The sequence below is a fragment of the Cellulomonas humilata genome, assembly GCF_013359775.1.
GTDB classification, from domain to species: Bacteria; Actinomycetota; Actinomycetes; order Actinomycetales; family Cellulomonadaceae; genus Cellulomonas; species Cellulomonas humilata.
This window is the reverse complement of the sequence record NZ_JABMCI010000062.1, coordinates 114,360-172,030: the sequence shown is the minus strand read 5'-3', so window position 1 is coordinate 172,030 and position 57,671 is coordinate 114,360. Positions and strand designations below refer to the sequence as shown.

Genomic DNA, 57,671 nt, shown 5'->3' with positions numbered 1-57,671 from the left:
ATGATCCGCCTCGGCTACACCCAGACGCTGGACAAGGCGCGGATGCCCAACGCCGAGAACATCCTGTCCAGCCTGGCCAACGTCGACTTCGACCCGGGCCGCACCCAGTCCCTCACGTGGCAGTCCGGGTTCGCGGGGCTGGCGTGGGACAAGGAGAAGGTGCCGGGCGGTCTGCACACGCTGTCGGACCTGTGGGCGCCGGAGCTCGCCGGGCGGGTCGAGGTGCTCAGCGAGATGCGCGACACGGTGGGCCTGATCATGCTCGACCAGGGGGTCGACCCCGCGGGGGACTGGAGCGACAACGAGTTCTACTCGGCGCTCGAGGTGCTCAAGGAGAAGATCGACTCGGGCCACATCCGGCAGGTCCGCGGCAACGCGTACACGCAGGACCTGGCGTCCGGCGACGCGATCGCGGTCATCGGCTGGTCGGGTGACATCACCTCGCTCAACTACGAGTCGGACGGCAAGTTCGAGTTCGCCATCCCCGAGTCGGGCGGGACGCTCTGGAGCGACAACCTGATGGTGCCGGTCGGCTCCCCGCACCTGGCGAACGCCGAGGACCTCATGAACTACTACTACGACCCCGAGGTCGCGGCGCAGGTGGCGGCGTGGGTGAACTACATCACGCCGGTGCAGGGTGCCCAGGAGGCCATGGTCGGCATCGACCCGGATCTGGCCGAGGACCCGATGATCTTCCCGACCGACGAGATCCTCGCGACCGTCAGCGTGTTCCGGACCCTCGATGCCGACGAGGAGGAGCGCTACAACGGCGAGTTCCTCACCGTGATCGGCGCATGACGACGACCGCCTCCGCCTCCCGGGCGGATGCGACGGGCTCGGGTGGTGCCGCGCTCGAGATCGAGCGCGTGACCAAGGCGTTCGGCGCGTTCGTCGCGGTCGACGACCTCACGCTCACCGTCCCGTCGGGGTCGTTCTTCGCGCTCCTCGGACCGTCGGGGTGCGGCAAGACGACGACCCTGCGGATGGTCGCCGGGCTGGAGCAGCCGAGCGCGGGGACGATCTCCATCGGTGGCAGGGACGTGACCGGCACGCGGGCGCACCAGCGGCCGGTCAACACCGTCTTCCAGAGCTACGCCCTCTTCCCGCACCTGACCGTGCGGGAGAACGTGGCGTTCGGGCTCAAGCGCTCGCGCGCGAGCGGCATCCCCGGGCGCGTGGCCGACGGGCTCGACCTGGTGGAGCTCGGGCACCTCGCCGACCGCAAGCCGGGCCAGCTCTCCGGCGGTCAGCAGCAGCGGGTCGCGCTCGCCCGCGCGCTGGTGAACCGCCCGGCGCTGCTGCTCCTGGACGAGCCGCTCGGCGCGCTGGACCTCAAGCTCCGGCGCCAGATGCAGCTCGAGCTCAAGCGGATCCAGACCGAGGTCGGGCTCACGTTCGTGCACGTCACGCACGACCAGGAGGAGGCCATGACCATGGCCGACACGGTCGCCGTGATGAACCGCGGGCGGATCGAGCAGATGGGCTCGCCGGCCGAGCTGTACGAGCTGCCGCGTACCTCGTTCGTCGCCAACTTCCTCGGTCAGTCCAACCTGGTGGCCGGGACCGTGACCGAGCGGCTGACCAAGCGTGGCCTGCTCGGCGTGGACGTCCGCGGCACGCGGGTGCTGGTCCCGCAGGCGCGCGCCGTGCGGACGGAGGGCGCCGTGCTGGTCGGCGCCCGGCCGGAGAAGATGCGGCTGCTGGTGGGCGACCAGGCTCCCGGCCGTGGCGAGAACGTGCTCGGCCCCGGCGTCGTCACCGACGTGTCGTTCATGGGCGTGAGCACGCAGTACCAGGTGGAGGTCGCCGGGCTGGGTACGTTCGGCGTCTTCGCGCAGAACCTGCTCGGCGGCGCCACCGTGGCGGTCGGCTCGACCGTGCGCCTGGCCTGGGCCGTGGACTTCACCTTCGGCCTCGACGGTGCGCAGGCTCGCGACGAGGGCACGGTCGACCTGGACGACGAGCCGTGAGGGTCCTGTGAGCATCGCTGCGGCTCTCGGGGAGAGCGTCTCCGGCGACTCGGCCCCACCGCCGCGGCGGACCGCCCAGCGCGCCCACCTGGTCCTGCTCGGCCCCGGCCTGATCTACCTGGTCCTGTTCTTCGTGGTGCCCGTCGGCGCGTTGCTGGCCACCTCGCTGTACGTCCCGGTCCCGGGCGGCGACGTGGGGGAGTACCAGCCCGCGCTGCACTGGCAGAACTACACCGACGCGATCGCCCAGTTCTGGCCGGCCATCCTGCGCTCGTTCTGGTTCGCGTTCCTGGCCACGGTGGCGTCGCTGGTCATCGGCTACCCGCTGGCCTACGCGATCGCGGTCCGGGCGCGGGGTCGCAAGCTCCTCCAGGGGCTGCTCCTCGTGCTCGTCGTCGCGCCGTTCTTCACCAGCTTCATCCTGCGGACCATCGCCTGGAAGCAGATCCTCGCCGACGACGCCCTCGTGGTGACCCTCCTGCACTGGCTGCACCTGCTGCCCGCGGACGAGCGCCTGACCGCGACCCCGTTCGCCGTGGTCAGCGGCCTGACCTACAACTTCCTGCCGTTCATGGTCCTGCCCATCTTCGCTGCCCTCGAGCGGCTGGACTCGCGGCTCCTCGAGGCCGGTGCCGACCTGTACGCGTCGCCGACCACGACCTTCCGCACGGTCACGTGGCCGCTGTCCATGCCCGGGGTGGTCGCGGGCACCCTGCTCGTGTTCATCCCCGCCGCCGGCGACTACGTGAACGCCTCCCTGCTGGGCAACAACACCAACACGGCCATGGTGGGCCAGGTGATCGACGCCCGGTTCTTCAAGGTGCTCGACTACCCGACGGCCGCGTCCCTGTCGGTGGTGCTCATGGTCGCGATCCTGCTGCTCGTCGGGGCGTACATCCGGCGGTCCGGGACGGAGGACCTGCTGTGACCGCGGTGCTCGACCGCGTCGAGGCGACGACCGCGGCACCGCCCGCCCGCCGCCCCCGTCGGCGGCTCGGGGACCTGATCGTGCCGGTGTTCGCCGCGCTGGCGTTCGTCTACCTGATGGTGCCGGTCGCGTACACGGTCATGTTCTCGTTCAACGACGCCGGCAAGACCAACCTGGTGTGGCGCGGCTTCACGCTGGACAACTGGCGGAACCCCTGCGGGGCGCCCCAGGTGTGCGAGGCGTTCGCCAACTCGCTCCAGGTGGGCGTCGTGTCCACCCTGGTCGCGACGGCGCTGGGCACGCTGGTGGCGATCGCTCTGGTCCGGTTCCGGTTCCGGGGGCGCGCGCTGACGAACCTGCTGATCTTCCTGCCGATGTCCACGCCCGAGGTGGTGCTCGGCGCCGCGCTGCTGGCGCAGTTCCTCACGCTGCGGGTCCCGCTCGGCTTCGGCACGGTCGTCGCGGCGCACGTGCTGTTCTGCATCAGCTTCGTCGTCGTCACGGTCAAGGCCCGCGTCTCCAGCCTGGACCCCGCGCTCGAGGAAGCTGCCGCCGACCTGTACGCGTCGCCGTGGCAGGCGTTCTGGCGGGTGACGTTCCCGCTGCTCATCCCGGGCATCGCCGCGGCGGCGCTGCTGGCGTTCAGCCTGAGCTTCGACGACTTCATCGTCACCAACTTCACGTCGGGCTCGTACACGACGTTCCCGAAGTTCGTGTACGTGTCGGCCACCCGCGGGATCCCCCCGCAGGCCAACGTCATCAGCTCGTTCATGTTCGTCCTGGCCCTGGCTATCGTCGTGCTGGTCCAGGTGCTCGGCTACGCCCGGAGCAAGCGGCTCCGGGCACCGCGAACGACACAGTGAGGTCGGAGGCGACACTCGTGCGGATCCTGGTGGTCGGCAGCGGCGGGGTGGGCGACGCGGTCGCCCGGATCGCGGCGCGACGGCGGTTCTTCGAGCGGCTGGTCGTGGCCGACGTGGACCTCGGGCGGGCGCAGCGGACCGTCGAGGCGGCGAGCGCGCACGACGTCGTGGGCGGCCGGTTCGCGGCGGCCGTGGTGGACGCGTCCAGCGCGTCCGCGGTCGAGGCGCTGGTCCGCGAGCACGGCGCGACCCACGTGCTCAACGCGGTCGACCCGCGGTTCGTCCTGCCCATCTTCGAGGGCGTGCACGCGGCCGGTGCGCACTACCTGGACATGGCGATGTCCCTGTCCCGTGCCCATCCGGAGCGTCCGTACGAGCTGCCGGGTGTGAAGCTGGGCGACGAGCAGTTCGCCCAGGCCGGGACGTGGGAGGCCGACGGGCAGCTGGCGCTGGTCGGCATCGGCGTCGAGCCCGGGCTGTCGGACGTCTTCGCGCGGTACGCCGCCGACCACCTGTTCTCCGCGATCGACGAGCTGGGAGTGCGCGACGGCGCCAACCTCGAGGTGCTGGGCGACGACGGCGAGCCGATCTTCGCGCCCTCGTTCTCCATCTGGACCACCATCGAGGAGTGCCTCAACCCGCCGGTGATCTGGTCGGCGGACCGCGCGGAGGCCGGCGCAGGGCTCGAGGACGGCTGGTTCACCGTGGCGCCGTTCCACGAGCCGGAGGTGTTCCGGTTCCCGGACCCGATCGGCGACGTGGAGTGCGTGCACGTCGAGCACGAGGAGGTGCTCCTGATGCCCCGCTGGGTGGACGCCCGGAAGGTGACGTTCAAGTACGGGCTGGGCGAGGAGTTCATCGGGGTGCTCCAGACGCTGCACCGCCTCGGCCTCGACAAGACCGAGCCCGTCACCGTACGAGGCGTCCAGGTGAGCCCGCGGGACGTCGTCGCCGCCTCCTTGCCCGACCCGGCGACGATCGGCCCGCGCATGACCGGTTCGACGTGCGCCGGCCTCCTCGTGACCGGCACCGGCACCGACGGCACCCCGCGCGAGGTGTACCTGTACCACCTGGTCGACAACGCCTGGTCGATGGCCGAGTACGGCGCGCAGTGCGTCGTGTGGCAGACGGCCGTCAACCCCGTCGTCGCGCTCGAGCTCCTGGCCGCCGGCACGTGGACCGGGACCGGCGTGCTCGGCCCGGAGGCGTTCGACGCGGTCCCGTTCCTCGAGCTGCTCGCGGCCCCGACCCCGGAGGGCTACGGCTCGCCGTGGGGCCTGGAGGAGCGCGTCCCGGCGGGTCGGCCCACCTGACCGGGAGCCGGGACGCGCGCGTCAGGTCACGAGCCCGCCGGCAGCATCCCCACTCCGATCCCTGACACGAAGCCTCGCGGCAGGGTCACGAAGACGGTGAAGTCGTTCCAGCCGTCCTTGTGACCGGTCACCACGTAGGCGTTCGGCACCAGGTCGCCCACCGTGAACCACCCCGCTGCGTCGGTGGATGCGGTGCCGGCCAGCGCGCCGGTCGTCTTGCTCCGGACCTCGATCGCCACGCCCTCGAGCGGGAGCTGCGGGGCTCCGGGTTCGGCCGTCCCTGTGACGGTGCCCTCGACACCCGCGGGCATGTACGCCAGGTCGAGGTACGGCCCGAACGGCTCGCCCCAGCCCTGGGTCAGTACCTGTCCCGGTACCAAGGTGAACACCTGCGCGAGCGCGAACGTCGGCTGGTCGTTCGCGAACTCGGGGAGGTACGCGCCTCCGGCGACCGCGCCGATCTTCACCGGACCGGCCGGGAGGCCGGTGATCCGGTAGCGGTAGCCGTCGATGTCCGCCTTCGCCGAGCGCAGGGGCTGACCCGTCGTCGCGTCGTACACGGTGACCGTCGCGCCGGCGAGCGGGTCGAGGCCGGACAGGACCTGGCCCTCCACGCCCGCCTGGGCGTTGGCGACCGCGACCGCGTCCGTGCCGGTGGCGCTCGGCCGAGCGACGTCTGTGGCGGTCACGGTGTGCGTGCCCGTGCTCACCAGGGTGACTCCGGGGAACGTGCGGGTGCCCTGGTCGGCGCTGGTGAACGTGTACGGCGACGGCAGGGACCGGACCCGTGCGTCGTCGCTGCCGAACCGAACGCTTCCCCGGTAGGAGACCACCCGGTTCTGCCAGGAGTCCTTCGCCGTGACGGAGACCGAGAACCCGATCCCCGCGACGGCCCGGTAGGGCGCCGAGACGGTCAGAGCGGCAAGGGGTCCGGGCGACACGTGGATCGGCGCGCTCCGGCCCGTCAGGGTCGGCAGGACCGTGTCGGTCGCGCTGAGCGTCCGCGTGCCTGCGGTGTGGAGGACCACCCCGGGCAGCGAGCGGACCCCGCGGTCGGCGCTCGTGAACGTGTAGGCCGCGGGCAGCACCGGTGCGCGCGGGTCGTCGCTCGTGATCGCGACCGTGCCGCGGTACGAGGGCACGACCGCGCCCGCGGAGTCTCGCGCGGTGACCGACACGGAGAAGGCGGTGCCTGCCGGGACCCACGTGCGTGCCTGGACGGTGAACGAGACGGCCGCGTCTGCGGCGGCCGCGGGTGCGACACCGAGGCCCAGGCCGGCGACGACGAGAACAAGGACCGACCACCACGCCGCGTGTCGACCCGTCAGGAACCTCCGCTGCTCCGACCCACTCATCGGGGACCTCCTCGTCCCGAGGGCGTCCGCACTGGCGGGCTGGGTGCCCTCGGTCCCGTTCTAGCGAGGGGGTGTGGGGCCGGTCCAGGGCCGAATGTCCCGACCGCCCGCAGCAACCTAGACGGTCCGGAGCGCGTCCTCGAGCACGGTCAGCGCCTCGTCCAGCAGGTCGTGGCCGATGACCAGCGGAGGGAGCAGCCGCAGGACGTTCCCCCAGGTGCCGCACGTGAGGACCAGCACCCCCTGTGCCGCACAGGCCGCCGCGACCCGCTGCGCCGCCGCCTTGTCGGGCTCGAGCGTGCCGGGCCGGACCAGCTCGAGCGCGAGCATGGCGCCGCGGCCGCGCACGTCGGCGATCGCAGGGACGTCCCGCTGGAGCGCGGTGAGGCGAGGCAGGACCGCGGCCTCGATGGCCCGCGCGGCGCCGGCGAGGTCGTCGCGCTCGTAGATCTCCAGCGACGCCAGCGCGGCCGCGCACGCGAGCGGGTTGCCGCCGAACGTGCCTCCGAGGCCGCCGGCGTGCACCGCGTCGAGGAGCTCGGCGCGCCCGGTGACGGCCCCGAGCGGCAGCCCGCCGGCGATGCCCTTGGCCAGGGCGACCAGGTCGGGGACGACCCCCTCGTGCTCCATCGCGAACATGGCCCCCGTCCGGGCGAACCCGGTCTGCACCTCGTCGGCCACCAGCACGATGCCCTTGTCGGCCGCCCAGGAGGCGAGCGTCGACAGGAAGCCCGGGGCCGGCACGACGAACCCGCCCTCGCCCAGGATCGGCTCGACGACGAGCGCCGCCACCTGGTCCGCGCCCACCTGGCGCTCGGCGACGTCGATCGCGCGCAGCGCAGCCTGCTCGCCGGTCATGCCCTCCGGGTCGCGCAGCGGGTAGGACGCGGGGACCCGGTAGACCTCGCCGGCGAACGGTCCGAACCCCGTCTTGTAGGGCATGGCCCGTGCGGTCATCGCCATCGTGAGGTTGGTGCGCCCGTGGTAGGCGTGGTCGAGGACCAGGACCGCGGGGCGACCCGTGGCGCGCCGGGCGATCTTCACCGCGTTCTCGACGGCCTCCGCACCGGAGTTGACCAGCACCGACCGCTTGTCGTGGCTGCCCGGTGTCACGCGCGCGAGCCCCTCGCACACGGCGACGTACTCCTCGTACGGGCTGATCATGAAGCAGGTGTGCGTGAAGTCGGCGGCCTGCGCGGCGACCGCAGCCGTCACCTCGGGTGCGCTCGCCCCGACCGACGTCACGGCGATGCCGGACCCCAGGTCGATGAGCACGTTGCCGTCGACGTCCTCGATGACCGCTCCCGAGGCCCGCGCCACGTAGACGGGGAGCGTGGACGACACGCCCGCCGCGACAGCCGCTGCACGCCGCACGCCCAGGGCGACCGAGCGCGGACCCGGGATCGTCGTGCGCAGGACGCGGCGCTGCTCGAGGGGGGATGCAGGGGTGGAAACGGTGGTCATGAGGGGACGCTAGTGCCGATCTCGTGCTCGGGAAAGCATCGCGCGACGAAATCCGCCGACCGATCGGCGGCGCCCCGCACCCCGCCGATCGGGTGGTCAGGGCGCGCGTGCAGGAGGTTCCCAGGGAGTCGGGGGAAGATGGCCTCGCGCGGGTCGACGACGGCCCCGCCCTGCCGCGTGCGCGCAGGTTCGTGACGGAGGGGTCGATGGCGTACCTGGTCGCTGTGCTCATCGTGGTCGTCGTGCTGCTGCTGTCCATCGGGCTGCACGAGATCGGGCACATGGTGCCCGCCAAGCGCTTCGGCGTGCGCGTGAGCCACTACATGATCGGCTTCGGACCCACCCTGTGGTCGCGTACCAAGGGGGAGACCGAGTACGGCCTCAAGGCGATCCCGCTCGGCGGCTACGTGCGGCTCGTGGGCATGTACCCGCCCGACGCGGCCGTCGGCAACCCGCCCGCCCGCACCTGGCTCGGCCGGCTGGCCAAGGACGCCCGGCAGGCCAGCGCCGAGGAGATCCTGCCCGGCCAGGACGACCGCGCGTTCTACCACCTGTCGACCCCCAAGAAGCTGGTCGTCATGCTCGGCGGCCCGGTGATGAACCTGGTCATCGCGGTCGTGCTCATGGCGGTCGTGCTCCTCGGCTTCGGCCTGCCCACGTTCACCCCGCACCTCGCCGGGGTCTCGCAGTGCGTCCTGCCGGCCGACGCGCCCGCGTCCCAGACCTGCACGTCGTCCGACGACGCCGCACCGGCCGCCGCCGCCGGCATCGAGCCCGGGGACACGGTCGTGTCCTTCGCCGGCACCGAGATCACGTCCTGGGACCAGCTCTCCGGCCTGATCCGCAGCACCGGCGAGGAGGCAGTCCCTGTCGTCGTCGAGCGCGACGGCGAGCTCGTCGACCTCACCATCACGCCGATCGTCGCGGAGCGGCCGGTCTATGACGAGTTCGACGAGCCGGTCCTCGACGCCGCCGGCGACGCGGTGACCGAGCCGGTCGGCTTCCTGGGCATCACCCCGTCGCGGGAGATGGTCCGGCAGTCCCCGCTGAGCGTGCCCGCGGCCGTCGCCGACACCACCTGGCAGACGATCACGGTCGTCGCCACGCTGCCCAGCCGCGTCGTGGACCTGGTCCAGTCGCAGGTCAACGACACGCCCCGGGACGAGACCAGCATCATCGGCGTGGTCGGCATCGGGCGGTTCGCGGGGGAGATCGCCACGACCGACGGCATCGACTGGCAGCTCAAGGCGGCCTCGCTGCTCCAGATGCTCGCCGCGCTCAACATCGCCCTGTTCGTCTTCAACCTGATCCCGCTCCCGCCGCTCGACGGCGGCCACGTCGTGGCGGCCCTGTGGGAGGGCGCCCGGCGCCAGGTCGCACGGGTGCGCGGACTGCCCCGGCCCGGCCCGTTCGACTCGGCCAAGCTGGTCCCGCTGGCGTACTCGGTGTTCATCCTGCTCGGCGCCGTGGGTCTGCTGCTGATCTACGCCGACATCGTCAACCCGGTGCAGATCTGATCCGTGGGGGCCCCGGGGTGATCTCGTGCACACCGGCCCCTGTGGAGCAGGCGCGGGACCAGCCGGGTGCGATGATGGCCAGGTGAGCATCCCGATCAGCCTCGGCATGCCGGAGGCGCCCCCCTTGGTCCTGGCACCCCGGCGCAAGACCCGCAAGATCAAGGTCGGCAAGATCGACGTCGGCGGTGACGCACCGGTCAGCGTCCAGTCCATGTGCACCACGCAGACGACGGACATCAACTCGACCCTCCAGCAGATCGCCGAGCTGACGGCCGCCGGCTGCGACATCGTGCGCGTGGCCGTGCCGACGCAGGACGACGCCGACGCGCTGCCCGCGATCGCGCACAAGTCGCAGATCCCGGTGATCGCCGACATCCACTTCCAGCCGAAGTACGTGTTCGCCGCGATCGACGCCGGCTGCGCCGCCGTCCGCGTGAACCCCGGCAACATCCGCAAGTTCGACGACCAGGTCAAGGAGATCGCCCGCGCGGCGACCGACGCCGGCACGTCGATCCGGATCGGCGTCAACGCGGGCTCGCTGGACCCCCGGCTGCTGGCCAAGTACGGCAAGGCCACCCCGGAGGCTCTGGTCGAGTCGGCCGTGTGGGAGGCGTCCCTGTTCGAGGAGCACGGCTTCCGCGACTTCAAGATCTCGGTGAAGCACAACGACCCCGTGATCATGGTCCGCGCCTACGAGCTGCTCTCCGAGCGCGGCGACTGGCCCCTGCACCTCGGCGTGACCGAGGCCGGCCCCGCGTTCCAGGGCACCATCAAGTCCGCCACCGCGTTCGGCGCGCTGCTGAGCAAGGGCATCGGCGACACCATCCGCGTGTCCCTGTCCGCGCCGCCGGTCGAGGAGGTCAAGGTCGGCATCCAGATCCTGCAGTCGCTCAACCTGCGGCCGCGCAAGCTCGAGATCGTGTCCTGCCCGTCGTGCGGCCGCGCGCAGGTCGACGTGTACTCGCTCGCCGAGCGCGTCACGGCCGGCCTCGAGGGCATGGAGGTGCCGCTGCGCGTCGCCGTCATGGGGTGCGTCGTCAACGGACCCGGCGAGGCCCGTGAGGCGGACCTGGGCGTCGCGTCCGGCAACGGCAAGGGACAGATCTTCGTCAGGGGTCAGGTCATCAAGACCGTGCCCGAGGCGTTGATCGTCGAGACCCTGATCGAGGAGGCCATGCGCCTCGCGGAGAGCATGGACCCGGTCGAGTCGGGCAACGGTGCTCCCGTCGTCACCGTCGGCTGAGGGTGTCCGCACCCAACGTTCACTCGATCGACGTGTCGGAGATCGGGTGAACCGGACGCCCGTGGTGCAGGATCTACCCATGGTGCAACGCCGCGCTGCTCTGCTCGATGGTCGGGCCGGAGGTCGGGTCCTCGGTGACGTCGACCTCGAGAGCGCCCTGGCCGTCTGCGCCCGGGACGCCGTCGGCTCCGTGCTGGCGACGGCGCGGCTCGAGCAGGCTGTCGGACGGACCCTGCGGGCCGCCGGAGGAACCCTGTGGGGGTACGAGGAGGACGGCGAGCTCCTGGCGATCTGCTTCGCCGGCGCGAACATGGTCCCGGTCGTCCCCGTGGAGGACCCGCGCGTCCTGAGCCGGGCGCTCGACGCCTTCGCCGGGCTCGCGCGCGTCCAGGGCAGGCGCTGCTCGTCGATCGTCGGGCCCGCCGACGCCGTGCTGGGCCTGTGGGGTCGGCTCCGGTACTTCTGGCCCGCGGCCCGCGAGGTCCGCGACGACCAGCCCTCGATGGTGATCGAGCACGCCCCGCTGGTGACGGCCGACCCACGGGTGCGCCGGTCCCGCCCCGAGGAGTTCGACGTCGTGCTGCCGGCGTGCGTGCGCATGTTCACCGAGGAGGTGGGCTACTCGCCGGTCAGCGGCCCGGGCGGACCGTACGAGACCCGCGTCCACGGCCTGATCGCGCAGGGCCGGTCGTTCGTGCGCATCGACCCGTCGGCCCCCGTCTCCGACCGGCGGCTGGCACGCCGACCCGCGGCGGACGTCGTGTTCAAGGCCGAGCTCGGCGCGGTCGCCGGGGGCGTGGCCCAGGTGCAGGGCGTGTGGGTGGCCCCGGACCGGCGCGGCGAACGGCTCTCCGAGGCGGGGATGGCCGCCGTGGTGCAGATCGCCCGCGGCGAGGTGGCACCCCTGGTGTCGCTGTACGTGAACAGCTACAACGAGCGCGCTCTGGCGGCGTACCGCGCGGTGGGCTTCCGGCAGGTCGGCACGTACGCGACCGTCCTCTTCTAGCGCTGACCTTCTCGCGCTGACCTTCTAGCGCTGACCTTCTAGCGCTGACCTTCTAGCGCTGACCTTCTAGCGCTGCGCTTACCGCAGCAGCCTCGACATCCGCCGGTCGGCCAGCGGCTTGCCGCCGGTCTGGCACGTGGGGCAGTACTGCAGCGACGAGTCCGCGAAGGACACCTCGTGCACGGTGTCGCCGCACGGGACGTCGTTCCAGCCCGGGCAGGGCTGGCCCGTCCGGCCGTGCACCTTCATCCCGCGCCGCTTGGCGTCCTTGAGCTCGGCGGCAGGCTTTCCGGACGCCGAGCCGACCGCGCCGGTGAGGACCTCGCGGATCGCCTCCCACAGGACGCGGGTGCGGTCGGCGTCGAACGACCTGGTCATCGCGAACGGGCTCATCCGGGCGGCGAGCAGGATCTCGTCCGAGTAGGCGTTGCCGATGCCCGCGATCGTCCCCTGGTCGCGCAGCAGCCCCTTGACCTGCTGGTTGCGGGCCGCGAGCAGCTCCGCCAGCCGGTCCTCGGTGAACTCGTCGGACAGCGGCTCGACGCCGAGCGACGCGATCTGCGGGACGTCGTCCGGAGCCTCGACCACGTGCACCGCGAGCCGCTTGCGCGTGCCCGCCTCGGTCAGGTCGAAGCCCGACCCGTCGTCGATGCGCACCCGCAGCGCCAGCGGCGACTTCCCCGGCCGGACCGGGTTGGTCGACAGCTGCTCGGACCAGCGCACCCAGCCGGCGCGCGAGAGGTGCCAGATCAGGTGCAGCGGTTCGCCGGTCGGGGTGGCGACCATGACGTCCAGCCACTTGCCGTGCCGCTGCACGTCCACGACCGTGCCGCCGACCAGCGCGTCGGGAGCCGGGCGGAACGTCTTCAGCGCGCTGATGGCGCCGACCGACACCTCGGTCACGGCGTGGTCCACCATCCGCCCGCGCAGGAACTGCGCGAGCGCCTCGACCTCGGGCAGCTCCGGCACGTGCACCATCCAACCCCACGGAAACGCGTACGGCCCATGGATCGTGGGCAACTAGGCTCCGTGCATGCTCATCCGCCTGTCCCAGCTCTTCTTCCGCACGCTGCGTGAGGACCCGGTCGACGCCGAGGTCGCCAGCCACCGGCTGCTCGTGCGCGCGGGCTACATCCGCCGCGCCGCACCCGGCATCTACTCCTGGCTGCCGCTGGGCCTGCGCGTGCTGGCCAAGGTGGAGCTGGTGGTCCGCGAGGAGATGGCGGCCGCGGGTGCGCAGGAGGTGCACTTCCCGGCGCTGCTGCCCAGGGAGCCGTACGAGGCGACCGGTCGCTGGACCGAGTACGGCCCGAACATCTTCCGGCTGAAGGACCGCAAGGGCGGTGACTACCTGCTCGCGCCGACGCACGAGGAGATGTTCACGCTGCTGGTCAAGGACCTGTACTCGTCGTACAAGGACCTGCCGCTCGCGCTCTACCAGATCCAGACCAAGTACCGCGACGAGGCGCGTCCGCGCGCCGGGCTCATCCGCGGCCGCGAGTTCATCATGAAGGACGCCTACTCGTTCGACATCGACGACGAGGGGCTGGCGGCCTCCTACCAGTCGCAGCGGGACGCCTACGAGCGGATCTTCGGCCGGCTCGGCCTGGAGTACGTCATCGTCGCCGCGACGTCCGGTGCCATGGGCGGCTCGCGCTCGGAGGAGTTCCTCACGCCCACCGCGATCGGCGAGGACACGTTCGTGCGCTCGCCGGGCGGCTACGCGGCGAACGTCGAGGCGGTCACCACGGTGGTGCCGGACGCGATCCCGTTCGACGACGCGCCGGCGGCGCACGTCGAGGACACCCCGGACACGCCGACCATCGACACGCTGGTGGCCGTCGCCAACGAGCGGTTCGCGCGCCCGGACCGCCCGTGGGCCGCCGCCGACACGCTCAAGAACGTCGTGCTCGCCCTCGTGCACCCGACCGGCGAGCGCGAGCTGCTCGTCGTCGGCCTGCCCGGAGACCGCGAGGTGGACCTCAAGCGGCTCGAGGCCGCGGTCGCACCCGCCGAGGTCGAGGCTGCCGGCGACGCCGACTTCGCCGCGCACCCGGAGCTGGTCCGCGGCTACCTCGGCCCCGGGGCCGTCGGCCCGAACGTGCTCGTGGCGGACGGCGCCGAGCGCACGGCGGTCCGCTACCTCCTGGACCCGCGCGTCGTCGCCGGCACGCGGTGGATCACCGGCGCCAACGAGCACGGCAAGCACGTGTTCGACCTCGTCGCCGGTCGGGACTTCACAGCCGACGGCACGGTCGAGGCCGCCGAGGTGCGCGCCGGCGACCCGGCACCGGACGGCTCGGGCCCGCTCGAGCTGGCACGCGGCATCGAGATCGGCCACATCTTCGCGCTCGGGCGCAAGTACGCCCAGGCGCTCGGCCTCACCGTGCTGGACCAGAACGGCAAGGCGCAGGTGGTGACGATGGGCTCCTACGGTGTCGGTGTCACCCGCGTGCTCGCCGCGCTGGCGGAGGCCAACAACGACGAGCGCGGGCTGGCCTGGCCCGCGCACGTCGCACCGGCGCACGTGCACGTGGTCGCCACGGGCAAGGACCCGGCCGTGTTCGAGGCCGCTGACGCGCTCGCCACCGAGCTCTCGTCGCGCGGCATCGAGGTGCTCTACGACGACCGCCCGGGCAGGGTCTCGCCCGGCGTGAAGTTTGCCGACGCCGAGCTCCTGGGCGTCCCGCTGGTGGTCGTCGTCGGACGCGGGCTGGCCGAGGGTGTGGTCGAGGTGCGCCCGCGCGTCGGCGGCACCACCGAGCAGGTGCCGGTCGCCCAGGCGGCCGACCGGGTGGCCGCCCTCGTCGCCGAGCTGCTCGCCGGCTGACGTCGTCGGCGTCAGCCGGTGGGCTGCTGGGCCCGCTCCGGCAGGCCCGGGAACGGCACGTGCGTGGCGCCCCAGGTGGCGGCGTCGCCCGTCGCGCGGCGCAGTCCCGCGATGCGCGCGGACCGGCCGCCGGGTTCCGCCTGGGCGACGGCGTTGGCGTAGGCGTTCGCGACGGCCGTCTCCAGCGAGCGTGCGAGGGCGGAGGAGACGGCGGGGTCGTCGAGCCCGGCGGGCAGCGCGTAGGACGCGCGGCGGGGGTCCTGCGCCGATCCGTCGATGCCGGCGGCGGCCGCCCAGTCCTCGCTGGAGGCGCGGTGCCTCGCCGCCGTGGCGCGCGCAGCGGCGCGCTGGTCGCCCGAGAGCTTGGCGGCGATCACCTCGAACCCGTAGCCGGCCTCGTCGTGCACGAGCGCGAGCACGCCGACGTCACCGGTGGCCAGACCGTCGACACCGGTGGTCGGCGTCGTCTCCGCCGGGGTCGGCGCAGGGTCGGTCGCAGGGGGTGCCGCGTCGGGCTCGAGTTCCGGCACCGGGGTGCCGGTGGCACCGGCCAGGCGCTCGGTGAGCTCCGCGCGGGAGGTGGCGACCGACGCGATCAGTCGCGCGAGCGGGCCGTCGGGCACCGCGTCCGCGTCCGCGAGGGCTGTCCGGGTCGCCGCCGCCAGCTGCTCGAGCACCTCGGCGACCGACTCGGTGGTCGTGGGGGTCACTGCGGGGGAGTCAGTGGGGGAGTCCGTGGGGGTCGGCAGGCCGGAGACGTACACGCCGCCGAGCTGGTCGGCGTGCTGGTCGGAGTACCCGGCGACCTCCGTCAGGACCGGGGCGACCGGCTCCGCCGCGCCGTCGGGGAGCAGCGCAGCGGCCGACGCAGCGGCCGACAGGGCCAGCGAGTCGGCGACCGTCCGGGCGCGGACCTGCTCGAGCGCGTCCGGGCTGGGCTCGACCGGGGGCGGGGTCTCGGCCCGCAGACCGCACGCCGCCAGCGTGAGAACCATCACGGCCACGGCCAGCACCCGGGCCAGCGGGCGCGCGAGATCGTGCCGCGCCGCGAGGTCCCGGTCCGTGCTCATCGCCGGTGATCCTGCCATGCCGCCGGGGCGCGGCCGTCGGGCACGCCCGGACTCGTTACTGTGGTCCCACAACATCACAGGGTCGCAACGTCGCTCGCCGACGACCCGCTGGACCGACAGGAGGCTGACATGGTCGCGCCAGCACACGCAGAACGGGTCCGGCGCGTCGTGGAGCCGGCCGTCCTGGCCGGGGGTCTCGTGCTTGAGGACGTCACGGTGCGCAGGACCGGTGCGCGGTCGGTGGTCGAGGTGGTCGTCGACGTGACCGAGGACGACGAGGGCGGGCTGGACCTGGAGCGCGTCGCCGAAGCGACTCGTGCGGTCTCCGACGCCCTCGACGCGGCCGACGTGATCGTCGGCGAGTACACGCTCGACGTGATGAGCCCGGGCGTGTACCGACCGCTGACGGAGCGCCGCCACTTCACGCGCGCCGTCGGGCGCATGGTCACCCTGACGCTGACGGACGGCACCAAGCTGGCGGGGCGGATCACCGAGGTGGACCGGACAGGCCCGGACGGCGACGCGATCGTGGTCATGCCGGTGACGCCGGGTCGCAAGGGGCGCAAGCCGGTGGTGGGCGACCCGGTCCGCGTGCTCCTGACGGGTGTGCGCGAGGCGCACGTCGAGGTGGACCTGTCGGGCATCGGCCCTGTGGACGACGACGAGGCCGGGCGCGACGCCGCCGCCGGCGAGGAGAGCTGAGATGGACATCGACATGCAGGCGTTGCGGCTGCTCGAGCGCGAACGGGAGATCAGCCTCGACGTGCTGGTCTCCGCGATCGAGCAGGCGCTGCTGTCCGCCTACCACCGCACCCCGGGTGCGCAGGCGAAGGCCCGGGTCGAGGTGGACCGCAAGACGGGCCACGTGACCGTGTGGGCGCGCGAGACGGCGCCGCTGGGGGAGCCCGACGACGAGGGCATCATGCCGCCCCCGGGTCCCGACGGGCCGGAGTTCGACGACACCCCCGACGGCTTCGGCCGGATCGCGACGGCGACCGCGCGCCAGGTCATCGTGCAGCGCCTGCGGGACGCCGAGGACGACCAGGTGCTCGGGGCGTTCCGCGGCAAGGAGGGCGAGGTCCTCGGCGGCGTCATCCAGCAGGGCCGGGACCCGCGCACGGTGCTCATCGACGTCGGTGGCACCGAGGCCGTCCTGCCCGCGCACGAGCAGGTGCCCGGTGAGGAGTACGTGCACGGCGACCGCATCCGCGGCTACGTCCTCGAGGTCGCCCGCGGCCAGCGCGGACCCCAGGTGACCCTGTCCCGCACGCACCCGAACCTCGTGCGCAAGCTCTTCGAGCTCGAGGTGCCCGAGGTCGCCGACGGCACCGTCGAGATCACCGCGATGGCGCGCGAGGCCGGCCACCGCACCAAGATGTCCGTCCGCGCGACCGTCTCGGGCGTCAACGCCAAGGGCGCGTGCATCGGCCCGATGGGCGGCCGCGTGCGCGCCGTCATGGCGGAGCTGCACGGCGAGAAGATCGACATCGTCGACCACGCGGACGACCCGGCCGAGATGATCGCCCACGCGCTGTCGCCGGCGCGGGTGCTGTCCGTCACGGTGGTCGACCCGGTGGCGCGCGCCGCCCGGGTCGTCGTGCCGGACTACCAGCTGTCGCTCGCCATCGGCAAGGAGGGCCAGAACGCCCGCCTGGCCGCGAAGCTGACGGGGTGGCGCATCGACATCCGGTCCGACGCCGAGGTCCCGGGGGAGAGCGTGTCGCCGGGCGCCCACGGTGCTCGCGACGGTGCGGACGGCAGTGAGTGACCTCACGAGTGACGCCGCCGGAGCCGCGGCGCGGTAGACTCGCTGCGGCTGGGCCGGATGTCCGGCTCCTCCCGTCGAGCCGGCGGACCCCACAGACACCCGAACGTGTCTCTGGCATGGGTCCGGTGCGCACGTGCGTGGGGTGCCGAGCCACCGGCCCGAGGTCAGCCCTGCTGAGGGTGGTCGCTGTCACCGAGAGTTCAGTCGAGCTCGTCGTGGATGTCGGTCGCCGGATGCCGGGCAGGGGGGCATGGCTGCACCCCGATCCTGGATGTCTGGAGAAAGCCGAACGCCGACGTGCGTTCGGGCGCGCCCTGCGAGCTGCAGGGCAGCCCGACACGAGCGCGGTCCACCGCCACCTCGAGGCCCAGGAGCAGGACGTCGTCGGGTAGTTCCCGGCGGCGAGGCCGATCGTCGATACGGAAAGCGGGTTGGAAGCCGATGGCTGCCCGATGAGCACGCACCGATGAGTACCCAGCGATGAGTACCCAGCACTAACGACGGTCCGACCCTGTCCGGGCGGACCGAGACAGGAGAGATGTGGCCAAGGTCCGCGTCTACGAGCTCGCCAAAGAGCTCGGGGTCGACAGCAAGACCATCATGACCAAGCTGAACGAGTTCGGTGAATTCGTCCGCTCGGCATCCTCGACCATCGAACCGCCGGTCGTCCGCAAGCTGCGGGACACCTACCCGGTCGGTGGCGGAGGTTCCGCCCCCGCAGCAGCGCCTGCCCCGAAGGCACCGGCACGCCCGGCGCCCGCCCCGGCCGCTGCCGCCCCCACTGCACCCGCACCCGCTGCACCGGTCGAGGCCCCGCGCCCCGCACCTGTCGCGGCTGCGGCCCCTGCCGCGCCGGCTGCCCCCGCAGCACCGGCACCGGCACCGGCAGCGCGTCCGGCCCCGGCCGCCGCGCAGGCGCCGGCCGCTGCGGCTCCGGCCAGCCCGGCCGTCCGTCCCGGACCGCGTCAGGCCCCGCCTGCCGCACGCCCGGGCAACAACCCGTTCGCGCCGTCCCAGGGCATGCCCCGTCAGGGCGAGCGCCCCGGCGGTGGCGCTCCGCGTCCCAGTGGCTCGCGGCCCGGCAACAACCCGTTCGCGCCCTCGCAGGGCATGCCGCGTCCGGGCGACCGTGACCGTCGTCCCGCCGCCGCCGAGGGTGCTCCGGCCGCCTCGGCCGGCGAGCGTCCCGGCGGTCCCCGTCCCGGCGGTCCCCGTCCGGGTGGTCCTCGCCCCAACCCCGGCATGATGCCGGGCAAGACGTCCAGCGGCGTCGGTCGTCCCGGCGAGCGTCCGGCCGGCCCCGGTGGCCGTGGCGGACCCGGTGGTGCCGGTGGCGGTGCGCGCGGCGGCTACGCCGGTCGTCCCGGCGGCGGTGGCGGTGCGCCCGGTGGCGCTCCCGGTGGCGGCGGCGGTTTCGCCGGTCGTCCCGGTGGCGGCGGCGGTCGTCCCGGCGGTGCCGGTCGTGGTAGCACGCAGGGTGCGTTCGGCCGCGCAGGCGGTCGTCCCGTCCGCGGTCGCAAGTCGAAGCGTGCGAAGCGTCAAGAGTTCGAGCAGATGCAGGCCCCCTCGCTGGGTGGCGTGCAGGTGCCTCGCGGCAACGGCAAGACCACCATCCGCCTGCGCCACGGCTCGTCGCTGAACGACTTCGCCGACAAGATCGACGCCAACCCGGCCGCGCTGGTCACGGTGCTGTTCCACCTCGGTGAGATGGCCACGGCGACCCAGTCGCTGGACGAGGACACGTTCGGCACGCTGGCCGAGGAACTCGGCTACATCATCGAGATGGTGTCGGCCGAGGAGGAGGACCGCGAGCTGCTCGGGGCCTTCGACATCGACCTGGACGCCGAGCTCGAGGCCGAGGGCGACGACGACCTGACGGCGCGGCCCCCGGTCGTCACCGTCATGGGTCACGTCGACCACGGAAAGACCAAGCTCCTCGACGCCATCCGTCAGACGGACGTCGTCGCGGGCGAGGCCGGCGGGATCACGCAGCACATCGGTGCCTACCAGGTGCACACCACGCACGAGGGCACCGACCGTGCCGTCACGTTCATCGACACCCCGGGCCACGAGGCGTTCACCGCCATGCGTGCCCGTGGTGCGCAGGTGACCGACATCGCGATCCTCGTGGTCGCGGCGGACGACGGTGTGATGCCCCAGACCATCGAGGCGCTCAACCACGCCCAGGCGGCCGGAGTGCCGATCGTGGTCGCGGTCAACAAGGTGGACAAGGAGGGGGCCAACCCCGCCAAGGTCCGCCAGCAGCTCACCGAGTACAACCTGGTGGCCGAGGAGTACGGCGGCGACACCATGTTCGTCGACGTCTCCGCGAAGTCGCTCACGGGCATCGACCAGCTGCTCGAGGCGGTCCTCCTCACGGCGGACGCTGCCCTCGACCTGCGGGCCAACGCCGACAAGGACGCCCGAGGCGTCGCCATCGAGGCGAACCTCGACAAGGGACGCGGTGCCGTGGCAACCGTCCTGGTCCAGTCCGGCACGCTGAACGTCGGCGACTCGATCGTCGCCGGCACGGCGTACGGCCGCGTCCGCGCGATGTTCGACGAGCACGGCGAGCCGGTCCTCGTGGCCGGGCCGTCGCGTCCGGTCCAGGTGCTCGGCCTGACCTCGGTGCCCCGCGCCGGCGACACGTTCATCGTGGCTCCGGACGACCGCACCGCACGTCAGATCGGCGAGAAGCGCGAGGCGGCCGAGCGTGCCGCCCTCCTGGCCAAGCGTCGCAAGCGCATCAGCCTCGAGGACTTCACGCAGGCGCTCCAGCAGGGCAAGGTCGAGACCCTCAACCTGGTCCTCAAGGGCGACGTGTCGGGTGCCGTCGAGGCACTCGAGGACGCACTGCTCAAGATCGACGTGGGCGAGGAGGTCGAGCTGCGCGTCATCCACCGTGGGGTGGGTGCCATCACGCAGAACGACGTCAACCTGGCCACCGTCGACTCGGCGATCATCATCGGGTTCAACGTCAAGTACGCGGAGCGCGTCGAGGAGCTGGCGGACCGCGAGGGCGTCGACGTGCGCTTCTACTCGGTCATCTACCAGGCGATCGACGACGTCGAGGCTGCTCTCAAGGGCATGCTCAAGCCGGAGTACGAGGAGGTGCAGCTCGGTTCCGCCGAGGTGCGCGAGGTCTTCCGGTCGTCGAAGTTCGGCAACATCGCCGGGTCGATCGTCCGGTCGGGCCTCATCCGACGGAACACGAAGGCGCGCGTCACGCGCGGCGGCAAGGTCGTCGGCGACAACCTGACGATCGAGTCGCTCAAGCGGTTCAAGGACGACGCCACGGAGGTCCGCGAGGGCTTCGAGTGCGGTATCGGCCTGGGGTCGTTCAACGACGTCGAGATCGGCGACACCATCGAGACCTGGGAGATGCGCGAGAAGCCTCGCGCCTGACCCAGTGATCACCGACCGCAGGGCGGGCGAGGAACCCTCCTCGCCCGCCCTGCGGTCTCTCCACGAGGAAGGATCGTCCGATGGCGGACACCGCCCGCGCCCGCAAGCTCTCCGAGCGCATCCAGCAGGTCGTCGCGCAGATGCTCGACACCCGGATCAAGGACCCGCGTCTGGGGTTCGTCACGGTCACCGACGTGCGTGTGACCGGTGACCTCCAGCACGCCGACATCTTCTACACGGTGCTGGGCGACGACGCCGCACGCACCGACACGGCCGCCGCGCTGGAGAGCGCGAAGGGCATCATCCGGTCCGAGGTGGGCAAGCAGACCGGCATCCGGTTGACGCCGTCGCTGGACTTCTACCTCGACGCCCTCCCGGACACGTCCGCACAGCTGGACGCGGCGCTGCTGGAGGCCGCCCGGCGCGACCGCGAGGTGGCCGCGCTGGCCGCCCAGGCGAGCTTCGCCGGTGACGCCGACCCGTACAAGAAGGCGGACGACGAGAACTCAGCCGCGGACGAGGACTGACGACCGACGACCGACGCACGCACGACGACGCCCCCGAGGAGACCTCCTCGGGGGCGTCGTCGTGTGCTCAGGCGGTCTCGCGCCCGGTGCCCCGTGGCATCCACAGCAGCACCATCAGCGCGCCCAGCCCGGTGACCGCGGCGGCCACCAGGGCGGCCGGCTGGAGTCCCGCGACGTAGCCGTCGGGGGTGAGCGTGCCGTTGGACGCGGTGAACACCGCGACCAGTGCGGCGACGCCCAGCGCACCGCCGATCTCCCGGATGGTGGCGTTCACGGAGCTCGCGGTGCCGTGGTCGTCCGGGGCCATGTCGAAGAGCACGGCCGTGGCGCTCGGGGCGAAGGTCAGTCCCATGCCGATCCCCGCCAGGGCCAGCCCGGGGACCAGGTCGGCGTAGACGAGGCCGTCGGTGCTGACGATCAGGCCCTGCCACGCCAGGCCGGCCGCCTGGAGGGCGAGCCCCGCCGTGAGCAGCGGACGGACGCCGATGCGGGGCGCGAGCATCCCCGCGATCGGGGCGAAGATCATGGGTGCGGCGGTCCAGGGCAGGGTGCGGATGCCGGCCTCCAGCGGGGTGAAGCCCATCCCGATCTGGAGGTACTGCGCGAGCAGGAAGACGAGTCCGAACACCCCGAACGAGAACGCCAGCGCGCTGCCGTTGGCCACGGCGAACGACCGCACGCGGAACAGGTGCAGCGGGACCAGCGGGTGGTCCGTGCGGGACTCGCGCACCACGAACGCGCCGAGGAGCAGGACGCCGAGGACCAGGCCGCCGACCACGCGGGTGGAGCCCCAGCCGTCGTCGTTGCCGCGCACGATCGACCAGACGAGGGCGAGGATGCCGGACCCGGCGAGGGCGAGGCCTGCCAGGTCGAGCGGCTGACGCCGGCCGCGCGACTCGGGCAACGCCCAGAGCACGAGGGGGATGGCTACCACCGCGACGGGGACGTTGATCCAGAAGATCGCCTCCCACGAGATGCCGTCCACCACCGCGCCGCCGATCACCGGGCCGAGCGCGACGCCGAGGCCCGAGGTGGCGCCCCAGATCCCGATCGCCATCGCGCGGCGGGCGGGGGGCACGGCCGCGGCGAGCAGCGTGAGGGACAGCGGCATGATGGCCGCCGCGCCGGCGCCCTGGACGGCGCGGGCCGCGATGAGCAGCTCGGCGCTGGTGGCCAGCGCCGAGGCGATCGAGGCGAGCGCGAACACGACGATGCCGGCGATGAACACCCGGCGGCGGCCCCACCGGTCGCCGAGCGTGGAGGCCGCGATCATCAGCGTCGCGAAGCTGAGCGTGTAGGCGTTGACCATCCACTGGAGCTGCTCGAGCGAGGCGGAGAGCTCGGTGCGCAGGACGGGGAGCGCGGTCGTCATGACGAGGTTGTCGAGGGTGGCCATGAACATGGGCACGGAGGCCGCGATCAGGGCGATCGCGGTGCCCCGCCGGCGCCCCGAGGAGGGCGGCGCGGTCGGTGTCAGAGGCACCTGTGCGGGTGCCGGCATCGTGACGGTCACGGGAGCTCCTTGTTGGCATTGATTGATTACTAACAAGCGAAACCGTAGGCATCGACTGATAACATGTCAACCATGTCTTCCGACCAGATCACGCAGCTGACGGCGAAGAGGCCGACCCAGCGCATGTCCGGCGTCCAGCGGCGCGAAGAGATCCTCGTCGCGGCGCGGACCGTGTTCGCCGAGCGCGGCTACTCCGCGAGCACCGACGAGGTGGCTCGCGCGGCGGGTGTCTCGCAGCCGTACGTCGTGCGCCTGTTCGGCACCAAGCGCGAGCTGTTCCTCGAGGCATACACGGTGGCCAGCGCGCAGATCATCGCTGCCCTGACGGCCGTCCCCGCGGGGCCGGACGCCGCCCTGCGGATGGGGGACGCCTACATCGGCCTGCTCGCCGACCGCGACCTGCTGCGGATGGTCATGCACGGCTTCATCGCCGGCGCGGACGAGGAGGTCGGACGCGTGGCACGGCACACGCTGGGAGAGGCGTTCCGGCTGTTCCAGGAGCGGTCGGGGCAGGACGAGCAGGCCGCCCGCGTGTTCGTCGCGCAGGGCATGCTCATCAACGTGCTGCTGGCCGTCGACGCACCCGCGCACGTCGGCGAGGACGCCGGCCTGGACGCCCTGGTGCAGTGCGTGCAGGACGACATCGCCGAGCGGGCCACGGCGTGACGAGAGGCTCGGCCGACGGGGAGCCCCGCGAGCACCGTCCGCGGCGACCGACCGCCGCCGACGGCGTGGTCGTCGTCGACAAGCCGGCGGACTGGACCAGCCACGACGTCGTCGCGCGCATGCGCCGCCTGGCGAGCACCCGCAAGGTCGGCCACGCCGGGACGCTGGACCCGATGGCGACGGGGGTGCTGGTGATCGGCATCGGCCGGGCGACGCGGCTGCTGACGTACATCGTGGGGGCCGACAAGGAGTACACGGCGACCATCCGGCTGGGGGTCGCGACCACGACCGACGACGCCGAGGGGGAGACCCTCACCACCGTCGACGCCTCCCACCTCAGCGCCGCCGACGTCGAGGCGGGCGTCGCGGGCCTGACCGGAGCGATCCAGCAGGTGCCCAGCGCGGTCTCCGCGATCAAGGTCGACGGGAAGCGGGCGTACGCCCGGGTCAGGGCCGGCGAGGACGTCGAGCTCGCCGCACGACCGGTGACCGTGAGCCGGTTCGAGGTGCACGACGTGCGCACGGCGCGCACCGACGACGGCTCCCCGGTGCTCGACGTCGACGTCACCGTGGTGGTGTCGTCGGGTACGTACGTCCGCGCCCTGGCCCGCGACCTCGGCACGGCGCTCGGCGTCGGCGGTCACCTCACGGCCCTGCGCCGGACCCGGGTGGGCGGCTACGGGCTGGACGTCGCCCGGTCGCTCGACGACCTCGGTGCGCTGCCGCTCGACGAGCCCATCGACGTCGTGTCCCTCGCCGACTCCGCGCGAGCCACCTTCCCGGTCCGCGAGCTGACCGCCGTCGAGGCCAAGGCTCTGTCCTACGGCCAGGCGATCGCCCTCGCCGAGCCGCCGCACGCGGCGACCGTGGCGGGCATCGCCCCCGGTGGTGAGCTGGTCGCGCTGCTCGAGGAGCGTGGCGGCAAGGTGCGTCCGGCGCTGGTGTTCGCGCCCGCCTGAGGCCGACGTGGCGGGCGTGGGGCGGCCGGGATGGCAGGCTTGTCCGTCGGGCCCCGATCTCGGGTCGGGGACGGATGACGAGGAGCAGGTGTGCAGGTCTGGAGGGAGCTGTCCGAGGTGCCCGCGGACTTCGGTCCGTCGGTGGTCACGATCGGCAACTTCGACGGGGTCCACCGCGGTCACGTCGGCGTGCTGCGCCGGATGTGCGCCGACGCCCGGACCGCGGGCGCGCAGGCGGTCGCCGTGACGTTCAGCCCGCACCCGCAGCAGGTGCACCGGCCCGATACCGCCCCGCCGCTGCTGACCGGTGACGCCGACCGCCTCGAGCTGCTCGAGCAGACCGGGCTCGACGGCGTGCTACTGCTGGAGTACACGCTCGAGTTCGCGCGGCAGACCCCGCAGGAGTTCGTCGGGCGCTACCTGGTGGACGTCCTGCACGCGCAGACGGTCGTCGTCGGGCGCGACGTGCGGTTCGGCTGGAACAACTCCGGCGACCTGTCCACGATGGTCGAGCTGGGGCGCGAGCACGGGTTCGACGTCGAGGTCATCGACGACGTGACCCCCGCCGCGTCGGCGGACCCGGGCAGCCCCGAGGACCTCGCCGCCGACCCGCTGCGGCGGCGCTGGTCGTCGACGTGGGTGCGTGAGCTGCTCGACGCGGGAGACGTGGTCCAGGCGGCGCGCGTGCTCGGTCGCCCCCACCGGGTGCGCGGCACGGTCGTGCACGGCGACGCGCGCGGCCGCGAGCTGGGCTTCCCCACCGCCAACCTCGGTCCCGACGCGACCGGCATGGTCCCCGCGGACGGCGTGTACGCGGGCTGGCTGCGGCGCGTGTCGGTCGACCCCGGCAGCGCGGACGCCGTCCTGCCCGCGGCCATCTCGATCGGCACCAACCCGACGTTCGACGGGGTCGAGCGGCGCGTGGAGGCCTACGTGCTCGACCGGACCGACCTCGACCTGTACGGCCAGGTGGTCGTCCTCGAGCTCGTCGAGCGGTTGCGGCCGACCCTGCGCTTCGAGTCCGTCGACGAGCTGGTCACCCGGATGCACGAGGACGTCGACCGCACCCGCCAGGTCCTCGACGCCTGAGCGCGTCCGGGGCCACCGGAAGCCCCTGGTACGATGGTCGCTGCCGTACGAACGGCCGCGGAACGAGAGAGCCCGGGTGGACATGCCCCGGCGCACCGCGCAACGAGACAACCTGGAGAACCGTGCCGCTCGAAAGTGCCGTCAAGCAGTCCATCATGACCGAACACGCCACCCACGAGGGTGACACCGGTTCCCCCGAGGTCCAGATCGCGATGCTCACGCAGCGCATCAAGGACCTCACGGAGCACCTCAAGACCCACAAGCACGACCACCACAGCCGCCGCGGCCTGCTGCTGCTCGTCGGTAAGCGTCGTCGCCTGCTGGGTTACCTCCAGAAGGTCGACATCAACCGCTACCGCAGCCTCATCGAGAAGCTCGGTCTGCGCCGATAACGCCTCGCACCAGCCCGGACCCGCTGATGGGTCCGGGCTGGTGTGTCGTCACGGCACGTCGCACCACCGCACCACTGCACGTCGCACACCGCACGACCAGCACCACACACCGCGTCGGTCCGCTCGGTCCGGTCCTCGGTAGTGGCTTCCGGAAGCTCCGCACGGCGCGTCCGGTGGCCTCGATCGAAGATCGCTCGCGGACGGCCGGCGCCTTCTAGAAAGAGGAGGGCACCCATGGAGGGTCCCGAGATCCAGTTCGCCGAGGCAGTGATCGACAACGGTCGCTTCGGCACCCGCACCGTCCGCTTCGAGACCGGCCGCATCGCCAAGCAGGCCGCCGGTGCCGCCGTCGCCTACCTGGACGGCGAGACGACGCTGCTCGCCGCCACCACGGCCGGCAAGCACCCGAAGGAGCAGTTCGACTTCTTCCCCCTGACGATCGACGTCGAGGAGCGGTCCTACGCGGCCGGCAGGATCCCCGGCTCGTTCTTCCGCCGTGAGGGTCGCCCGAGCACCGAGGCCATCCTCGCGTGCCGCCTGATCGACCGCCCGCTGCGCCCCCTGTTCGTCAAGGGTCTGCGCAACGAGGTCCAGGTCGTCATCACCGTCCTGTCGATCCACCCGGACGACTCGTACGACACCCTGGCCATCAACGCCGCGTCGATCTCGACGCAGCTGTCGGGCCTGCCGTTCTCCGGCCCCGTCGCCGGTGTGCGCGTCGCGCTCGTCGACGGCCAGTGGGTCGCGTTCCCGCGGTACTCCGAGCGCGAGCGCGCCACGTTCGACATGGTCGTCGCCGGCCGTGTCGTGGGTGACGACGTCGCGATCGCCATGATCGAGGCCGAGGCGCCCGAGAAGTCCTGGAACATCATCAAGTTCGAGGGTGGCGTCGCCCCCACGGAGGAGATCGTCGCCCAGGGCATCGAGGCCGCGAAGCCCTTCATCAAGGTGCTCGTCCAGGCCCAGCAGGAGCTCGCGTCGAAGGCCGCCAAGGAGACCCAGGTCTTCCCGACGTTCCCCGACTACCAGCCCGACGCCTACGCCGCGGTCGAGTCCTCCACGACGCAGGCGCTCAGCGACGCGCTGAGCATCGCGGACAAGCAGAACCGCGAGAACCGCCTCGACGAGATCAAGGTCGACGTCGTCGCGCAGCTCTCCGAGCAGTTCGAGGGCCGCGAGAAGGAGCTGTCCGCCGCGTACCGCGCCGTGCAGAAGAAGCTCATCCGCCAGCGCATCCTCACGGACGGCTTCCGCATCGACGGCCGTGGCCTGCGGGACATCCGCACGCTCTCGGCCGAGGTCGAGGTCCTGCCCCGCGTGCACGGCTCGGCGATCTTCGAGCGCGGCGAGACCCAGATCCTGGGTGTCACCACGCTGAACATGCTCCGCATGGAGCAGCAGCTCGACACGCTCTCCCCGGAGAAGCGCAAGCGCTACATGCACAACTACAACTTCCCGCCCTACTCCACGGGTGAGACGGGCCGCGTCGGTTCGCCGAAGCGTCGCGAGATCGGCCACGGGGCGCTCGCCGAGCGCGCGCTCATGCCGGTGCTCCCGAGCCGCGAGGAGTTCCCGTACGCCATCCGCCAGGTCTCCGAGGCGCTGAGCTCCAACGGCTCCACGTCCATGGGCTCGGTCTGCGCGTCCACCCTGTCGCTGCTCAACGCCGGGGTGCCGCTGCGCGCGCCGGTCGCCGGCATCGCGATGGGCCTCGTGTCCGACACGGTGAACGGTGAGACCCGCTATGCGGCGCTCACCGACATCCTCGGCGCCGAGGACGCGTTCGGTGACATGGACTTCAAGGTCGCCGGTACCCGCGAGTTCATCACGGCGATCCAGCTGGACACCAAGCTCGAGGGCATCCCCGCCTCGGTGCTCGGTGGCGCGCTCACGCAGGCCAAGGAGGCTCGCCTGGCGATCCTCGACGTCATCGCCGAGGCGATCGACGTGCCCGACGAGATGAGCCCGTTCGCGCCCCGCGTGATCACGGTGCAGGTCCCGATCGACAAGATCGGCGAGGTCATCGGGCCGAAGGGCAAGATGATCAACCAGATCCAGGAGGAGACCGGCGCCGACATCTCGATCGAGGACGACGGCACGGTCTACATCGGCGCTGTCGACGGTCCGTCGGCGGAGGCCGCGCGTGCGGCGATCAACGCGATCGCCAACCCGCACATGCCCGAGATCGGGGAGCGCTTCGTCGGGACGGTCGTCAAGACCACGACCTTCGGCGCGTTCATCTCCCTGTCCCCGGGCAAGGACGGTCTGCTGCACATCTCGCAGATCCGCAAGCTCGTCGGTGGTCGTCGCGTCGAGAACGTCGAGGACGTGCTGGCCGTGGGCCAGAAGGTCCAGGTCGAGATCGGCGAGATCGACCCGCGCGGGAAGCTGTCGCTGCACGCCGTCATCGAGGGTGAGGAGTCTGAGGCTCCGGCCGAGGGCGCGTCCGAGCCGGTCGACGCCTGACGATGCCTCTGGACCTCCCGCTCGTCCGCCCGGGTCAGCCCGGGGCCGAGCAGTCCGTCGGGCAGGACGGCGACGCCATCGTGCGTCGTTCCGTCCTGCCCGGCGGGGTCCGCGTGCTCACGGAGCACATGCCGGGCCTGCGCTCGGCGACCGTGGGCGCGTGGGTGGGGGTCGGCTCGCGCGACGAGTCCGACGGCCACCACGGCTCGACGCACTTCCTCGAGCACCTGCTGTTCAAGGGCACGACGCGCCGCACCGCGATGGACATCGCGGAGGCGTTCGACGCCGTCGGTGGTGAGGCCAACGCCGCCACCGGCAAGGAGCACACCTGCTACTACGCACGGGTGCTCGACACGGACCTGCCGATGGCGGTCGACGTCATCGCCGACATGGTCACCTCCGCGCGCCTGGACACCGACGAGCTCGAGACCGAGCGCGGCGTGATCCTCGAAGAGCTCGCGATGAACGACGACGATCCCAGCGACGTCGTGCACGAGCAGTTCGCCGCCGCGGTGCTGGGCGCGCACGCGCTCGGCCGGCCGATCGGCGGCACCCCCGACACCATCCGCGCGGTCCCGCGTGACGCGGTGTGGGAGCACTACCGGGAGCACTACCGCCCCTCGACGCTGGTCGTCACGGCCGCCGGGGGAGTCGACCACGATGTGCTGTGCGCGCAGGTCGAGGAGGCGCTGTCCACGGGCGGCTGGCCGCTCGACGCCGGTGCCGAGCCGCACAGCCGCCGCCTCCTCACCGACGTCGCCGTGCAGGCCGGCCAGGACGGCATCCCCGCGCAGGGCGTCGAGCTGACGATCCGGCGGCACACCGAGCAGGCCAACGTCATCATCGGCGGCACCTCGCTCACCGCCACGGACCCGAAGCGCTTCACCCTGTCCGTGCTCAGCGCGGTGCTCGGCGGCGGCATGTCGTCGCGGCTGTTCCAGGAGATCCGCGAGCGCCGCGGCCTCGCCTACTCCACGTACTCCTTCGCCTCCGGGCACGCCGATACCGGCGTCTTCGGCCTCTACGCGGGCTGCACCCCGGGCAAGGTCGACGAGGTCGTGGCCCTGATGGTGGCCGAGTGGGAGCGCATGGCGGACGCACCGATCACCCGGGCCGAGCTGGAGCGGTCCATGGGCCAGCTCTCCGGCGGCCTGGTGCTCGGCATGGAGGACTCGGGCTCGCGGATGAGCCGGCTGGGCAAGTCCGAGCTGGTGCACGGGTCGCTGCTGAGCATCGACGAGTCGCTCGACCTGATCCGCTCGGTCACGGTGCAGGACGTGCAGGACCTGGCCGCCGAGCTGGCGTCACGCCCGCGCTCGGTCGTCCGCGTCGGGCCCTTCGGGGACTGACGCCAGGAGCGACGTCGGGATCGGCCGCCGCGGAGCGGTGAGCCACTCGATCCCGCGGGCGGTCGGCACCAGCGCGAGAGCGCACCCGACGGCGAAGAACGGCAGGTAGGCCGCCGGTCGCCAGATCAGCGACAGACCAGTCAGCAGCAGCAGCCCGACCAGCACCGCGACGGTGCTCGTCCGGCCGCCGCCGGACGCGGCCAGCGCCGCCAGGGCGACGAGCACGTACGGCAGCCCCGACACGACGAGGGCGTCGCGCACCCCGAACGCGGCCGCTGTGAGGGCGACCGCCGCGAACGCGAGGCTGAGGAGCGGGATGGCCACGAGCGCGCCCGCTTCCCGCAGCGCGGCCGTGCCCGGTGCCGACGACCGCCGTGCGCCTCCTCGAGCGAGCCAGCAGGTCACCAGCAGTGCCGCGCCGACGACGACGGGACCGGAGACCCCCCACCACCAGGACCGTGCGAACGGTGCGACGCCGCTGTCGACGACGCCGACGGGCCCCGCCCAGACGAACCGAGGGCCGTCGAGGAACGCCGAGGCGACCGAGACTGCCACCAGCGCGATCCCGACCACCAGCGGTGCGTGCACGGCCCCGGACCCGGTCGCCGCGAGCCGCCGCGTCGCGGCCCACGCCAGCACCAACCAGCCGACGATCTCGGTCGGCCAGCGCCACGCGTACCACCAGAACGCGCCCGGCATCCCCGGCAGCACGCTCCACGCAGCGGCGAGCTCGGACTCGCGTGCACCGAGGGTGAGCATCCCGAACGCGGCGATGCCGAGGACGACCGGCACCGCGCAGAGGGCCTGGAGCGGGATGCTGGGGCGCGGACGGGTCACCACTGACTCATCGGGAGGCGAGGGCCTCGGCGTGAGGTCCTCCCGCCGGCGGGCCGCGCGCGCGATGATGGGGCATGGCCCCCGACCAGGTCGTCTACCACCGGTACCCGCCCCCGCCGAGCGCGCAGGGGATAGTCGAGCACCTCTGGGTCGTGCGCCTGCCCGAGGGTGCGGTCGAGCGCGAGGTGCTGCTGCCCGACGGGCACGGGCTCGTCACCGTGGCGGTCGGCACGCCCGGGGAGCACATCGATCCGCACACGCTCGCGCGGACGCCCGACGGCAGCGGAGTCCGTGGTCTCGCCGACCGGGCATTCGTCCGCGAGCAGCACGGGCCCGCCGTCCGGCTCGGTGCGCAGCTGGACCCGGTCGCGCTCGCGCGGATGGGGGTGCACACGCCGGCCCACGATCCCGTGGCCGTCTCTGCGGTTCTCGGTGCGCGGGTGGAGGAGGAGTGCAGCAATGCGCTCGCGCAGGGGCGTGACGCGGACGCTGCGGCGCTGCTCGGCTCGGCGGTGGCGGCCCACGCCGTGATCCCCCTGGTCGGCTCGCCGCTCGACGCCATCGCGCCGGTGCTGCGCAGCGTGATCGCGCAGCGCGGTCTCGTCCGGGCTGCGGACCTCGCGCGCGAGGCCGATCTCGCGGTGGGGGTCCTCTACCGGGAGGTGGAGCAGACGCTCGGCATCACCCCGGAGGCGTTCCTCGCCGCGGTCCGGTTCTCGGCGTTCGTGCGGGACGCCATCGGTCCCGGGCCGGTGCGACCGGGCGACGTGCTGGCGGTCCTGCGCTGGTACCTGCGGGCGGGCTACCCGCCGCGCGAGGTGGAGCGGTTCACCGGCCTGAACCACGTCGAGCTGCGGCGCCTGGAGGAAGGGATCGCCGCGGCGCTCGGCGTCGCCGCCTGACGTTAGGGTTTCTCCTCGTGAGCGAGCGCATCAGGGTGGCCGTGCTGGGCGCGGCGGGACGCATGGGAGCGACCGTCGTCCGGGCCGTCGAGGACGCCCCCGACCTCCACCTCGTCGCGACCGTGGACGCCGACGGGGACCTGTCCGCCGTGGTCGAGGCGGGCGCGCAGGTGGCCGTGGACTTCACGGTGCCGGCCGTCACCGAGGGCAACGTGCACGCGCTCGTCGACGCCGGGGTGCACGTGGTCGTCGGCACCACCGGCTGGGACGAGGAGTCGCTGGCGCGCGTGCGGGACCACCTGGCCGACCGCCCCGGCGTCGGCGTGCTCGTCGCTCCGAACTTCGCCCTCGGCGCCGTCCTGGCCATGGCGTTCGCGGCGAAGGCCGCCCGCTGGTTCGAGTCGGTCGAGGTGATCGAGCTGCACCACCCGGACAAGGTCGACGCCCCGTCCGGCACCGCTCGGCACACCGCGTCGGCCATCGCTGCGGCGCGCGCGGCGGCGGGGCTCGCGGCGGTGCCGGACGCGACGACGCAGGCACTCGACGGCGCTCGCGGCGCGGACGTCGACGGCGTGCGGGTGCACTCGGTGCGGCTGCGCGGGCTCGTGGCGCACGAGGAGATCCTGCTCGGCAACGCCGGCGAGCAGCTGACCATCCGGCACGACTCGTTCGACCGCGTGAGCTTCATGCCCGGGGTGCTGCTGGCCGTGCGTCAGGTGGGCTCGCGCCCGGGCCTGACGGTCGGGCTCGACCACCTGCTCGACCTGGCCTGACGGTGGCCGCGCGCTCGAGTCGCCTCCGCTGGACGTCCCTCGCCGGGGCCGTCGCCCTCACCGGCCTGCTCGCCCTGTACGTGTGGCTCGTCGCCACGCGTGCGACCGCCCTGGTCCGCACCGGCGAGCCGGTGGGCGTCGGCCTGGGCATCGCGTTCTGGATCCTGCCGCCGCTGGTGATCTGGCTGGTGGCCCGGGAGTGGCGGCTGGCCATCGACGTCCAGCGGATGGCCGACGAGCTCGCGGCGGCCGACGAGCTGCCGGTCGACGACCTGCCGCGCTCGCCCGGCGGCCGCATCGACCGCGCGGCCGCGCGCGAGGCGTTCGAGCCGGCCCGGGAGCTGGCCGAGGCCGAGCCCGACGACTGGCGGTCGTGGTACCACCTGGCGTTCGCGTACGACGCGGCGGGGGACCGGCGTCGCGCGCGCGAGTCGCTGCGCACGGCCAGCCGGCTGCACAAGGCCTGACGTCTAGATCGACGCCGACCAGCGGTGCTCGGTCACCGTGCGGGTGGACCCGTCGGGCATGCGGCCGGAGACCAGCTCGCGCACGACGTCGTCGGGGCCGAGGCCGGCGGACGCCAGGAACTGGGCACGGGCGTCGTCGCCGTCGAGCACCCACGTGTGCACCTGGTCGGCGCCGTCCTCGCGGAGCGTGTCCACCGCGGCGGCGAGCAGCCGGGAGCCGTGCCCGACCCGCTGGTGCGCGGGCTCGACCTCGAGGGCGAGGATCGCCCCGCCGGGGGCGTCGAACGGCCGGTCCTCGCCCGCGGGGACGGGGGCGACGGAGACCACGCCGACCACGGTCGGGCCGTCGCAGGCGACCAGGACGCGGTAGCCCGCGCCCGGCGGGGCCGTGACGGCCGAGGCCCACTGCGCCTCGATCGCCGACGTGTCGAGCAGGTCGAGCGTGCCCTGTCCCAGCACCTCGGCGTGCGAGACCCGCCACGCGCCGAGCTGGACGCGCGCGATCGCGTGCTCGTCGCCGCGGACCGCAGGGCGGACCGAGACGTCGGCGTTCTCGGCGAACAGGGGCATCAGGCGCCGACCAGCTCGGGTGCGCGCTCGGCGTCGACGGTCTTCGGCGGGTGCTTCACGGAGACATTGTCGATCCACGCCAGGGCCATCGCGGACACGATGAACGCCAGGTGGATGATCGTCTGCCACAGCAGGGTGTCGAAGCCGTTGTCGCGGGCCAGGATGGTCGGGGCCTCGATGAAGCTCTTGAGCAGGTGGATCGAGGAGATGCCGATGATCGACATCGCGAGCTTGGTCTTGAGCACGTTGGCGTTGACGTGCGACAGCCACTCGGGCTGGTCGGGGTGGTCGTCGAGCTTGATCCGGGACACGAACGTCTCGTAGCCGCCGATGATCACCATGATCAGCAGGTTCGCGATCATCACGACGTCGACCAGGCCGAGGACGGCCAGCATGATGTCGGCCTCCTTCATGCCTCCGTGCAGGAACACCTCGGAGAAGATGTGCGCCAGCTCGAGCATGAACTGCCAGACGTAGATCGCCTGGGCGACGATCAGGCCGAGGTAGAGGGGCACCTGGAGCCAGCGCGATAGGAAGATGAGCGAACCGAGCGAGCTGCGCTGGGCGGGAGTGGCCACGGGGTCCTCCGGGAGGTGATCGTGCCGGGCGCGCGACTGCGGCGCCCGACGGGGGTGTCCGGACACCCAACGGTCGAGTGTCGCGGATCGTGCCCACCGGTCTCACGGCATGCCGAGCGCCCGCAGGACGGCGGCCGTGACGGCGGCGACGAGCACGACGACGATGAACGGCGCCCGCAGGGCCAGCGCGATCGCGGCGACGACCAGCGCGGGCAGCCGCGCGTCCAGCACCAGCTCACTACCGCCGGTGGCGGTCTGCACCGCGACGAGCGCGGACAGCAGCGCGACGGTCACCAGCGCGGCGGTGCGCGCGACGCGCGGCTCGGCGAGCCAGTGCTTCGGTGCCAGGTGGCCGGCCAGCTTGAGGGCGAAGACGACCGCGCTCGCCGCCAGCAGCGCCAGCCAGGTGCCCACGGGGCTCACGAGACCTCCTCCGGCTCGCGCGCGACGACACCCGCGACGACGGCCACGACCGCGGCCAGCAGGACGGGGATGCCCGCCGGCACCAGCGGGGTGAGCGCGAGCGCGACGACGACGGCGCCGACGGCCACCGTCTGCGCGAGGCCCGACCCGGGACCGGTGACGCGCGGCCACACCAGGCCGAGGAACGCCGCGGCGGCCGCCGCATCGAGCCCGTACGTCGCCGGGTCGCCCATGCGGTCGCCCGCGACGGCGCCGACCAGCGTGAACAGGTTCCAGAGCACGAAGACCCCGACCCCGGTCCACCAGAAGCCCAGCTGCGCGGCGTGGGGAGCCTTGTGCGCGGTGGCCACCGCGGTCGACTCGTCGATGGTCAGGTGCGCCGCCAGGGGGCGGCGCCAGCTGCGCGAGTCGATCAACGGCGCGACCTGGGGCCCGTACAGCCCGTTGCGCACCCCGAGCAGCCCGGCGGTCGCGATCGCCGCGCCCGCGAGCCCGCCGGCGCCGACCACGCCGATGAACGCGAACTGCGAGCCGCCGGAGAACATGAGCAGGCTGAGCGCCATCGCCTGCGGCACGGACAGCCCGGCGGCGACGGCCAGGGCCCCGAAGGAGACCCCGTACAGACCGGTGGCCAGCGCCACCGAGACGGCCTGCCGGACGGCTGCCCGCCCCTCGTCGTCCCGCGTCACGCGGGCCACTGTGACACAGCAGGCGTCGCCTAGATCGCCACGTACACGCTGTCGAGATACTCCTCGATGCCGGCCTCGCCGCCCTCGCGGCCCAGACCGGAGGACTTCACGCCGCCGAAGGGCGCGCTCGCGTCCGACACCAGACCGCGGTTGACGCCCAGCATCCCGGTCTCGACCGACTCCGCGAGTCGCATGACCCGGGCGATGTCCCGCGTGTACGCGTACGCCACCAGCCCGAACGGCGTGGAGTTGGCCAGCGCGACGCCCTCCCCCTCCGAGCCGAACGTCACCACGGGGGCGACCGGGCCGAAGGTCTCCTCGGTGACCACGCGCAGGTCGGCGGAGACGCGGTCGAGGACGGTCGGCGCGTAGAAGTAGCCGCGGCGGTCCGGGCGGTCCCCGCCGATGCGGACGCGTGCGCCGGCGTCGACCGCCTCGGCGACGACCTCCTCGACCCGGTCGACGGCGGAGGCCTCGATCAGCGGACCGACCGTGGTCCCCTCGTCGGCACCGTGCCCGACGACGAGCCGGTCGAACGCCTCGGTGAGCCCCGCGGTGAACTCCTCCGCGACGGACGCGTGCACCAGGAACCGGTTGGCGGCGACGCAGGTCTGGCCCGCGTTGCGCATCTTGGCCTGCACGGCGCCCTGCACCGCGGCCGGGACGTCGGCGTCCTCGAACACCAGGAACGGGGCGTTGCCCCCGAGCTCCATCGACGTGCGCAGGATGTTGTCCGCCGACGCCTTGAGCAGCGCGGCGCCCACCTCGGTCGAGCCGGTGAACGAGAGCTTGCGCAGCCGCGGATCCGCCAGCAGGGGACCGGAGATGGTCCGGGCCGACGCCGACGGCACCACGTTGATGACGCCGGTGGGCAGGCCGCGGCCCTCCAGCTCCTCGCGGATGATCTCGGCGACGTACGCGGTGGTCAGCGGGGTCAGCTGCGCGGGCTTGATGACGACGGTGCAGCCGGCCGCGAGCGCCGGGGCCACCTTGCGGGCGATCATCGCGATCGGGAAGTTCCATGGGGTGATGAGCAGGGCGGGGCCGACCGCGCGCCGCAGGACCAGCTGGTGGTTGGCACCCGAGGGCGCGCGGCGGGCCAGACCGTCGAACCGCACGGCCTGCTCGGAGTACCACCGCACGTAGTCGGCGCCGTACGCGACCTCCGCGCGGGACTCGGCCAGCGGCTTGCCGCCCTCGGCGGTCACCAGCGCGGCGATGTCCTCGGTGCGCGCGGTGAGCGTCTCGTAGACCGACCGCAGCAGCTCGGCCCGCACCCGGGGGGCGGTCGCGCGCCACTCGGGGAACGCGGAGTCGGCGGCGGTCAGGGCGTCCAGCGCGTCCTGCTCCCCGCCGTCCGCGACGTCGAACAGGACCTCCGTCGTCGCGGGGTCCGCCACCTCGAACGTGCGCCCGGTGCTCGCCGGGCGCCACGACCCGCCGATGAGGACTCCCGTGGGGACGTGCGCGGCGACGGTCGGGGGCAGGGACGGCGGCGTCATACCCAGGAGTATCGCGTCCACGCCGCGCTCGCGCACGGGTCTTCGCCGACTCGCGACCTACGATGACGCCATGACCGACGCGCCTTCGCCTTCTCCGTACGAGGACCTCCTGCGGCTCGTCCTCGAGACCGGGACACCGAAGGCGGACCGCACGGGCACCGGGACCCGGAGCGTGTTCGGTCACCAGATGCGGTTCGACCTGTCCGCCGGGTTCCCCCTGGTCACGACGAAGCGCGTCCACCTGCGCTCGATCGTCCACGAGCTGCTGTGGTTCCTGCGCGGCGAGTCCAACGTGGCCTACCTGCGCGAGAACAACGTCACCATCTGGGACGAGTGGGCGGCGCCGGACGGCGAGCTCGGTCCCGTGTACGGCGTGCAGTGGCGCAGCTGGCCGACGCCGGACGGCGGGCACGTCGACCAGATCACCCAGCTGCTGGAGAACCTGCGCCGCGACCCCGACTCGCGCCGGCACATCGTGTCCGCCTGGAACGTCGCGGACATCCCCTCGATGGCGCTGGCGCCGTGCCACGCGTTCTTCCAGTTCTACGTCGCCGACGGCCGGCTCTCGTGCCAGCTCTACCAGCGTTCGGCCGACCTGTTCCTCGGGGTGCCGTTCAACATCGCCTCGTACGCGCTGCTCACGCACATGGTCGCTCAGCAGGTGGGGCTGGAGGTCGGCGACTTCGTGTGGACCGGAGGCGACTGCCACATCTACGACAACCACGTGGACCAGGTCCGCGAGCAGCTGAGCCGGACCCCGTACCCCGCGCCGCGGCTCGAGCTGCGCAGGGCCGACTCGCTGTTCGACTACACGTTCGACGACGTGCAGGTGCTCGACTACCAGTACCACCCCGCCATCAAGGCCCCGGTGGCCGTGTGACCCTCTCGCTCATCTGGGCGCAGACGCCGAAGGGCATCATCGGCCGGGACGGCACCCTGCCCTGGCACGTGCCGGAGGACATGGCCCACTTCCGCGAGCTCACGCGCGGCCACCCCGTGCTCATGGGGCGTGCCACCTGGGCCTCGCTGCCGCCGCGGTTCCGCCCGCTGCCGGGTCGGGACAACATCGTCCTGTCCCGGACCCCGGGGTTCGAGCCCGCCGGGGCGATGGTCGTGCGCGGGATCGACGAGGCGCTGCGGCTGGTCGGCGACCGGGAGGCCTGGGTGATCGGCGGAGGAGAGGTGTACGCCGCGTTCCTGCCGCAGGCCCACCGCGTCGAGGTCACCGTCGTGTCCCTCGACGTCGGCGGCGACACCCGGGCGCCGGCGCTCGAGAAGTCGCAGTGGCGGCGCGCCGGTGCGGACCCCGACCACGGTTGGCACGTGTCGACCGCGGGCGGCACGCGGTACCGCTTCGAGACGTACCTGCGCGCCTGACGCGCGGACCGGCAGGACGGCGGGCGCGCGTGGGGCGGTACCGTGGCCCCATGCCGCGCACCTCCACGCCCACCCGTCCGTTCGGGTCCGTGCTCACCGCGATGGTCACGCCGATGACGGCGGACGGTGCGGTCGACCTCGCGGGCGCCGTGCAGCTGGCGACGCGGCTCGTGGACCAGGGCAACGACGGGCTCGTGCTCAACGGCACCACGGGCGAGGCGTCCACCACGCACGCACCCGAGAAGGCGGAGCTGGTCCAGGCCGTCGTCGGGGCCGTGGGGGAGCGGGCGTGGATCATCGCCGGCGCCGGGTCCAACGACACCGCGCACGCCGTGCGGATGGCCGAGCAGGCGGCCGAGGCGGGCGCCCACGGGCTCCTCGTCGTCAGCCCGTACTACTCGCGCCCGTCGCAGGTGGGTGTACGCAAGCACGTCGAGTCGATCGCCGACGCCACCGCACTGCCGGTCATGCTCTACGACGTGCCCGGCCGCACCGGCGTCCGGTTCGCGCCCGAGACCATCGCCGCGCTCGCGGACCACGACCGCGTGGTCGCCATGAAGGACGCCGGTGGCGACTCGTACGCAGCCGCCAAGGCGATCGCCGCGACCGGCCTGGGCTGGTACTCCGGCGACGACAGCGCCCTGCTGACCCTGCTGGCGCACGGCGCCGCGGGGATCGTCAGCGTCTCGGGGCACGTCGCCGCGCGGCAGCTGGCCGACATCGTCGCCGCGTTCGATGCCGGCGACCACGCCGAGGCGCTGCGCATCTTCCGATCGATCATCCCCGCGATCGACGCACTCAACGGCGCCGGCTTCCAAGCCGTCGCCGCGAAGGCCGCGCTCCAGGTGCTGGGCGTCCTGCCCGAGCGCTCGGTGCGCCTCCCGCTCGTCCCCGCGTCCGACGACGAGCTCGCGCAGATCCGCGACGGCCTGCGGGCCGCCGGGCTGCTCGATTCACTCGTCGGCTGACCGCACGTGATCCCACCAGGAGCCCCATGAGTCACCCGCATCCCGAGCTCACCCTGCCCCCGGCACTCGCCGCCGGCGCCCTGCGCGTCGTCGCCCTGGGCGGGCTCGGAGAGGTCGGCCGCAACATGGCCGTCCTCGAGCACGCCGGCCGTCTGCTGATCATCGACTGCGGGGTGCTGTTCCCCGAGGACCACCAGCCCGGCGTCGACCTGATCCTGCCCGACTTCGAGTACATCAAGGACCGCCTGGACGACATCGAGGCGATCATCCTCACGCACGGCCACGAGGACCACATCGGTGCCGTGCCGTACCTGCTGCGCCTGCGCAAGAACATCCCGCTGGTCGGCTCCAAGCTCACGCTGGCGTTCATCGACGCCAAGCTCAAGGAGCACCGCATCCAGCCGGTCCTGCGCGAGGTCCGCGAGGGGCAGACCGCGACGTTCGGCGGGTTCGAGTGCGAGTTCATCGCGGTGAACCACTCGATCCCGGACGCGCTCGCGGTCGCGGTGCACACCGCCGCCGGCACCGTGCTGCACACCGGCGACTTCAAGATGGACCAGCTGCCGCTCGACGGCCGCATCACCGACCTGCGGGCGTTCGCGCGCCTCGGCGAGAAGGGCGTCGACCTGTTCATGGTCGACTCCACCAACGCCGAGGTGCCCGGGTTCGTGGCGCAGGAGCGCGGGATCGGTCCCGTGCTCGACCAGGTGTTCGCCGACTCGACCAAGCGGATCATCGTCGCGTCGTTCGCGTCGCACGTGCACCGTGTCCAGCAGGTGCTCGACGCGGCCTACACGCACAACCGCCGGGTCGCGCTGGTCGGCCGCTCGATGGTGCGCAACATGGGCATCGCCGCCGACCTGGGCTACCTGCGCGTGCCCGAGGGCGTGCTGATCGACCAGAAGCAGGTCGACACCCTGCGCGACGACGAGATCGTGCTCATGTGCACCGGGTCGCAGGGCGAGCCGATGGCGGCGCTGTCCCGGATCGCCAACAACGACCACAAGGTCTCCGTGGGCCCCGGCGACACCGTGATCATGGCGTCGTCGCTGATCCCCGGGAACGAGAACGCCGTCTTCCGCGTGATCAACGGCCTGACCCGCCTGGGCGCCCGCGTCGTGCACTCCGGCAACGCGAAGGTGCACGTCTCCGGCCACGCCAGCGCCGGCGAGCTCCTGTACTGCTACAACATCCTCAAGCCGCGCAACGTCATGCCCGTGCACGGGGAGATCCGCCACCTCGTGGCCAACGCCGCGCTCGCCGTGCAGACCGGCATCCCCGCCGACCGCGTGGTGCTCGCCGAGGACGGTGTGGTGGTCGACCTGGTCGACGGCCGCGCCAGCATCGTCGGCGCCGTGCCCTGCGGCTACGTCTACGTCGACGGGTCCAGCGTCGGGGAGATCACCGAGGTCGAGCTCAAGGACCGCCGGATCCTCGGTGATGAGGGGTTCATCTCGATCTTCGCGGTGGTCAGCTCGGCCGACGGCAAGGTGCTGGCGGGACCGCAGATCCACGCCCGCGGGTTCGCCGAGCAGGACGCCGTGTTCGACGACATCCTGCCGGAGCTGACCGCGGCCCTCGAGGAGTCCGCGCGCAACGGCAACTCGGACGCGCACGTGCTCCAGCAGGTCATCCGCCGTGTGGTCGGTCGCTGGGTGTCCAACCGTCTGCGTCGCCGCCCGATGATCATCCCGGTGGTCGTCGAGGCCTGATCTGCTCGATCCGCGCGGCCCCGTCCTGCTCGTCAGGGCGGGGCCGTCGTCGTCGACCGTGGTCTCAGGTCGGCGTCACCCGGGCGCTCTCGTCGGCGGTGACGGTCTCGTCGGGCGGCGACGGGACGTCCGGCTCGCGCGGTCGACGCGAGGCTGCCGCGGAGCCGAGCAGGATCAGCGCGGTCGCGCCGAGCACGCCGGCGGTGATCGCCTCGTCGAGCACGAGGGCGCCGAGCGCCACGGCGACGACCGGGTTGAGGTAGGCGACGAGGGTGGAGCGGGCCGCGCCGACCTCGACGATGAGGCGGAAGAACAGGACGAACGCGAGGGCGGTGCACAGGGCGCCGAGTCCGACGAGGGCGAGCACGGCGTCGACCGGCGGCCAGGGGTGCGGCCCGGTCAGGAGCACCACCGGCGCGTACGCCAGGGCGGTGAGGCCGAGGCAGGTGGCCGTCAGGGGGATCGCCGGGACGTCCCGCAGCGCACGGTCGGCGATGATCGGTGCGGTCGCGTACCCGAGGGCGGCCAGCAGCACCTGGGTGACGGCCCACGGATCGCCCCCGGCCGCGCCCGGTCCGAGGAGCAGGGCCACGCCGCCGAGACCGACGAGCAGGCCGACCCAGCGGATCAGCGCCACGGGACGCCGGTCGCCGACCAGCCGACCCAGCACCACCGCGGCGATCGGCACGGTCGCGACGAGCAGGCCGGTGGTCGAGCTCGACAGGGTGCGCTCGGCGTTCGACAGCAGGATCCACGGCAGGACGATCTCCAGCACCGCGAAGCCCAGGACGGCGCGCCAGTGCCCGCGCAGCACCCGCAGCCCGCCGCCGCGCACCGCGAAGGGCAGGAGCAGCAGCGCGCCGAGGGCCGTGCGCACGAACACCACCATGACGGGCGTGACGTCCGTGACGGCGATCTTGATGAGCAGGTACGGGATGCCCCAGATGACGCCGACGGCGATCAGGAGGAACCAGCCGCGGCGGCTCACGTGGGCGCCGCGCAGGAACGGGAACGCATGGAGCCACCGTAGGACCGACCCCTGACACGCGGGCCTGCCGGCCGGCGGCGCGCGGGACCCGGGACCGAGGGCGGCGTGGAGCGCGTGCTCGGGAAGGCCCCGATCATCCCGGGCTGGCGCCACGGAACGCCGCGAGACGCTCGTGCTCGATCTCGACGGCCTCCTTCGTGCGCGACGACCACGGCACCCACTCGTCGAGCGCGAGCGCGAGCGTCGCGCCCTTGGCGCGCGGCCGCCAGGTGCCGACCACCTCACCGTCCGCCAGGACAGCTCCGGGACGGCCGATGGTGGGCCAGAGCGCCTTGTGGTGGGCCTTCTGCGGCACCATGAGCTCGCGGTCGCGGCCCTGCAGGAACAGGTCGTACGGGCCGAGCAGCCGCACCAGCTTGTCGCCGGGCGGGTCCTGGAGGGCCGGGAGGTCTCGTTCGAGGATGTCGGCAGGCGTCCCGTCGACGTCCACCTCGACCGCGTCGTCGGGCCACCGGGCGGACACGTCCCGGAGCGTCGAGTCGAGGTAGACCGCGGCCTGCTTGCGGGTCAGTGGACCCAGCAGGTGCAGGAGGCTGCGCAGCACGTCGGGCGGACCGTCGCCACCGTCGGCGGGCCGGTCGAGCACGCCCACCTGACCGGCCGGCCACCGGGGGATGCGCCTCACGACCGGGGGAGAGGTGCCGGGCTCGAGCTCGAGACCGGCGTGCAGGGCGGCGAGCCGGAACGTCATCTCGTACATGTGCGTGGCGCCGCAGCCTTCGCACCAGCGCAGGTAGGGCTCGGGCAGCTCGGCCGTCATCCGGGTGGACAGCACTCCCTTGGCCATCGGCTTGTCCACGACCTCGTGCATGGTCCGCGAGACGGTGGCGAGCGCGTCGAGCACCGTGATGTCCGCGGCCGCGAGGGGGGCCGAGGCGTTGATCACGCGCTTCGCGGCATCGGCCTCGGAGTACGGCCGCAGCGCCTTCTCCACGGCCTTCAGGTCCGACCGGCGGTAGGCGTGCGGGGCGCCCCGCAGCGTCCATGCGAGCGCGAGCTCGTGCGGCCAGTCGTGCGCGGCGACCGGGACACCACGCAGGGCGAGCGCCCACAGCGCTCCGTCCGGACCGGTGTCCTGCACGCCGTGATCGAGGATCGCGGCGTCGTCGGGGCGGCGACGGGTGCTCGTCGGCCGGTCGAGCTGCTGCGCGTGCACGCGGTACCGGAGGACCTGCTCGCGGGTCACGGACATGGGTCCACGGTGGCACGGGCCACCGACACCCGTCAGCCGGTGGCGGTGCCCGTGCCCGTGCCCGTGCCGGGGCCGGTGCCGGTGCCAGTGCCGGTGCCGGTGCCGGTGCCGGTGCCGGTGCCGAGGATCCCCGGCCCGGCCGCCCGGAGCACGCGGGCGTACCGGTCGGCCGCGCCGTCGGGCAGCAGTCCGTCCAGCTCGAGCTCGACGAGTCCGTGCACCAGCGCCCACAGCCCGAGCGCCGGCTCCTGGGCGGCCGACGGCTCCACGCCCAGGACGCGGGCGACGGCGTCGCGCAGCACGCCGAAGGTGGCGCTCGCCGTCGCCTGCCCCCGCGTCCCGTCCTGGAGGCCCGCGCCGGCCGCGCCGAACATCACCCGGTAGAAGTGCGGACCGTCGAGCGCGTTCGCGCGGTAGGCGAGCCCGAGGCCGAGCAGGTCCGAGGCGGGGTCGTCGGTGCGGGGGACCGCCGCGAGACGCTCGGCGAACCGGGCGAACGCCTCGTCCCCGACGGCGCGCACCAGGTCCTCCCTGCTGCCGAACAGCGAGTACACCGCCGACGCGGACGTGCCGGCCCGGGCGGCCAGGTCGCGGACGGTCACCCCGCTCGCACCCGCGGCCGCGATGGTCGCCGAGGCCTCGGCGAGCAGCCGGGTGCGCAAGGCGTCGTCGTGCACGCGGGGACGGGCCATCCGGCGAGTCTAGGGTCTTGACTCGTGTGCGCGAACACTGTTCTATAACGGTGTTCCGAAACGAGGAGTGGCCATGCTCGAACTCACCGACGCCGCACGGATCACCGCCGGAGCGGTGGTGCTCTCCGTGGTCGCGATCGAGTCCGGGGGCGCCTTCCTGCTGCGCGTCGCCACCGGCAAGGAGCAGGCCACCGCGTTCCAGAAGACCTTCTACCGCGCCGGCCACGCGCACGCGGGGGTGCTGGTGACGCTCGGGCTGGTCTGCCTGCTGCTGGGGGAGGCCACCACGCTCACCGGCTTCTGGCGCTGGCTGGCACAGACCGGGGTGCTCGTGGCGGCGATCGTCATGTCCGCGGGGTTCTTCTTCTCGGCGATGGGACGCGGCCGCGAGGCGCCGAACAAGGCGGTCGTCCTGCTCGGCGTGGGGGCCGTCCTCCTCGCGGCGGGCGTCGCGACACTGGGCGTCGGCCTGCTGCTCGGGTGATCGCACGGGCGACACGCGCCCGGGCGCGCCCGTCCGGTCGGCCGCCCCGGCTAGTTTGAGGACCATGGCGACTCGTACGTCCTCCCCTCGCGCCCGCTCCGGTGCGCCGGCGACGTCGCGCGCCACCGGCAAGACCCCCGGCAAGACGACCGGAGCAGCCCGTCCGCAGGGCCGCAGGCCCGCTCCGCCGCCGCCCCGGCCGGCCCTTCCCGTCCGCATCGTCAAGGGCGTGTTCATGGGCGCCGCGCACCTCGTCGGCGGCACCGCCCGCCGCGTGGGCAAGGGTGCCCGGGACCTCGACCCCTCGCACCGGCGCGACGGCCTGGCGTTCACGCTCCTCGGTCTGGCCATCGTCATCGCGGCCCGCGAGTGGTGGGACCTGTCCGGCACCGCCGGCACCGTCGTGCACAACGTGGTGGCGGGCACGTTCGGCAAGGTGGGCGTCGTCGTCCCGGTGGTCCTGCTCGGGCTCGCGATCCGGCTGATGCGGCACCCGGAGCGCGTCGAGGCCAACGGGCGCATCGTGATCGGCCTCGGTGCGATCACGCTCGCGGTCTGCGGACTGGTGCAGATCGGCGCAGGGCTGCCCACCACCGACGACTTCCCGGCCCTGCGGCTGGCGGGCGGGATGGTCGGGTTCCTGGTCGGCACGCCGCTGGCCAGCCTGCTCACGCCCGGCGTGGGGGTGGCGCTGCTGAGCCTGCTGGCGTTCTTCGGCGTCCTCGTCGTGACCGCGACGCCGGTGCACCAGGTGATCCCGCGGCTGCGCGGCGCCTACGACAAGCTCACCGGCAACCACCGCGAACCGGCCGCCGAGGTCGAGGACGACGCGCCCCTGGTCATCAACGCCCTGCACACGGCCGTCCCCCAGATCGAGGCCGCGCCGGCCAAGCGGGGACTGCTCGGGCGCCGCCGCCAGCGCGCCGACCAGGTGGACGAGCCCGAGGACACCCGGCTGGACGGGTACGACGGCGACGAGGCGTTCGCGCGCGCGGCCATCGTCGCCGCCGCGGAGGCCGAGGCGGAGGCGCAGCTGGCCCGCGACGCCGCCCCGGACACCGTCCCCACGACGGTCGTCGCGGCGACCAAGCGCCCGCTGACCGCGCCCGAGACCACGCCCGTCCCGCGCGGCGAGCAGCCCATGCTCGGCGGCGACGTGCTCTACACCCTCCCGGCGGAGGACGTCCTGGCCAAGGGCGCCCCCCACAAGGTGCGCTCGGCCGCCAACGACCGCGTCGTCGAGTCGCTCACCTCCGTGCTGGAGGCGTTCGAGATCGACGCCCAGGTCACGGGCTTCACGCGCGGCCCGACCGTCACGCGGTACGAGGTCGAGCTGGGCCGGTCCGTCAAGGTCGAGCGGGTCACCGCGCTGAGCAAGAACATCGCCTACGCGGTGGCCAGCGCCGACGTCCGGATCCTGTCGCCGATCCCCGGCAAGTCCGCGATCGGCATCGAGATCCCGAACACCGACCGCGAGACCGTCTCGCTCGGCGACGTGCTGCGCTCCAGCGCGGCCAAGCGCACCGAGCACCCGATGGTGATCGGCGTCGGCAAGGACGTCGAGGGCGGCTACGTCACGGCCAACCTCGCGAAGATGCCCCACCTGCTGGTGGCCGGCGCCACCGGCGCGGGCAAGTCGAGCTTCGTGAACTCGATGATCGTGTCGATCCTCATGCGCGCGACGCCGGACGAGGTCCGCATGGTCCTGGTCGACCCGAAGCGCGTGGAGCTGACGGTCTACGAGGGCATCCCGCACCTGATCACGCCGATCATCACGAACCCCAAGAAGGCCGCCGAGGCGCTCGAGTGGGTGGTGCGCGAGATGGAGGCGCGCTACGACGACCTGGCCAACTTCGGGTTCAAGCACATCGACGACTTCAACACGGCGGTCCGCGCGGGCAAGGTCAAGCCGCTGCCGGGCTCCGAGCGCAAGATCGCCACGTACCCGTACCTGCTGGTGGTCGTCGACGAGCTCGCCGACCTGATGATGGTGGCCCCGCGCGACGTCGAGGCCTCGATCCAGCGCATCACGCAGCTGGCCCGTGCCGCCGGCATCCACCTGGTGCTCGCCACGCAGCGCCCGAGCGTCGACGTGGTGACCGGCCTGATCAAGGCGAACGTGCCGTCCCGGCTGGCCTTCGCCACCAGCTCGCTGACCGACTCCCGAGTCGTGCTGGACCAGCCCGGCGCCGAGAAGCTGATCGGGCAGGGCGACGCGCTGTTCCTGCCGATGGGCGCCGCCAAGCCCATGCGTACGCAGGGTGCCTGGGTGTCCGAGTCGGAGATCCACGCGGTCGTCGAGCACGTGAAGAAGCAGCTCAAGCCCTCCTACCGCCAGGACGTGGCCGTCGCGGCGGTGAAGAAGACGGTCGACGAGGACATCGGCGACGACCTCGACCTCCTGCTCCAGGCCGCCGAGCTGGTGGTGACCACGCAGTTCGGGTCCACCTCGATGCTCCAGCGCAAGCTGCGGGTCGGGTTCGCGAAGGCGGGTCGCCTGATGGACCTGCTCGAGTCGCGCGAGATCGTCGGCCCCTCCGAGGGCTCCAAGGCCCGTGAGGTGCTGGTCCAGGCCGACGACCTGCCGGGCACGCTCGCCATGCTGCGGGGTGCGCCGGGCGAGGAGGAGGACGACCGGTACGCCATGGGCGCGGACGGTGCCCTGCCGGGCGAGCCGCCGGTGGCGACCGACTACTTCGACGGTGCGGAGGAGGACGACGCCGGGCAGTGGTCCGGCGGGGGTCGGTGAGCGGCCCGTTCCCCGGCCCCTGGGGGGTCGTCAGCACGGTGATCGCGATCGTGGCGATCGTGGCGCTCGTGGCCGTCCTCATCCTGCTCGGCAGGCAGCGCGCGCAGGTGCGTCGCGCGAACGAGCTGCTGGAGCTGTCCCGCGAGCTGCGGCACCGCTACGACGCCCTCCAGGCCGTGACCAAGGAGGGCGTCCTCGTCCAGTCGTTGTCGGGCCGGGTGCTCGACATCTCCGAGCGTGCGGCGGCGATCCTCGGCATCGACGCCAGGTCGTCCGTCGGACGATCCGTGGGTGACCTCCCCGTGGTCCTGGTCAACGAGATGGGCCTGGCCATGAACCCGGCCGCGGTCCTGGGCCACCGCTCCGGCGTCGCCCGGGCGGGGTGGACCGTGGACTCCGAGCTCGTCGGCGTCGCGCTGCCCGGGACGGACACCACCCAGGCGCGCATGGTGCAGGTGGCCAGCCAGCTGGTGCCGGCCGGCGACGGCGAGGCCGCCGCGGTGCTCACCACGCTGGTCGACGTCACCGGCCGGCGCGAGGTCGAGGCCGCCCTGTCGCGCAGCGAGATGCAGTTCCGGGTCGCGATGGAGAACGCGCCCATCGGCATGGCCCTCGTGGACGTGGAGTGGCGGATCGTCGAGGCGAACGCCGCGTTCGCCGAGCTGCTGGGCACGAGCGTCGGGGCCCTGCGCGGGTACCGGATGGAGGACCTCAGCACGCCCGAGGGCCGGCCCGCCGAGCGCCTCGAGGTCGACCGCCTGCTGGGCGGCGGGCAGCACCGGTTCTCCCTGGAGAAGCGGTACCAGCGGGCCGACGGGCACGAGGTCTGGGTGGCGCTCGACGCCGCGCTGGTGCGGACCCCGTCGGGTGCCCCGGACCACTTCGTCGTCCAGGTGCGCGACTCCACGGAGTCCCGGCTTCAGGCCGAGATGCTCACGCATCGCGCCATGCACGACCCCCTGACCGGCCTGGCCAACCGCACGCTGCTCCAGGAGGTGCTCCAGGCGGTGCTGGAGCAGCCCGGCGTCGTCGACCGGGTGGCCGTGCTGGCCTGCGACCTGGACGGCTTCAAGGAGATCAACGACCGCTACGGGCACGCCGCGGGCGACGAGGTGCTGGTGCACGTCGCCGGCGTCCTGCGCGCCGCGACCGCCCGCCGGGGCACGGTCGCGCGGCTCGGCGGTGACGAGTTCGTGGTCGTCGTGCAGGACCTCGACGGACCCCGGGCGGTGTTCGAGGTGGCCAGCGCCATCCACGCCGGGCTCCAGGAGGCGGTCCGGGTGGGTCGGCGACGGCTCAACGTCGCCGCGAGCATCGGCATCGCGATCGCGGACCCCGACTCGATCGAGGGCGGGGCCCCCGGTCTGCTGGCGGCCGCCGACGCCGCGCTCTACCGGGCCAAGGGCTCCGGCCGGGGGCGCACGGAGGTCTACGAGTCGTCGATGACGATGGGGTCGTCCTCCGACCTGCACCGCGAGCTCGCCGCCGCGATCGCCGAGGACCAGCTGGTGGTCCACTACCAGCCGATCGTGGACCTGTCCGACGCCCGCGTCGTCGGCTACGAGGCGCTCGTGCGCTGGGAGCACCCGCAGCGCGGCCTCCTGCTGCCGGCCTCGTTCCTGTCCCTCATCCAGGAGGCGGGGATGTCGGTCGCCCTCGGGCAGCTGGTGGCCACCCGCGTCGTCGAGTTCGTCGCGTCCATCCACGACCGGACGCGCTGGGTGTCGGTGAACGTCTCGGCCGACCAGCTGGGCGACGGCGAGTTCGCGACGACGCTGCTGGCGGAGATCTCCCGGCACCGGCTGACCGCCGGCCGGATCGTGGTCGAGCTCACCGAGTCGTCGCTCGTCGCGTCCGGCACGCGCATCCGGCACGAGCTGACGCAGCTGTCCGCGGCGGGCGTGCCCATCCTGCTCGACGACTTCGGCACAGGCGTGTCGCCGCTGTCCTACCTGCGGGACCTGCCGGTCGCCGGGGTCAAGCTCGACATGTCGTTCACGTCCGGCATCCCGGAGGACCCGACCGCCGGCAAGGTGGCCCGGGCGCTCGGTGCTTTGGCGCGCGAGCTGGCGATGGTGACCATCGCCGAGGGGATCGAGCACGAGGAGCAGGCCGAGTACCTGCACCGCAACGGCTGGCGCTACGGGCAGGGCTGGCTGTACGGCAGCGCGCAGCCGGGCGACATCAGCCGCTGACGCGCGGCACGACGAGCGGTGCGGGGCCGGTGGGCGTCGTCGGCGCGATGCGCATCGGAGCCTGCGTGCCGGCGGCCTCGAGCACGGCCGCCGTCCGCTCCGCCACCTGGGCGGCGTCCAGCGTGGCCGTGCCGCCCGGGATGTCGACGAGCGCGTGCACCTGGTGGCCGCCGAGCCGGTCGACCGTGATCGGCGTCCACTCGACCCCGGTGACCCGCGCCGGCCCGGCCGGACGTCCTTCGGCCGGGAACGCCCCGGTGGCCGAGACGTGCGCGGTGAGCAGCAGGCCGGAGGACGTCTTCGGCGAGCAGCACTCGCCGTCCTGGTTCGACACGTAGTTGCCGAGGCCGTACGCCACCCACATGCCCTCGCCGCGCGGTCCGCCGTCCAGGTGCACCACCGGCTGGGGCACGTGCGCGTGGTGGCCGATGACCAGGTCGAACACCCCGGAGTCGGCCAGCTGCTGGTCGATCGCCACCTGCGCGGGCGTCGGCTCCGTCTGGTACTCGACGCAGCAGTGCACGCTCGCGATCACGAGGTCGGCGCCGGCCGCGCGCGCCGCGGTCGCCTGCGCCACCATCGCGGGCACGTCGACGAGGTTCACCGACCACGGCTTGTCCGCGTCGACCGGCATGCCGTTGGTCCCGTAGGTCGCGGCGACGTGGGCCACGGTGATCGTCCGGCCGCCGCGCTGGAGCTGGTAGAGCTGCGGCTGCGACTGCTCGACCGCGGTGCGCGCCGTGCCGGTGTGCCCGAGGCCCGCGGCGTCGAGCGCGTCCAGCGTCGCCGTCACGCCGGCGAACCCACGGTCGACCGAGTGGTTCGACGAGGTCGAGCAGCCATCCCACCCCTGCGCCCGGAGCGAGCTCGCGATCTGCGGGGGCGTCGCGAACAACGGGTAGCCGCTGGGTGCGGTGCCCGCAGGCGTGACGGCCACCTCGAGGTGGCACAGGGCAAGGTCGGCGCCCTGGATCCACGGGTTCATGGGCCCGATCACCGGTGCGAAGTCGTAGCCGTCCGCGGTGCGGGCGCTGGAGAGCACCGGCAGGTGCGGGAGCACGTCTCCGGCGGCGACGATCGAGAGCTCCGCGTCCGGGTCGGGCGTCGGTGTGGGCGTCGGAGTGCTGTCCGGGCTCGGCGGCGTCGGCCGGGTGGTCACGGCGGTGACCGGCGGACCTGCGGGTCGCAGCGCTGCCGCGACCGCGCCGAGGCTCACGACGAGCAGCAGGAGGATCGCGAGGCCCGCGACGACGGGAGACCGGCGGCCGGCGCGGGCGTGGCGGGTCACAGGCGGACTCTAGGGGGTGAACGGGGCATGACCTGCACCCCTCTAGGCTGTCCGGGTGATCGACGCCGTACCCTCCGCCTGGAACCTGGCGAACGTTGTCACGGTGCTGCGCATCGCGCTGGTGCCGTTCTTCGCGTGGGCTCTCCTCGCCGATGGTGGCCACAGCACGACGGGCAGGCTGATCGCGACCGCGCTCTTCGTGGTGGCGGCGGCCACCGACCGGCTCGACGGCTGGCTCGCCCGCCGCTCCGGCCAGGTCACAGACCTCGGCAAGCTCCTCGATCCGATCGCGGACAAGGTGCTCATCGGCACTGCCCTCGTCCTGCTCTCGTGGCTCGGCGACCTGCCGTGGTGGGTGACCGTGGTGATCCTGGTGCGCGAGCTGGGCATCACGGCCATGCGGTTCTTCCTGCTGCGGTACGTGGTGCTGCCCGCCTCCCGAGGCGGCAAGCTGAAGACCGTGCTCCAGTCGGTGGCGATCGGGCTGTACCTCCTGCCGCTCGACGAGCTCCCCGCGTTCGTCGAGGTGGTCGCGGCAGTCGTCATGGGCGCGGCGCTGGTGGTGACCGTGGTGACCGGCCTCGACTACGCGCGGACCGGCCTGCAGATTCGCCGGACCGCCAGCCGGCCGCCCGCTGCTGGGCTGTGACGTGTCCCTGGCGGCCGACCTCCTCGCGGCCCTCGGTGCGCGCGGCTGGTCGCTGGGCGTAGCCGAGTCCCTGACCGGCGGGCTCGTGTCCGCCACGCTCGTGGACGTCCCGGGCGCGTCGGCGGTCCTGCGCGGGGCGGTCGTCGCCTACGCCACCGATCTCAAGGGCACGCTGCTCGACGTGGACCGCGACCTGCTGGCGGCGCGCGGTGCGGTCGACCCGGACGTCGCGCGCGCGATGGCGATCGGGGTCCGGACGCGCCTGGGGGCGGACGTCGGGCTGGCGACCACGGGGGTCGCCGGGCCCGACCCGCAGGACGGGCACGCGCCGGGCACCGTGCACGTCGCGGTCTCCACGCCCGACGGCACCCACGTGCGGTCTCTCGACCTGGTCGGTCCCCGGGCGTCCGTCCGGGCGCAGACCGTGGACGCCGTCCTGGCGCTGGGGGTGGAGTTCGTGGCCGAGCGGGGTGAATCTCGACCCTGGGACCAGTCCTAGGCCGCAAGAGCGGGAACACTGCGGGGTGTCGCATCGTTGGAACGTCCGTGATGAGCACTCGACCCCCGGCACGGCGCATGCCGTCGCGTGTCGGCGGTGCAAGGTACGGTGGAATCCTCCCGGCGAAGGTTTCTGGGGTTCCAGTGGTCCCGGGTCCCCAGCGGATCCCGGTTCCCGGCAAGGATGTGGCACGTGACGCGAGAGGGGGAGCCCGGATGGTTGTACTCCGTCGAGAGATCGGCGATGTGCTGCGGGATGCGCGACAGCGCCAGGGGCGCACCCTGCGTGAGGTGTCGTCGGCAGCCCGCGTCTCGCTCGGGTACCTGAGCGAGGTAGAGCGGGGCCAGAAAGAGGCGTCTTCGGAGCTGCTCAACAGCATCTGCGAGGCGCTCGACGTCCCGATGTCGCTCGTCCTGCGTGAGGTCAGTGACCGCGTGGCCGTCGCCGAGGGTCTGCTGATCCCCGACACGGTGCCTGCGGACCTCGCGGCGTCGGTGGCCAGTGCCACCGACTTCGGGTGGGCGCGGTCGCGGTCGGAGCTCGCCGCCATCAGCTGAGGTAGTTCGTGAATGATCGGGCGGGTTCCCCGCTCGGTCGACGGGTCGCTTCCGGGTGCCCGCGACGACGGACAGCGATGTCCGTGCGTCCTCCTGCACGGTCCGTGGGCACCCCGCCCGCGGGCCGTTGCGCGTTCCGGGGTCAGGCAGGGTTCGCCTGGCACCGCGGGCAGTAGAAGATGGGGCGCTCCATCGGCGGCTTGCGCGCCTGCCCCACGACGATCGGTCGCCCGCAGCGGTGGCACGGCTGTCGCGCCCTGCCGTGCACGTGCCCGGGTGGCCTGCCGTCAGCGACCGCGCGCTGGAGCTGCCGTCGGGCGACCGAGAGCAGCCGACCGGGCTCGGCGACCGCGTCGGCCGGCGTCCACGGCCACAGCCGCTCCGCGAACAGGGACTCGGCCGCGAAGATCGTGCCGATCCCCGCGGTGACCGTCTGGTCCAGGAGCACCTCCGCCGCGGGGGTCGACCCGCGGTCCGTCCACCGCCGCAGCGCCTCGTCCAGGTCGAAGGCCTCCGCGAGCATGTCCGGGCCCAGGTGCCCGATCAGGGTGCGCTCGTCGCGGGTGCGCACCACGTCGAGCATCCCCAAGTGGTACCCGACAGTGGTCCAGTCCGCGGTGGCCAGCACGGCGCGGACCTGGGGGGACCGGGCCGACGCCTCGGGGGAGCCGGTGCGGGCGATCCGCCAGTACCCCTCCATGCGCAGGTGGGTGTGCAGCGTGCGGCCGTCGTCAAACCGGGTGAGCAGGTGCTTGCCGTAGGACCGGGTCTCCAGCACCGTGCGGCCGACGAGGTCCACCGTGGCGGCGGTCGGCCAGCGCAGGTCGGAGCGGACGAGCACCTGGCCGCCGATCGCCCGCTGGAACCGGTCCGCGGTCCGGCGCAGGATGTCGCCCTCAGGCACGGGACCTCACGACTGACGCAGGCGCAGTCCGCGCGGGGTCGTGGCGAACCCGGCGGCGGCGAGCGCCTTGCCGAGCGGGCTGTGCAGCGCACCCTCGAGGACGTCCACGCCGTCGACCCGCACGATCGTGAGCCGGCCGGTGTGCCGGGTTCGCGCGGTGGTCACCAGCCCCTCGGCGGCGGCCCCCAGCACCCCGGCGTCGGTCGTGAACGAAAGGACGGTCCGGCCGCCGCGCTCCAGGTAGAGCACCAGAGCTCCGTCGACGAGCACGACGAGCGCGCCGCCCTTGCGACCGGGTCGGTGCCGGCCGGCGCCGTTGTCGGTGACGTCCGGTCCCGCGACCGGCCAGGGCAGCGAGGCGCCGTACGGGTTCGCGGGGTCGGTCGCCGCCAGCACGACGACCTGGAGGTCGGTGGGGCCGTCCTCGTCGGCCGACCGCTCGACCACCTGGGCGTCGACCCGCAGCCGGTCCACCGCACCCGGCAGCGCGAACTGCGAGCCACCGAGCCGCTCGACGAAGTAGCCGCGCCGCACCTGACCGCCCTGCTCCAGCGCGGACAGCACGCGGTAGACGTCGGCGAACCGGGCGCCGATCCCCTCGGCCGGGGCGACCGCGCGGGTGAGGATGCCGTGCCGGTCGAGCAGCTGCGCGGCCAGGGCGTGGGCACGCAGGGTCGGATCGGGTTCGCGCGCCGGCAGCAGCGACCAGCGGCCACCGCTCGCGGCGCCGTTCAGGCCCAGCGCGCTCGATCGCGTGCCGGGGTCGCCGGCCAGCTGGACGGCAGCGCGCAGGCCGAGGCGTGGGCGCAGCGGCCGCCCACGGGGTGCCGCGGACTTCGTGCGGTGGGCCGTGCTCCCGGTACCCAGCCAGGCGCGCAGGGGGGCGAGGCCGTCGTTGGTCACGTGGCCCGCCCACACCAGATCCCACACCGCGGTCGCCACGTCGGCCTGCGACGGCGACGCCTCGTCGGGACGGAGCTGGCGGACGCGTTCGGCCAGCGCGCCGAGGAACCAGGCGCCGCCGCCGCCGAGCGCCTCGAGGATCGCGGCGTGCAGCGGCGAGTCGGGGGCGGCGTCCGCGGCCGGGAGGGTGAGGTCGGCGACCGCGGCGGGATGCACCGAGACGAGTCCGTCGTGCCCGGCGAGCGACCCGTGGCCGGCCCAGACGACCTCGCCCGCGGCCGTCAGCTCGTCGAGCATCGCCGGGCTGTAGTCGACCACCCGGGCGGGCAGGACGTGGGTCTCCAGTGCCGACGCCGGCAGGACCGCGCCGGCCAGCTGCTCGACCACGCGAGCGACGCCGTCCACGCCCCGCAGGGTTCCGGTGGCCGAGCCGCGTCCGGACCGACCGACGGGCTGGACGCCCTGCCAGCGCGGCAGGAACACGCCGAGGGCTTGCGGATCGACCGGTTCGACCTCGGCGCGCAGGGCGGCGAGCGATCGGCGGCGCAGCGTCCGCAGCACGTCGGCGTCGCAGAACTCGTCGCCGGTGCCCCCGAGCACGTCCGGGCGCAGGCGTCCCTGCACGAGCACGCCCAGGGCCTCCAGCCGGCGCAGCGTCTCCGCCACGACCGCGACACCCCAGCCGAACCGGGTGGCGGCCTGGGCAGCCGTGAACGGCCCGTGCGTGCGGGCGTGCCGGCGCAGCAGGTCGCCCACCGGGTCCGGCACCACCTCGGTGAACACCTCGGGCACACCCACCGGCAGGGCGACCCCGAGCGCGTCGCGCAGCCGCCCGGCGTCCTCGACGGCCGCCCACTGCTCTGCACGATCCGGCGCCACGCCACCGAGCCGCACCCGGATCAGGCGCCGCGCACCCTCGAGGTCGGACAACCACGCCGGCACCTGCTCGCGGACCTCGGGCTTCGTGCGCTCCGCCAGCTCGCCAGCGGTGAGCGGTCCGTGCCGCCGGACGGCGTCGGCCAGCTGCTCGAGCGTGCCCGCCTGGCGCTCCGGCGCGCGGCCGCTCAGCTCGGCCTCGGTGCGCAGGACGGCGTCCGGGTCGAGCAGGTCGGCCAGCTGGGACTCGCCGCCCTGACCCAGCAGCTCGGCGAGCAGCGTGGGGTCGAGCGTGAGGGCGGCGGCGCGGCGCTCGGCCAGGGGAGCGTCGCCGTCGTAGAGGAACTGCGCGGTGTAGCCGAACAGCAGGGACTGCGCGAACGGCGACGGCTGGGTAGTGGTCACCTCGACCACCCGGATCTTGCGCGACGCGACGTCCCGCATGAGCGTGGTCAGCGCCTCGGTGTCGAAGTCGTCCTGGAGGCACTCCCGGACCGCCTCGAGCAGGATCGGGAAGTCGGGGTAGGCCGACGCCACCGAGAGCAGCTGCGCCGAGCGCTGCCGCTGCTGCCAGAGCGGCTGGCGGCGGTCGGGGCGGCGTCGGGGAAGCAGCAGGGCGCGGCTCGCCGCCTCGCGGAAGCGTGCACCGAACATGGCCGAGGAGCCGAGCTCGGCCTGCACCGAGTCCAGCACCTCGTCGGGGTCGAGGAACAGGGACGCCAGGTCGATCGCCGGCCCGGTCTGCTCGGCCCAGGGGTCGTCGACGCCGAACCCCGCGTCCAGGCCCCCGTCCAGCATGTCGGGCAGGCGCAGGACGATCCCGTCGTCCGAGTGCATCGCGGCCGCGTCCACCCCGTACCGCTCGCGCAGCCGGGCGCCGATGACGATCGCCCAGGGGGCGTGCACGCGTGCGCCGTACGGGGAGTGCAGGACCACCCGCCAGTCGCCCAGCTCGTCGCGGAACCGCTCCACCACGAGCACCACGTCGGTGGGGACCTCGCCGGTCGCGTCGCGCTGCTCGCGCAGGTAGGTGAGCAGGTTGTCGGCCGCCCACGGGTCGAGCCCGGCCGCCTCGACGCGCGCGCGGGCGTCGTCGTCGGACAGCGCGCCGAGCTCGCGGACCCAGGCCCCCATCGCCTGACCCAGCTCGGCCGGCCGGCCCTGCGAGTCGCCCTTCCAGAACGGCAGCCGGCCCGGCACGCCCGGCGCCGGCGTGACCAGCACGCGGTCCGGGGTGATGTCGTCGATCCGCCACGTGCTGGAGCCGAGCGTGAACATGTCGCCGACGCGGGACTCGTAGACCATCTCCTCGTCGAGCTCGCCCACGCGCTTGCCGCCGCGCACCGTGCCGCCTGACCGCTCCGCGTCGACCGGGACGTCGCTGGTGGTCGCACTGCCGGCCAGGAACACGCCGAACAGGCCGCGGTCCGGGATCGTGCCTCCGCTGGTGACCGCGAGACGCAGCGCACCCGGCCGCCCGCTGAGCACGTCGCGCACCCGGTCCCAGACCAGCCGGGGCCGCAGCTCCGCGAACTCCTCGCTGGGGTACCGGCCGGCCAGCATGTCGAGCACCGCGCGCAGCGTCGCCTCACCGAGCCCCGAGAACGGCGACGCCCGGCGGAGCACGACGGCCAGCTCGTCGAGCGACCAGTCCTCCACCGCGACCATGGCGACGATCTGCTGCGCGAGCACGTCGAGGGGGTTGCGGGGGATCCGCATCGCCTCGAGCGACCCGTCCCGCATGCGCTGCGCCGTGACCGCGGCCGGGACCAGCTCGCCCCGGAACGTCGGGAAGACGATGCCGCGCGACACCGCACCCACCTGGTGCCCGGCCCGGCCGACGCGCTGGAGACCGCTGGCGACCGAGGGCGGCGACCCCACCTGCACCACCAGGTCGATCGCGCCCATGTCGATCCCGAGCTCCAGCGAGCTCGTCGCGACCACCGCGGGCAGCAGCCCGGCCTTGAGCTCCGACTCGGTCCGCGTCCGCTCCGCGCGGCTCATCGACCCGTGGTGCGCCCTCGCGAGGATCGTCGCGGCGTCCCGCGTGTCGACCCCGACCGCCGTCCCGGACTGCGCCGGCACCGCGGCCGCCCGCAGCGTCGCGGGGTCCGGCACGTCCTCGCCCGAGCGCTCCGCCCAGACCTCGTTCATCCGGGCGGTCAGCCGCTCGGCGCCGCGCCGCGAGTTGGTGAAGACGAGGGTGGACCGGTGCTGGGCCACGAGGTCGACGACGCGCTCCTCGACGTGCGGCCAGATCGACGGGCGGGGGAGCGGGCCGGCCGCGGCGCCGGACAGGTCCAGGTCCTCCGTGGCCTCGGTGCCGCGCAGGTCCGACAGGTCCGGCACGGGGACGACGACCTCGACCTCGATCCGCTTGGTCGAGGGCGGCTGCACCACGACGACCGGACGGCCCCCGTCTGCGGTCGAGCGGGCGCCCCCGAGGAACTCCGCGACCGCGTCGACGGGCCGGACGGTGGCCGACAGGCCGATGCGCTGCACGGGTCCGGGGCCGCCGGGGTGGTCGAGCAGCGCGTCGAGCCGTTCGAGCGACAGCGCGAGGTGCGCGCCGCGCTTGGTGCCGGCGACCGCGTGGATCTCGTCCACGATCACCGTCCGCACCCCCGCGAGGCCCGCGCGGGCACCGGACGTGAGCACCAGGTACAGCGACTCGGGGGTGGTGATGAGGATGTCCGGCGGCTTCGTCGCGAAGGCGCGGCGCTCGTTCGGGGGCGTGTCGCCGGTGCGGATGCCGACGGTCACGTCCGGCAGCTCGAGCCCGAGCCTTGTGGCCGCCTGCCGGATGCCGACCAGCGGGGAGCGCAGGTTGCGCTCGACGTCGGTGGCCAGCGCCTTGAGCGGCGACACGTAGAGGACGCGGCAGCGCTCGACGGGATCGGCGGACCGCTCGCCGGTCAGGAGCCCGTCCAGCGCCCACAGGAAGGCGGCGAGCGTCTTGCCGGACCCGGTCGGGGCGACGACCAGCGCGTGGTCCCCGCCGGCGACCGCGGTCCACGCCCCGAGCTGCGCGGTGGTGGGCTCGGCGAACGCACCCGTGAACCAGGTCCTGGTCGGGTCGGAGAAGCGGTCGAGCACCACCCGGCCATTGTGTCGGCCGCCACCGACACCCGCTCGCCTCGCGGG

Annotated in this window: 50 protein-coding genes (1 of these 50 only partly in view); 33 read left to right on the top strand and 17 right to left on the bottom strand. The window is 73.2% G+C overall.

The window, feature by feature from the left end; all coding sequences use genetic code 11:
- The 5 genes from HP550_RS09680 to HP550_RS09660 form a co-directional block, all read left to right on the top strand.
- Positions 1 to 798, top strand: the 3' portion of a protein-coding gene (locus tag HP550_RS09680) for an ABC transporter substrate-binding protein (RefSeq protein ID WP_175347475.1). The gene continues 438 nt to the left of window position 1, outside the view; 798 of the gene's 1,236 nt are visible here — the last part of the coding sequence; its start codon lies off the left edge, out of view; it ends in the stop codon at positions 796 to 798.
- Entirely contained in the window at positions 795 to 1,970 is a 1,176-nt protein-coding gene (locus tag HP550_RS09675; protein WP_175347474.1) for an ABC transporter ATP-binding protein, read from the top strand. The genes HP550_RS09680 and HP550_RS09675 overlap by 4 nt, the downstream gene beginning before the upstream one ends.
- A 7-nt stretch (positions 1,971 to 1,977) precedes the next feature.
- Positions 1,978 to 2,898: an ABC transporter permease subunit gene (locus tag HP550_RS09670; protein WP_175347473.1), complete on the top strand. Its 921-nt coding sequence runs from the start codon at positions 1,978 to 1,980 to the stop codon at positions 2,896 to 2,898.
- Between the two features lie 116 nt (positions 2,899 to 3,014).
- Positions 3,015 to 3,761: an ABC transporter permease gene (locus HP550_RS09665; RefSeq protein WP_175347530.1), complete on the top strand. Its 747-nt coding sequence runs from the start codon at positions 3,015 to 3,017 to the stop codon at positions 3,759 to 3,761.
- 17 nt (positions 3,762 to 3,778) lie between these two features.
- Complete coding sequence (locus HP550_RS09660) at positions 3,779 to 5,074, top strand: saccharopine dehydrogenase C-terminal domain-containing protein (RefSeq protein WP_175347472.1); 1,296 nt, start codon at positions 3,779 to 3,781, stop codon at positions 5,072 to 5,074.
- A gap of 26 nt (positions 5,075 to 5,100) precedes the next feature.
- Here the strand turns inward: HP550_RS09660 and HP550_RS09655 are convergent, their stop codons facing one another.
- Both HP550_RS09655 and gabT read right to left on the bottom strand, forming a co-directional pair.
- On the bottom strand, positions 5,101 to 6,429 hold the full coding sequence (locus HP550_RS09655) for a collagen binding domain-containing protein (RefSeq protein ID WP_175347471.1): 1,329 nt from the start codon (positions 6,427 to 6,429) through the stop codon (positions 5,101 to 5,103).
- A 117-nt stretch (positions 6,430 to 6,546) separates the two neighbouring features.
- The gene (gene gabT / locus HP550_RS09650; RefSeq protein ID WP_175347470.1) at positions 6,547 to 7,893 is read right to left on the bottom strand and encodes a 4-aminobutyrate--2-oxoglutarate transaminase; all 1,347 of its coding nucleotides are present in this window, start codon (positions 7,891 to 7,893) and stop codon (positions 6,547 to 6,549) included.
- 206 nt (positions 7,894 to 8,099) lie between these two features.
- On the opposite strand from gabT, the gene HP550_RS09645 reads away from it, so the two are divergent.
- The 3 genes from HP550_RS09645 (at position 8,100) to HP550_RS09635 (ending at position 11,659) form a co-directional block, all read left to right on the top strand.
- Positions 8,100 to 9,410, top strand: coding sequence for a M50 family metallopeptidase (locus tag HP550_RS09645; RefSeq protein WP_175347469.1), 1,311 nt, complete (start codon positions 8,100 to 8,102; stop codon positions 9,408 to 9,410).
- A gap of 82 nt (positions 9,411 to 9,492) precedes the next feature.
- On the top strand, positions 9,493 to 10,653 hold the full coding sequence (gene ispG, locus HP550_RS09640; protein ID WP_343048088.1) for a flavodoxin-dependent (E)-4-hydroxy-3-methylbut-2-enyl-diphosphate synthase: 1,161 nt from the start codon (positions 9,493 to 9,495) through the stop codon (positions 10,651 to 10,653).
- Between the two features lie 79 nt (positions 10,654 to 10,732).
- A complete protein-coding gene (locus tag HP550_RS09635) occupies positions 10,733 to 11,659 on the top strand; it encodes a GNAT family N-acetyltransferase (RefSeq protein ID WP_175347468.1) in 927 nt (308 codons plus the stop codon).
- A gap of 78 nt (positions 11,660 to 11,737) precedes the next feature.
- On the opposite strand, the gene HP550_RS09630 is transcribed toward HP550_RS09635, so the two are convergent.
- Complete coding sequence (locus tag HP550_RS09630; protein ID WP_175347467.1) at positions 11,738 to 12,628, bottom strand: DNA-formamidopyrimidine glycosylase family protein; 891 nt, start codon at positions 12,626 to 12,628, stop codon at positions 11,738 to 11,740.
- 64 nt (positions 12,629 to 12,692) lie between these two features.
- Between HP550_RS09630 and HP550_RS09625 the strand changes: the two genes are divergently transcribed.
- Complete coding sequence (locus tag HP550_RS09625) at positions 12,693 to 14,489, top strand: proline--tRNA ligase (protein WP_175347466.1); 1,797 nt, start codon at positions 12,693 to 12,695, stop codon at positions 14,487 to 14,489.
- An 11-nt stretch (positions 14,490 to 14,500) separates the two neighbouring features.
- Here the strand turns inward: HP550_RS09625 and HP550_RS09620 are convergent, their stop codons facing one another.
- A complete protein-coding gene (locus HP550_RS09620; RefSeq protein WP_175347465.1) occupies positions 14,501 to 15,559 on the bottom strand; it encodes a DUF4439 domain-containing protein in 1,059 nt (352 codons plus the stop codon).
- Positions 15,560 to 15,688: 129 nt separating this feature from the next.
- Between HP550_RS09620 and HP550_RS09615 the strand changes: the two genes are divergently transcribed.
- From HP550_RS09615 to rbfA, 5 genes are all read left to right on the top strand, one after another.
- A complete protein-coding gene (locus tag HP550_RS09615; RefSeq protein WP_175347464.1) occupies positions 15,689 to 16,261 on the top strand; it encodes a ribosome maturation factor RimP in 573 nt (190 codons plus the stop codon).
- 1 nt (position 16,262) lies between these two features.
- Positions 16,263 to 17,327 (top strand): transcription termination factor NusA, encoded by a 1,065-nt coding sequence (gene nusA, locus HP550_RS09610; RefSeq protein WP_175347463.1) that lies wholly within the window; start codon positions 16,263 to 16,265, stop codon positions 17,325 to 17,327.
- 116 nt (positions 17,328 to 17,443) lie between these two features.
- Positions 17,444 to 17,719 carry a YlxR family protein gene (locus tag HP550_RS09605; protein WP_175347462.1) on the top strand — a complete coding sequence of 92 codons (276 nt, stop codon included), beginning with the start codon at positions 17,444 to 17,446 and terminating at the stop codon, positions 17,717 to 17,719.
- A gap of 148 nt (positions 17,720 to 17,867) precedes the next feature.
- Positions 17,868 to 20,732, top strand: coding sequence for a translation initiation factor IF-2 (gene infB / locus HP550_RS09600; protein ID WP_175347461.1), 2,865 nt, complete (start codon positions 17,868 to 17,870; stop codon positions 20,730 to 20,732).
- A gap of 80 nt (positions 20,733 to 20,812) precedes the next feature.
- A complete protein-coding gene (gene rbfA / locus HP550_RS09595; RefSeq protein ID WP_175347460.1) occupies positions 20,813 to 21,259 on the top strand; it encodes a 30S ribosome-binding factor RbfA in 447 nt (148 codons plus the stop codon).
- A gap of 67 nt (positions 21,260 to 21,326) precedes the next feature.
- On the opposite strand, the gene HP550_RS09590 is transcribed toward rbfA, so the two are convergent.
- Positions 21,327 to 22,760 (bottom strand): MFS transporter, encoded by a 1,434-nt coding sequence (locus HP550_RS09590; RefSeq protein WP_175347528.1) that lies wholly within the window; start codon positions 22,758 to 22,760, stop codon positions 21,327 to 21,329.
- Positions 22,761 to 22,844: 84 nt separating this feature from the next.
- On the opposite strand from HP550_RS09590, the gene HP550_RS09585 reads away from it, so the two are divergent.
- The 6 genes from HP550_RS09585 (at position 22,845) to HP550_RS09560 (ending at position 29,693) form a co-directional block, all read left to right on the top strand.
- Positions 22,845 to 23,438 (top strand): TetR/AcrR family transcriptional regulator, encoded by a 594-nt coding sequence (locus tag HP550_RS09585; protein WP_246280726.1) that lies wholly within the window; start codon positions 22,845 to 22,847, stop codon positions 23,436 to 23,438.
- Positions 23,435 to 24,397 carry a tRNA pseudouridine(55) synthase TruB gene (truB, locus tag HP550_RS09580; protein WP_175347459.1) on the top strand — a complete coding sequence of 321 codons (963 nt, stop codon included), beginning with the start codon at positions 23,435 to 23,437 and terminating at the stop codon, positions 24,395 to 24,397. Before HP550_RS09585 ends, truB begins: the two co-directional genes overlap by 4 nt.
- Before the next feature lie 90 nt (positions 24,398 to 24,487).
- Positions 24,488 to 25,486: a bifunctional riboflavin kinase/FAD synthetase gene (locus HP550_RS09575; protein ID WP_175347458.1), complete on the top strand. Its 999-nt coding sequence runs from the start codon at positions 24,488 to 24,490 to the stop codon at positions 25,484 to 25,486.
- Between the two features lie 122 nt (positions 25,487 to 25,608).
- Positions 25,609 to 25,878, top strand: coding sequence for a 30S ribosomal protein S15 (rpsO, locus tag HP550_RS09570; protein ID WP_055922151.1), 270 nt, complete (start codon positions 25,609 to 25,611; stop codon positions 25,876 to 25,878).
- A 234-nt stretch (positions 25,879 to 26,112) separates the two neighbouring features.
- Positions 26,113 to 28,344, top strand: a complete 2,232-nt coding sequence (locus tag HP550_RS09565) for a polyribonucleotide nucleotidyltransferase (RefSeq protein ID WP_175347457.1) — start codon at positions 26,113 to 26,115, stop codon at positions 28,342 to 28,344.
- A 2-nt stretch (positions 28,345 to 28,346) separates the two neighbouring features.
- Complete coding sequence (locus HP550_RS09560; RefSeq protein WP_175347456.1) at positions 28,347 to 29,693, top strand: M16 family metallopeptidase; 1,347 nt, start codon at positions 28,347 to 28,349, stop codon at positions 29,691 to 29,693.
- Here the strand turns inward: HP550_RS09560 and HP550_RS09555 are convergent.
- A complete protein-coding gene (locus HP550_RS09555; RefSeq protein WP_175347455.1) occupies positions 29,649 to 30,530 on the bottom strand; it encodes a hypothetical protein in 882 nt (293 codons plus the stop codon). The two genes, HP550_RS09560 and HP550_RS09555, sit on opposite strands and share 45 nt — an antisense overlap.
- Positions 30,531 to 30,604: 74 nt before the next feature.
- Between HP550_RS09555 and HP550_RS09550 the strand changes: the two genes are divergently transcribed.
- Genes HP550_RS09550 through HP550_RS09540 form a run of 3 tightly spaced genes read left to right on the top strand, consistent with a single transcriptional unit; the run spans position 30,605 to position 32,672 of the window.
- Complete coding sequence (locus HP550_RS09550; protein ID WP_175347454.1) at positions 30,605 to 31,432, top strand: hypothetical protein; 828 nt, start codon at positions 30,605 to 30,607, stop codon at positions 31,430 to 31,432.
- 17 nt (positions 31,433 to 31,449) lie between these two features.
- Complete coding sequence (dapB, locus tag HP550_RS09545; RefSeq protein WP_175347453.1) at positions 31,450 to 32,205, top strand: 4-hydroxy-tetrahydrodipicolinate reductase; 756 nt, start codon at positions 31,450 to 31,452, stop codon at positions 32,203 to 32,205.
- Between the two features lie 2 nt (positions 32,206 to 32,207).
- Positions 32,208 to 32,672: a hypothetical protein gene (locus HP550_RS09540; protein ID WP_175347452.1), complete on the top strand. Its 465-nt coding sequence runs from the start codon at positions 32,208 to 32,210 to the stop codon at positions 32,670 to 32,672.
- Positions 32,673 to 32,675: 3 nt separating this feature from the next.
- Here the strand turns inward: HP550_RS09540 and HP550_RS09535 are convergent, their stop codons facing one another.
- From HP550_RS09535 to HP550_RS09515, 5 genes are all read right to left on the bottom strand, one after another.
- The gene (locus tag HP550_RS09535; protein ID WP_175347451.1) at positions 32,676 to 33,242 is read right to left on the bottom strand and encodes a GNAT family N-acetyltransferase; all 567 of its coding nucleotides are present in this window, start codon (positions 33,240 to 33,242) and stop codon (positions 32,676 to 32,678) included.
- Positions 33,242 to 33,820: a TIGR00645 family protein gene (locus HP550_RS09530; protein WP_175347450.1), complete on the bottom strand. Its 579-nt coding sequence runs from the start codon at positions 33,818 to 33,820 to the stop codon at positions 33,242 to 33,244. The genes HP550_RS09535 and HP550_RS09530 overlap by 1 nt, the downstream gene beginning before the upstream one ends.
- 102 nt (positions 33,821 to 33,922) lie before the next feature.
- A complete protein-coding gene (locus tag HP550_RS09525) occupies positions 33,923 to 34,243 on the bottom strand; it encodes an AzlD domain-containing protein (RefSeq protein ID WP_175347449.1) in 321 nt (106 codons plus the stop codon).
- Positions 34,240 to 34,932 carry an AzlC family ABC transporter permease gene (locus tag HP550_RS09520; protein WP_175347448.1) on the bottom strand — a complete coding sequence of 231 codons (693 nt, stop codon included), beginning with the start codon at positions 34,930 to 34,932 and terminating at the stop codon, positions 34,240 to 34,242. The genes HP550_RS09525 and HP550_RS09520 overlap by 4 nt, the downstream gene beginning before the upstream one ends.
- 29 nt (positions 34,933 to 34,961) lie before the next feature.
- Complete coding sequence (locus tag HP550_RS09515; protein WP_175347447.1) at positions 34,962 to 36,434, bottom strand: NAD-dependent succinate-semialdehyde dehydrogenase; 1,473 nt, start codon at positions 36,432 to 36,434, stop codon at positions 34,962 to 34,964.
- 70 nt (positions 36,435 to 36,504) lie between these two features.
- On the opposite strand from HP550_RS09515, the gene HP550_RS09510 reads away from it, so the two are divergent.
- From HP550_RS09510 to HP550_RS09495, 4 genes are read left to right on the top strand one after another with little or no spacing between them, the layout of a single operon-like run.
- Entirely contained in the window at positions 36,505 to 37,314 is an 810-nt protein-coding gene (locus HP550_RS09510) for a thymidylate synthase (protein WP_175347446.1), read from the top strand.
- Positions 37,311 to 37,811 carry a dihydrofolate reductase gene (locus HP550_RS09505; protein WP_175347445.1) on the top strand — a complete coding sequence of 167 codons (501 nt, stop codon included), beginning with the start codon at positions 37,311 to 37,313 and terminating at the stop codon, positions 37,809 to 37,811. Before HP550_RS09510 ends, HP550_RS09505 begins: the two co-directional genes overlap by 4 nt.
- A gap of 50 nt (positions 37,812 to 37,861) precedes the next feature.
- Positions 37,862 to 38,779, top strand: a complete 918-nt coding sequence (gene dapA / locus HP550_RS09500; RefSeq protein ID WP_175347444.1) for a 4-hydroxy-tetrahydrodipicolinate synthase — start codon at positions 37,862 to 37,864, stop codon at positions 38,777 to 38,779.
- 26 nt (positions 38,780 to 38,805) lie between these two features.
- Positions 38,806 to 40,491 carry a ribonuclease J gene (locus HP550_RS09495; RefSeq protein WP_175347443.1) on the top strand — a complete coding sequence of 562 codons (1,686 nt, stop codon included), beginning with the start codon at positions 38,806 to 38,808 and terminating at the stop codon, positions 40,489 to 40,491.
- 64 nt (positions 40,492 to 40,555) lie between these two features.
- Here HP550_RS09495 and HP550_RS09490 read toward each other — a convergent pair whose 3' ends face one another.
- From HP550_RS09490 to HP550_RS09480, 3 genes are all read right to left on the bottom strand, one after another.
- Positions 40,556 to 41,479 carry an EamA family transporter gene (locus HP550_RS09490; RefSeq protein WP_175347442.1) on the bottom strand — a complete coding sequence of 308 codons (924 nt, stop codon included), beginning with the start codon at positions 41,477 to 41,479 and terminating at the stop codon, positions 40,556 to 40,558.
- 133 nt (positions 41,480 to 41,612) lie between these two features.
- Positions 41,613 to 42,731, bottom strand: a complete 1,119-nt coding sequence (locus HP550_RS09485; protein ID WP_175347441.1) for a winged helix DNA-binding domain-containing protein — start codon at positions 42,729 to 42,731, stop codon at positions 41,613 to 41,615.
- 32 nt (positions 42,732 to 42,763) lie between these two features.
- On the bottom strand, positions 42,764 to 43,423 hold the full coding sequence (locus HP550_RS09480; protein WP_175347440.1) for a TetR/AcrR family transcriptional regulator: 660 nt from the start codon (positions 43,421 to 43,423) through the stop codon (positions 42,764 to 42,766).
- Positions 43,424 to 43,496: 73 nt separating this feature from the next.
- Between HP550_RS09480 and HP550_RS09475 the strand changes: the two genes are divergently transcribed.
- From HP550_RS09475 to HP550_RS09465, 3 genes are all read left to right on the top strand, one after another.
- Positions 43,497 to 43,907 carry a hypothetical protein gene (locus tag HP550_RS09475; RefSeq protein ID WP_175347439.1) on the top strand — a complete coding sequence of 137 codons (411 nt, stop codon included), beginning with the start codon at positions 43,497 to 43,499 and terminating at the stop codon, positions 43,905 to 43,907.
- A gap of 235 nt (positions 43,908 to 44,142) precedes the next feature.
- The gene (locus tag HP550_RS09470) at positions 44,143 to 46,656 is read left to right on the top strand and encodes a DNA translocase FtsK (RefSeq protein ID WP_246280744.1); all 2,514 of its coding nucleotides are present in this window, start codon (positions 44,143 to 44,145) and stop codon (positions 46,654 to 46,656) included.
- A complete protein-coding gene (locus HP550_RS09465; RefSeq protein WP_175347437.1) occupies positions 46,653 to 48,851 on the top strand; it encodes an EAL domain-containing protein in 2,199 nt (732 codons plus the stop codon). The genes HP550_RS09470 and HP550_RS09465 overlap by 4 nt, the downstream gene beginning before the upstream one ends.
- Here HP550_RS09465 and HP550_RS09460 read toward each other — a convergent pair.
- A complete protein-coding gene (locus tag HP550_RS09460) occupies positions 48,841 to 50,139 on the bottom strand; it encodes a CapA family protein (RefSeq protein WP_175347436.1) in 1,299 nt (432 codons plus the stop codon). The two genes, HP550_RS09465 and HP550_RS09460, sit on opposite strands and share 11 nt — an antisense overlap.
- Positions 50,140 to 50,194: 55 nt before the next feature.
- On the opposite strand from HP550_RS09460, the gene pgsA reads away from it, so the two are divergent.
- From pgsA to HP550_RS09445, 3 genes are all read left to right on the top strand, one after another.
- Positions 50,195 to 50,788: a CDP-diacylglycerol--glycerol-3-phosphate 3-phosphatidyltransferase gene (gene pgsA, locus HP550_RS09455; protein WP_175347435.1), complete on the top strand. Its 594-nt coding sequence runs from the start codon at positions 50,195 to 50,197 to the stop codon at positions 50,786 to 50,788.
- Position 50,789: 1 nt separating this feature from the next.
- Entirely contained in the window at positions 50,790 to 51,287 is a 498-nt protein-coding gene (locus tag HP550_RS09450; protein ID WP_175347434.1) for a nicotinamide-nucleotide amidohydrolase family protein, read from the top strand.
- A 215-nt stretch (positions 51,288 to 51,502) separates the two neighbouring features.
- Positions 51,503 to 51,844: a helix-turn-helix domain-containing protein gene (locus HP550_RS09445; RefSeq protein ID WP_056093268.1), complete on the top strand. Its 342-nt coding sequence runs from the start codon at positions 51,503 to 51,505 to the stop codon at positions 51,842 to 51,844.
- 142 nt (positions 51,845 to 51,986) lie between these two features.
- Here the strand turns inward: HP550_RS09445 and HP550_RS09440 are convergent, their stop codons facing one another.
- Both HP550_RS09440 and HP550_RS09435 read right to left on the bottom strand, forming a co-directional pair.
- Complete coding sequence (locus HP550_RS09440) at positions 51,987 to 52,748, bottom strand: DNA-formamidopyrimidine glycosylase family protein (protein ID WP_175347433.1); 762 nt, start codon at positions 52,746 to 52,748, stop codon at positions 51,987 to 51,989.
- A gap of 6 nt (positions 52,749 to 52,754) precedes the next feature.
- Entirely contained in the window at positions 52,755 to 57,626 is a 4,872-nt protein-coding gene (locus tag HP550_RS09435; RefSeq protein WP_175347432.1) for an ATP-dependent helicase, read from the bottom strand.
- Between the last annotated feature and the right edge of the window lie 45 nt (positions 57,627 to 57,671).

Bases quoted from the DNA above. Each gene is read 5' to 3' on its own strand.
- HP550_RS09620 (WP_175347465.1), bottom strand. From the start codon at position 15,559: ATGAGCACGGACCGGGACCTCGCGGCGCGGCACGATCTCGCGCGCCCG.
- HP550_RS09655 (WP_175347471.1), bottom strand. From the start codon at position 6,429: ATGAGTGGGTCGGAGCAGCGGAGGTTCCTGACGGGTCGACACGCGGCG.
- HP550_RS09565 (WP_175347457.1), top strand. From the start codon at position 26,113: ATGGAGGGTCCCGAGATCCAGTTCGCCGAGGCAGTGATCGACAACGGT.
- HP550_RS09535 (WP_175347451.1), bottom strand. From the start codon at position 33,242: ATGCCCCTGTTCGCCGAGAACGCCGACGTCTCGGTCCGCCCTGCGGTC.
- HP550_RS09645 (WP_175347469.1), top strand. From the start codon at position 8,100: ATGGCGTACCTGGTCGCTGTGCTCATCGTGGTCGTCGTGCTGCTGCTG.
- rbfA (WP_175347460.1), top strand. From the start codon at position 20,813: ATGGCGGACACCGCCCGCGCCCGCAAGCTCTCCGAGCGCATCCAGCAG.
- HP550_RS09585 (WP_246280726.1), top strand. From the start codon at position 22,845: ATGTCTTCCGACCAGATCACGCAGCTGACGGCGAAGAGGCCGACCCAG.
- HP550_RS09480 (WP_175347440.1), bottom strand. From the start codon at position 43,423: ATGGCCCGTCCCCGCGTGCACGACGACGCCTTGCGCACCCGGCTGCTC.
- HP550_RS09675 (WP_175347474.1), top strand. From the start codon at position 795: ATGACGACGACCGCCTCCGCCTCCCGGGCGGATGCGACGGGCTCGGGT.
- HP550_RS09635 (WP_175347468.1), top strand. From the start codon at position 10,733: ATGGTGCAACGCCGCGCTGCTCTGCTCGATGGTCGGGCCGGAGGTCGG.
- dapA (WP_175347444.1), top strand. From the start codon at position 37,862: ATGCCGCGCACCTCCACGCCCACCCGTCCGTTCGGGTCCGTGCTCACC.
- HP550_RS09510 (WP_175347446.1), top strand. From the start codon at position 36,505: ATGACCGACGCGCCTTCGCCTTCTCCGTACGAGGACCTCCTGCGGCTC.
- HP550_RS09605 (WP_175347462.1), top strand. From the start codon at position 17,444: ATGGGTCCGGTGCGCACGTGCGTGGGGTGCCGAGCCACCGGCCCGAGG.
- HP550_RS09560 (WP_175347456.1), top strand. From the start codon at position 28,347: ATGCCTCTGGACCTCCCGCTCGTCCGCCCGGGTCAGCCCGGGGCCGAG.
- HP550_RS09485 (WP_175347441.1), bottom strand. From the start codon at position 42,731: ATGTCCGTGACCCGCGAGCAGGTCCTCCGGTACCGCGTGCACGCGCAG.
- HP550_RS09665 (WP_175347530.1), top strand. From the start codon at position 3,015: ATGGTGCCGGTCGCGTACACGGTCATGTTCTCGTTCAACGACGCCGGC.
- gabT (WP_175347470.1), bottom strand. From the start codon at position 7,893: ATGACCACCGTTTCCACCCCTGCATCCCCCCTCGAGCAGCGCCGCGTC.
- HP550_RS09615 (WP_175347464.1), top strand. From the start codon at position 15,689: ATGGTCGCGCCAGCACACGCAGAACGGGTCCGGCGCGTCGTGGAGCCG.
- HP550_RS09470 (WP_246280744.1), top strand. From the start codon at position 44,143: ATGGGCGCCGCGCACCTCGTCGGCGGCACCGCCCGCCGCGTGGGCAAG.
- HP550_RS09515 (WP_175347447.1), bottom strand. From the start codon at position 36,434: ATGACGCCGCCGTCCCTGCCCCCGACCGTCGCCGCGCACGTCCCCACG.
- nusA (WP_175347463.1), top strand. From the start codon at position 16,263: ATGGACATCGACATGCAGGCGTTGCGGCTGCTCGAGCGCGAACGGGAG.
- HP550_RS09475 (WP_175347439.1), top strand. From the start codon at position 43,497: ATGCTCGAACTCACCGACGCCGCACGGATCACCGCCGGAGCGGTGGTG.
- HP550_RS09590 (WP_175347528.1), bottom strand. From the start codon at position 22,760: ATGCCGGCACCCGCACAGGTGCCTCTGACACCGACCGCGCCGCCCTCC.
- HP550_RS09625 (WP_175347466.1), top strand. From the start codon at position 12,693: ATGCTCATCCGCCTGTCCCAGCTCTTCTTCCGCACGCTGCGTGAGGAC.
- HP550_RS09445 (WP_056093268.1), top strand. From the start codon at position 51,503: ATGGTTGTACTCCGTCGAGAGATCGGCGATGTGCTGCGGGATGCGCGA.
- HP550_RS09550 (WP_175347454.1), top strand. From the start codon at position 30,605: ATGGCCCCCGACCAGGTCGTCTACCACCGGTACCCGCCCCCGCCGAGC.
- HP550_RS09495 (WP_175347443.1), top strand. From the start codon at position 38,806: ATGAGTCACCCGCATCCCGAGCTCACCCTGCCCCCGGCACTCGCCGCC.